Consider the following 56,816-nt stretch of genomic DNA (forward strand, 5'->3'; position numbering starts at 1 on the left):
ATTGAACTTTTGCTGCATTTAAACTCTCTTTAGCAAAAAGTATATTTAAATATCCATTAACTACAAATAAAGAAATATCATTTTCTATTTTCTTTAAATCAAGTAAACTAGACTCAACACCTAATTGTGCTTGTTTAAAAGTATTTGTATTTCTAAATCCATTAAAAAGAGAAATACCTCCACTTAAACCAACAGAACCACCAAACAGAGTTGTACTTGGAGATCTATTTTGGGTTACTTGATTAAAACTAGAACCTAATGATAAGCTACCACTTGTAGAACCATTAATTACTGGAAGAAAGTTACCTTTTGCTAATTTTATATCGTTTTTAGCAATTTCTAAACTAAGTCTATTCTGCTGAATAGAAATATTCTTTTTTAAAGCTTCATCTACACATTCTTTTAGTGTCCATTTTTGTTGTGAAAAAGTAGACATTGATGTAATAATGGCTACAAATAAGATAAGTTTGGTTTTCAAAATTTTAATTTTTATGATTTCTTATTATTAAATTTCAATTTGTATACCAAAAAACAAAAAAGCTCAACCTACTGATAACTAATTGTTTAAATTTTATTGTTTTTTAAAAAAACTAAAATCGAACATAATTATCCTAAAAATGAACACTTTTATCTTTCAATAGTGCTTATAAGACGAATAAAAGTAAAATATGTTACAGCATTTTACTCTTATTGAAATGTTAAATTTTAGCTCTCTTTTTATATCGGTAAATTGTGAAGAAAAGTATACCTACTAATAAGTAAGGAAAAACCATTAAATAGGTAATTCCATTATTAACACCTTCTGCCATAGATTCGTCTCCATTTTCTACAACAGCTTTACACATAGCACATTGAGAATAAGTAGATTTAATAGTAGAAATAAATATTAAAAAGAAAAGAAAAATTGTTTTTTTAAGCATAATAAGGAGATATCATTAAATAAACTATAACACCAGTAACAGCAACATACAACCATAATGGAAAAGTAATTTTAGCAATTTTTTTATGCTGAGGAAAGTTACCCAATTGAGCTCTCATATATGTAGTTAACACAAAAGGAATCACAATTACTGATAATACAATATGAGAAAATAAAATAAAATAATAAACATATTTAATAACTCCTTCGCCACCAAACTTAGTAGAATCTGAAGTCATATGATAACCTATATATAAAAGCAAAAATATTAAAGAACAACCAATAGCTATTGTATTAAGCTGTTGATGTAATTTTTTATTTCCTTTTTTTATTGCTAATACAGCAGCTATTAACAAAGCAGCCGTTAATCCATTAATAGAAGCATAAATAGGCGGTAAAAAAGTTAAAGGCTCAACATCAAAACCTAAACTTTTTAAATTAACACCAAATAAGGCAGCTACAGCTAGTGGTATTACTATAGATAATACAGTAATTATCTTTTTATATTTTCTTTCTTTTGCTAGATTACTCATTTAATAACAACTTAATATCTTCTTTTAATTCTTTTATTTGATCTGGAAATGATTGCTCTTGAATAGCTCTATAATACATAATTGGGTTACCAAATTCATCTTTTCTTGAACGAATAAAACCATCTTTATCAACCAAAGCAAACAGACCTGAATGCTCGAAACCTCCATGTTCTTCTTCTCCTTTACCTGCATAAAGTTTAAATCCTTTATTTGATAAAGCATAAACGATTTTCTCAGATTTACCAGTAAGTAAATGCCAATTTTTATGGGTTATACCATTACTTTTAGCATAATCTTTTAGAGTATCTGGAGTATCTATTTCTGGAGTAATTGATATAGAAGCAATTCCGAATTCTGGGTTACCAAAAAAAGAATCTTGAATAGTTAGCATTTTCTGGTTCATAATTGGGCAGATTGTAGGACATGTTGAAAAGAAAAATTCTACAACAAACACTTTTCCTTTATACGTATTGTTTGTAATAGTTTTACCCTCTTGATTGGTAAATTCAAAATCTGGTACTTTATTAAACTTTACCAAACCAGAATCTTCAAAATAACTAACAACTTTTGGTACTGTATAAATACCAAATAACAATATTATAAACGCTACACCTATGTAAGAATTCTTTTTACTCATAACCCAACTTCTTTTCTGTCTGCCTTATTCTTATTTCTATCTTTAAAAGCAGCATAATATTCGTAATAAAGAACTTTTACATCATCTTTAAGTTTTCCGTTTAATACGGAAACGGAATTCATATTATATCCATAAAGCATACCGTCTTTACTATCTGCATCTTTTATTCTACCTCTTAAATTTACTTTTTTATCGATTAAAAAGGCTTTTGAAGAAGAAAGATTAATTAGAGGTTCATTATAAGCAAAACTAGTATAAAAGCCCTCTATCTCTTCTTTAGAACTAGATAAAAAAACCCATTTTTGCATATCTGTAAAAGCTTCTATTTCTTTTTTTAATTTCTCTACGTTTACTTCTTCTCCTTTAGGGTAGACAGCTATAATTTGAAACTTTTTGTAATCTAAAAATTTCTTATATACTTTTTCATTTAAATTAAAAAGACCAGACTTGTTAGTATTTACATCATTTCCTAAAAAAACAACAATAGAAACATAGTTTTTTAATTGTACATTCTTAGTTGCATCAATTTCTGAAACATCAATTACACGCTCTGTTACTACAGGTAATTTTGTAAAATTGTTTTCACCTAAAGACAACATTAAAAAACATATTAAAGGGAAAATAAAAAGTAAAAAAAGTACAACTCTTTTTTTGTTAAAGATTTCATACACTAATAATTAATTTAAAATAGAACTCATTAGATATAAAAAAAGGTGGTTAAAACCACCTTTTTATTATTTGATTACCATTTTACTAGTGGCGCTAATGTTTCATATAAATAACCTCCCTCAATTAAAAGCAGCGTTACTAAATAACATATTAGAAAAACTGCTGTCCAAACTACGGAGCGTCTAAACCATTTTTTTCACCTTCCATGTGCATAAAAGCCCAAGTAATACCATAAGCTTTAGCCAAAGTTAAAATAATAAAAATCCAGTTTAGCGGACTTGTTCCTAAAATACTGGTAAGGTGTAACGAATTAGGTTTATAAATACCTAATATAACTTCTACAATAGTAATTGCAGATAGAATCCAAAATACGTTCCAAATTCTTTTTGTATGCGATTGTGCGTGTGCCATCTTTTGCTATAATTTTATATAATTAAACTAAGTAGAAAAAAGTAAATACAAATACCCAAACTAAATCTACAAAGTGCCAATATAATCCAACTTTTTCAACCATCTCATAATGCCCTCTTCTTTCATAAGTACCAAGAATAACATTAAAGAAAATAATAATATTAATAATAATTCCAGAAAGTACGTGAAAACCATGAAAACCAGTTATAAAGAAGAAAAAGTCTGCGAATATTGTGTTACCATATTCATTTGCTTTTAAATTTGCTCCTTCTATAACAAACTTACCATTTGCCAGTTCAGATGCTCCTTTTTCTCTAGACAAAATTATCTTCTGTTTAGTTTCAAGATTCATTTTTTCGCTTCTAATTTGAATAGCTGGATTTGCCTTATAAGATGCCATAATCTGAGCAACTGAATATTGAGGTACAGCTTCTCCGCTCTCAAACCATAAACCATTTTTTCTAGTACTCGTTTCTCTTTGATCCATTCGATCTCCAACAACAAAATCTGAAAGTGCAATTTGATGTCCATCTTTTACAAACTGTAAAACTTTACCATCTGTAGTTTTTACTGCTCCATAAGATCCTTTAATAAATGTATTCCATTCCCAAGCTTGAGAACCAACAAAAATTAAACCTCCAATAATTGTAGCAAACATATACCAAGCTACTTTATTCTTTTTCATTTGATGACCAGCATCTACAGCTAATACCATAGTAACAGACGATGCAATTAAGACAAATGTCATAAAGGCAACGTATATCATTGGGTAATTTCCATGTACAAAAGGGATGTGAGTAAAAACCTCATCGGCAATTGGCCATGAATCTATAAATTTAAAACGTGTTAAACCGTAAGCTGCTAAAAAACCCGAAAAGGTTAATGCATCAGAAACGATAAAAAACCACATCATCATTTTACCATAACTTGCTCCAAATGGTTTGTTTCCACCACCACTCCAAGTATCCTTACTGTCAGAAGGTATAGCAATATTTGCTTCCATAAATATTCTCTGTTAATTATTTCTTAATTAGTTTGCCAAAAATAACTATTTTTCATCACCTAATAAAATAGAAAAAGAAAAATAGATAAATCCATAATATATCTACAAAGTGCCAGAAGATTGCACCTAGTTCAAAACCAAGCATATCATCCGATTTGTATTTGTATTTAAAATGATTATAAATTACAACCAAAAGTACTAAAACACCTACAAATAAGTGTATAACGTGCATAAACGTAATACCAATTATAAAAGAAGTAGATACAGTACTCTCTGGACCTGTAAAAAATAACCCTACACTTTTAAGTTGATTAAAGCCAACATACTGCTGCCAAATAAAACCAATACCTAAAATTAATGTTACAACTATCAATATTAAGGAAAGTTGTCTTTTATTTTGTTTTAAAAGTTTTTGAGATAAAAACAATGTAATACTACTTGCAACAATTAAAAACGTACTTATATAAAATGCTTGGGGTAAATCAAAAGAAACCCAATCATCTCGTTTCATACTTATTACGTATGCACTTGTTAACCCTGCAAAAAACATCACCATACTAATCATTGAAATCCACAACATTGGTTTTGCCGATTTCTTTTTAGCTACAGTATACTCTTGCTTTAAAGCTTGTTCTTCTATCATTTTTAATGTAAAAATTTATCAACTACGTAAACTATTTGTATTACAGTAATATATAAAACACTAGACAACATTAATTTTCTAGCGTCTGTATTTTCTTCAGATTTATATAAAATTATTGCATAATAAAGCATAACCACACCTAATAAAGCAACTATTATTGCAGTAATTGGATAAATGTAAAAATCTCCAGATACTTTTAATACCGGCGCAATAGATACCAAAATCATTATTATAGTGTAAAAAATTATCTGTTTTACTGCTCCTTTATTTTTAGTATTCATTGGCAGCATATTAAATCCTGCTTTCTTATATTCTTCAAATTGCAACCAACCAATTGCCCAGAAGTGTGGAAACTGCCAGAAAAATTGTATCATAAACAAAAAACCTGCTTCTACTCCAAACTCATTTGTAGCGGCAACCCAACCTAGCATAAAAGGAATTGCTCCTGGAATTGCACCCACAAAAACAGCTAAAGGTGTAACCGATTTTAAAGGTGTATATGCACAAGTGTACAAGAAAATAGAAATTGCTCCAAATAATGCAGTTTTAGGATTAATACTATACAAAATAGACAAACCCAAAACGGTAAACAGTACAGCAATAAACATTGCTACATTTACAGACATTCTTTTGGTTGGTAAAGGCCTATTTTTAGTCCGCAACATAATTGCATCTGTATCTTTTTCTATGATTTGATTAAAAGCATTGGAAGCTCCAACCATAAAAAAACCACCTAAAGCTAATAATAAAAGTGTAGTAAAGTTAATAATATCTACAGCTAATAAATATCCAGCAACTGAAGAAAAAACGACACTTAAAGACAGGCCAACTTTAGTAAGCTGTTTTAAGTCTGATATTAGTGTATTCATTGTTGTTTTAGTCTCAGAAATTTCTATTGAATTCATATAGCCACAAATCAAGTGCAAAGATATTTTATAAATATCAATTTACCATAGAATTTATAAGGTTTTGTTACTTAAATATATAAAAAAAACCACTCAATAAATTGAGTGGGAAAATTGCTATGAAAAAGAAAAAGTGTGGCTTAATAAAAAACCACACGCAAATATATAAATTTATTTAACATCTAACCTAAAAATAGATGCAAATTTTTACGATTTTTATAATTAAACACATATTAAAGTAGTAACCACTATTAATAACTTTAAAAAGTGATGTTTTTATTTAGTTTTTAATATTATTCATCAATCTTAAACGATTCTAAATCAATAGAAATAGGTAATAGCGTACCTTGTTTTTTATTATAAATATAGATTGAATCGAAAAAAATATTTTTCTGCAAATTATTATTTTTATTTAGAAATAGTGAATCACTTTTAAAGTAATAACTCCCTTTTTGGGTACATACGCTTTTTCCTAAAATTGTTTTACTTTCATAAGTCATATCGTCAAATAAAATAATTTTGTAAGAACTTAATTTACTTTCTTTTACTGATTTAAAAGATTTCACGACACTTTTATGAAAATAAGTGTTAGGATAATTTGTTGAAAGAAAAACTAAACTAAAAAAAACAAACATAATATACCTGGAACAAAATCAAAAAATTCTTTTTTAAGTGAAATTTTATACAAATTATAAAAAGTAATAATTAAAAAGATAATTGCAAATAAGATTGAAAAAACAAGAAATAAGAACGTGTTTAAAACACCGTAACAAAAGTCATCGAAATGATACACGTTATAAAGTGCTAAAATTGCTAAAACTACTAATGATATATATCTCTTTTTAAATTTCATTCGATACCCTTTTCAGCTCTTTTATTTTTATATAATTCTGCAATAGTTAAATTACCAATATCACTACTCAATCTTGTAAATGTATCATCCGCCTTTACAAAACCAGTTTGTAATACTTTAAAATAAACACCACACATAGTTGTATTCCAAAATTGCTTTACAATTCGCATATTATCGAAACGTATCCCTAATTTATAACAAGGCTCTCTATGTTGCGTTACTTCTAAAATAGCATTACCTACTTTAAAAGTGTCTCCAATATGAATTTTGGTCTCATCTAAATCATCTATCGTTAAATTTTCACCAAACATTCCTAAACTCCATTCTAAATTTGGATATTTAGACTTCCAATAATTATAATGCTTTAAAGAATACCCATATATTGCTTGGTTTATTCCTCCGTGATTTTCTCTATCACAAATTACATCACTCTTTACATTTTCCTCATCTAAAAAAAGGTTTGCTAGTTGGAAATTTATAAATACCAGTTTTTATGGTTTTATTAGCCCAAATAATTTCTCTTTTCTCTCCAATATTGGTTGATACAATTTTCATTGACCTACTTTTTAGAAAATTTTGAAAGCGCATTTTTAGTAAATTCAGACAAAACCAGCTCTCCAGAAATTGCAGCTCTATCTGTTAACAAAACATCCCAATCTGATGTACCATCCCATAAAACTCTTTTCATCTCAGATAAAGCTTCTGGATTGTAAGACGCTAATTTAAATGTAAAAATCTCTAACTCTTCGTCTAATTCTTTGTTGGTTTCTAATACTTTAGCAAACAAACCTTTTTCTTTTGCCCAATAAGCATTTTTCCAATTGGTCGCATCTAAAGTTAACTCAGACAATGCTGCTAAACCTATTTTACGTTTTACTGCGGGTTCAATTACAAAAGGGCCAATGCCAATAGTAAATTCTGATAATTTTATAGATGCATTTTCAGTAGCTAAAACATAATCGCAAGCAGCCGCTAAACCTACTCCTCCTCCTACAGTTTTTCCTTGAACTCTACCAACAATTAATTTCCCACAAGTTCTCATCGCATTTATAACATTTGCAAAACCAGAGAAAAATTGCTTACCGCTTTCTAAATTAGAAATTGATACCAATTCATCAAAAGAAGCACCAGCACAAAAAGCTCTTTCTCCTTCAGACTTAAGAATAATAACAGAAACTGCATCATTTTTTGCAACTTCGTTCAACTCCTTAGTTAGTCGTTCTAGTAAAACACTAGGAAAAGAATTACTTGCCGGATGACCAAATTCTATTGTTGCAATATTATTTTGAATATTGGTAAACAAACTTCCGTTTTGTCTTGTAGTTGTCATTATAATTATAGTTTTATCAAAAATAGGTTTTTATTGATAAAAAATCGATTTAAAAATAAAGAAGATATTTAGAAATAAAAAGAGCCATTACAAATTAATGCAACGGCGTTCTTTTTAATTTTAAATAAAATTTATCTACAAAGCTGGAATAACATCCTCCAGTAAAAATTCTCTGTAAAATGCAAATACTTATCGCAAGCTACAATTACTAACCTACTATATTTATAATTTTACCAGGAACTACAATTACTTTTTTAGGTGTTCTACCAGCTAACTGAGCAATTGTTTTCTCGTGTGCCATTACAGTTTTCTCTATTTCATCTTTAGATAAATCTAACGGCAACTCTAACGTAAAACGCATTTTTCCGTTAAATGAAATCGGATACACCTTAGCACTTTCCACTAAATGCTTAGCATCAAAAACAGGGAAACTTGCTGTAGAAATCGACTCATTATTTCCCAACAAACTCCATAATTCTTCTGCAATATGTGGCGCGTAAGGAGAAACTAGAATTACTAATGGCTCTAAAATTTCTTTCTTATTACACTTTAAAGTAGTTAACTCGTTAACAGCAATCATAAAAGTAGAAACTGAAGTATTGAAAGAGAAATTCTCTATATCTTCTTCTACTTTTTTAATTGTTTTATGTAAAGTTTTTAATTCATCTTTTGTTGGTTCTGCATCAGAAACTTCAAATACTTCGCCATTAAAGTATAATTTCCATAATTTTTTCAAGAACGATGAAACTCCAGAAATACCAGAAGTTTTCCAAGGCTTCGCTTGTTCTAAAGGCCCTAAAAACATTTCGAATAAACGTAAACTATCTGCTCCATAATCTACAACAATATTATCTGGATTTACAACATTGTATTTAGATTTAGACATTTTTTCTACTTCACGTCCAACTTTATAAACACCTTCTTCTAAAATAAATTCTGCATTTTTATAATCAGCATTTAAAACATGATTCTTAAAAGCTTCAATATCTAATTCATCAGAAGCGTTTACCAAAGAAACATCCGTATGTATTGGCTGCACTTGCTTCCCTTCAATTAATCCTTTAGATAAAAATTTATTAGTTCCTTCTTCTCTATATACAAATGCAGAAGTTCCCAAAATCATTCCTTGGTTAATCAGTTTTTTTGCAAACTCATCTACGGGTACAATTCCTTTATCAAACAAGAATTTTTGCCAAAAACGTGCGTATAATAAGTGTCCTGTTGCGTGTTCAGAACCTCCAATATATAAATCGATATTTTCCCAATATTCTAAATTTTCTTTAGACGCAATTTCGTTTTCATTGTGCGGATCCATATAACGGTTAAAGTAATATGAACTTCCTGCCCAACCTGGCATTGTGTTTAATTCTAACGGATACACTGTCTTGTTTTTCAACTTATCGTTGCTAACAACTTTCTTTCCACGAGAATCCCAAGCCCATTCTGTTGCATTTCCTAAAGGTGGTTTTCCATCTTCAGTTGGTAAGTATTTTTCAACTTCCGGCAACACAATTGGTAAGTGTTTTGCATCAATCATTTGTGGCATTCCGTCTTTGTAATACACAGGAAATGGTTCTCCCCAATAACGTTGTCTACTAAAAACAGCATCACGCAAACGATAGTTTATTTTTCCGTAACCAAAGCCACGTTTTTCCATTTCAAAAATGGCTAATTTTAATGCTTTCTTATATTTTAATCCGCTTAAAAAGTCTGAATTTGCTATAACAGTTCCTTCTTTATCGGTATGTGCAGCTTGAGAAATATCTACTCCTTCAAAAATATTCGGAATCGGAATATTAAAATGTTTTGCGAAATCATAATCACGTTGATCACCACAAGGAACTGCCATAACGGCTCCAGTTCCGTAGTTTGCTAACACGTAATCTCCAATCCAAATTTGTACTTTTTCACCAGAAAAAGGGTGAATTGCATACGCACCTGTAAATGCACCAGAAATGGTTTTTACATCTGCCATTCTATCGCGTTCAGAACGTTTTGCCGTTGCAGAAATATATGCTTCAACTTCTGCTTTTTGAGCGCCTGTAGTAATCTTAGAAACTAACTCGTGTTCTGGAGCTAACGTCATAAAACTTACTCCGTAAATTGTATCTGGACGCGTTGTGAATACGTCTATTTTATAGGCAGATTGCTTCGTTTCACTCGTAATAACATTGTTTTTAATTTCAGTTTTTTCAACTTTAGGAAATTGAATTGCAAAATTAATTTCGGAAACTACTTTTACAACATTTTGTAAAACCTCTTCATTTGTAAAACGAATAACGTTAAAGCCTTTTTTATGGAAGAATTCTGTTCTTGCTGCTTCATCTTCTTTTCCAGAAAACTCAACAATTAAATGTTTTGCTAAGCACACATAATCCACCAAAAATGTACCAATAGTATATTTTTTTCTGAATTTAGCTGCTCCTTTTTTATTTTTTATTTCATCCCAAAGCGTAGTTTCAGCTTTCGATAAATTTTGACGCAATTCTTTTAACGCTTCTAATTCTTTGTATGATAATTTTACTTCAGAAGTAGATTCTGGAGTGTTTCCTTCAACCTTAAAAGAAACCATTGCTCCTTGCGAACGTCCAATCCAATTGGTTTGAGAATCTTTTAAAGGTTGTGGCCAATCTATAGTTTCTAAACCGTCTAATAAACGTTGTGCATAAGCAGAAATTCGCATAGACCATTGTGTCATTTTCTTGCGAACAACAGGATGACCTCCACGTTCTGAAACTCCGTTTACAATTTCATCATTTGCTAAAACGGTTCCTAAAGCAGGACACCAATTTACTTCTGTGTCTGATAAAAATGTTAATCTGTATTGCAATAAAATTTCTTCTTGTTCTGTTTTTGAAAAAACTTTCCATTCTTCCGCAGAAAAAATAGTAATATCTTCATCTGAAACAGCATTTACTTTTGCATTACCTTCTTTTTTGAATATTTTTTCTAAAGTAGCAACATCTTCTGCTTTGTCTGTATCTTTATTGTACCAAGAATTGAACAATTGGATAAAAATCCACTGTGTCCATTTATAATATTCAGGATCTGAAGTTCTTACTTCTCTACTCCAATCAAAAGAAAAACCAATTTTATCTAACTGTTTTCTATAGGTTGCAATGTTTGCTTCGGTAGTTTTTGCTGGATGTTGCCCAGTTTGAATTGCATATTGTTCTGCAGGTAAACCAAAAGAATCATATCCTTGCGGATGCAATACATTAAACCCTTTATGACGTTTGTAACGTGCATAAATATCACTTGCAATATAACCTAACGGATGCCCAACATGTAAACCCGCCCCAGAAGGATAAGGAAACATATCTAATACATAATATTTTGGTTTTTCACTTTCATTACTGGCTTTAAATGTTTGGTTTTTTGCCCAAAATTCTTGCCATTTCTTTTCTACATCTAGGTGATTGTATTGCATCTACTTTTATTTTAGAAGCTGCAAATTTACGCTTATTGTTTGGAAGTCAAAAACGTAAATACCTTAAATTAAAAAAGGCTTTCAAATTGATTTTGAAAGCCTTTTTTTTTGATATTCACACTTAGTTTTTATAAACACTCTTCATAATTTGAACCACGTTTATAAAGTGTAGTATTTAATTCTCCATCCCTAAAAAAGGATACAATATTATTATTACAAGAAACTTTTATTTCAAATGTATAAACATGCCCAAAATTAAAATCAATTTTTAGTTGATCTCCTATTATTTCATATTCTTCTTTACCTGGTATTACTTCAAAGAAAACACTATTCTCACCATATTGAGTGTAACGTTTTCCGTTTACAAAAGTGTGCATAATCCTATCTTCATAATCCTTTAATAACCATTCGTTACTTTCTAATAATTCTACTTTATTTTGTATAGTTAATTCTATAGGCAATTCTTCACTTGAATTTTCACAACTTGTAAAACTAATAGCTATTAATGTTAAAAAGATAAAAAATGTTTTTTTGTTAACGATATTCATAATTATTGATTTTTTATTTAAAATTTCTATCACTACAAATTAACTAAAATTCAATTGTTTGTGAATACAAAAATCTATTAAAGCGGAAAAAACAACTTTAAAAAGGAAAAAATATTACTCAGCCAAAACTGCTCCACTTGCAGCAACAGATCTATCAATTTTACGCATTAAACCTTGCAAAACTTTACCTGGCCCAACTTCTATAAATTCTGTTCCTCCATCAGCAATCATTGCTTGTACACATTGCGTCCATTTTACGGGTGCTGTTAACTGTGCAATTAAATTTTCTTTAATTTCTTCTGGACTTGTTACAGCTTTTGCAACTACATTTTGATATACTGCACAAGTAGGATTACTAAATTCAGTTGCTTCAATTGCAGCTGCTAATTCCTCTCTTGCAGGTTCCATCATTGGTGAGTGAAATGCGCCACCGACAGGTAATAGCAAAGCTCTTCTAGCTCCTTTTTCTGTTAAAACTTCACAAGCTTTTTCTACAGCTTCAATTTCTCCAGAAATAACCAATTGTCCTGGACAATTATAATTTGCAGCTACCACTACTCCATCTATTTCTCCACATGTTTCTTCAACAACATCATCTGCTAAACCTAAAACTGCTGCCATTGTACTTGGTGCAATTTCACAAGCTTTCTGCATAGCTAAAGCTCTTTTAGAAACTAATTTTAATCCATCTTCAAACGTTAAAACGCCATTTGCAACTAAAGCAGATAATTCTCCTAAAGAATGACCAGCAACCATTTCTGGTTGAAAAGAATCACCTAAAACTTTCGCTAAAATTACCGAATGCAAAAAGATGGCAGGCTGCGTAACTTTCGTTTCTTTCAACTGATCTGCAGTTCCTTCAAACATTACATCTGTAATAGAAAATCCTAAAATTTTATTTGCCTTTTCAAATAACTCTTGTGCTATTGGGTATTTCTCGTACAAATCCAATCCCATTCCTGTAAATTGCGCTCCTTGACCTGGAAAAATATATGCTTTCATTTTATTCTTTTTAATTGTTGTTTGTTTTGGCAAAAATAATGTTTTTTATTAGAAGCTATTTCTTGCTTTCCTCTTTATCTTTTTATAACTGTCATTGTGAAGTTTACTTTTTTGTAAGCTGTGGCGATTTCATTATTCGAAAGAGATTACTTCGTTCCTCGTAATGACGCTTACTTAAAAGAGTTATAAAAAGGATGCCGTTTCAAATGCGAAGCATTCACCGATTCAATAAAATAATAAAATAGAGTTAATCAAGACTAAACTTATTTACCGGCAAATTACAGTTCTAATAGAAAGAGAATATTTACTAACTTCGCTTAATGATCATAAAAGACAAACAATTAGCAGATAGTATTTATTTAATTCTTGCTGCTTTGTTTATAGCCTCTTTAGTTGCTTCGAACTTAATATTTCAAAAATTCTTTTACTGGGAACCTTTTGACTTGTATCGTTTTGAAATTTCAGTTGGTATTTTACCCTATCCAATTACGTTTTTAATTACAGATATTCTATCTGAAATTTATGGAAAGAAAAAAGCAAACCAAGTAGTAATTGCAGGTATTTTCGCATCTTTTTTCTCAATGCTAATTATTCTTATTGCAGACTTTGCGCCAGCAATTGAAAACTCTCCTATTAATAACACTATTTTTCATCAAGTTTTTGGTTTATCTCCTTTAGCTGTTTTTGCTTCTATGGTGGCATATTTGTTTGCACAATTTGTAGATATTAGAATTTTTCATTTCTGGAAAAAACTCACAAATGGCAAACATTTATGGTTAAGAAATAATTTCTCAACATTTGCATCACAATTTATAGACACTTTTACGGTTGTTTTTCTATTATGTTCATTCGAAATTTTACCTTGGTCTATTTTTACAGGATTGTTAATTAGTGGTTTTCTTTTTAAAGTAATTATTGCAGCATTAGATACACCTATTTTATATCTTATTGTATTTGCTTTTAGAAAAAGATTCAAATTAAAAGCTGGAGAAGAGATTTTATAAAATTTATTGTAATTAACTTAAAATAGATACGTCTACTCTTATAGAAAAGAACATAAAAATGAAGAAATTACTTTTATTACTTATTATTGTATTAACCTTTTCACAAGGTTATGCTCAAACATCAATCTTTAATGACTTGCTACAAAATAACGTAACAAAAGACGGAATTGTAGATTACAAATCTCTTAAAGAAAACGAAACTAAATTAGATAGCTACATTACTTACTTAGAGAAAACATCACCAGAAAAAAATTGGTCTAAAAACAAACAGAAAGCTTTTTGGATAAATGCCTACAATGCTTATACAGTAAAATTAATACTAGAAAACTACCCTCTTAAAAGTATTATGAATATTAAGAGAAAAGGTAAAGACGCTTGGAACATTCCGTTTGCTAAAGTTGGAAATAAAGTATATACTTTAAATCATATAGAGCATGAAATTTTAAGAAAAGACTTTAACGACCCAAGAATTCATGTTGGTGTAAATTGCGCTTCAGGTTCTTGTCCGCAATTAGGAAACTTCGCATTTACTGAAGATAACTACGAATCGAAAACAAATGAATTGATGAAAAAATTCATCAACGATTCATCAAGAAATAAAATATCAAAAAAGAAGGTTCAAATATCTTCAATTTTTGATTGGTTTAAAGGAGATTTCACTAAAAACGGTTCTGTTATTGATTATTTAAATAAATATTCTGATGTTGAAATTAGTTCTAAAGCTAAAATCAGTTACTTAAAATATGATTGGACTTTAAACGGGAAATAGTACCTTTATTCTTTATTAAAAATAATACAAAAACAATGTCTAAAAACTATTATGATGCAGCCGATTTAAGAAAATTCGGTAAAATAACAGAATGGAATGAAGAACTTGGTAACAAGTTTTTCGATTATTATGGTAAAGTTTTTGAAGAAGGTACATTAACCGCTCGTGAAAAAGCTTTAATAGCACTTGCAGTTGCACATACAGAACAATGCCCTTATTGTATAGATGCTTATACAAAAGACAGTTTACAAAGAGGTATTACAAAAGAACAAATGATGGAAGCAATACATGTTGGTGCTGCAATTAAAAGTGGCGCAACTTTGGTTCATGGAGTTCAAATGATGAATAAAGTGAATAAATTGGAAATGTAAGTAGAGAACCAATTTTGTTTTCACAAAATTGTGTGAATCACTTATCTTGAGTATTTACCAAGGATCTCATAAATAATATAATGAGAAGTTGAATCAAATTCAACTTTTAAAAAAGATACTGAAACAAGTTCAGCATAAATGAAGAAATCGCTAAAAGCTAGAAATAACGATATTGCAAATACTGCTCGTCAAATGGAAATTCTATCAAGTGGAATTTTCGCTGATGGAGAATTGCCAACTTTTGCAACAAAAATTAAAGAAACAAATCAGTTTCCTTTACGCCCTAAAAAGTTAGAGATTTTACAGATTAACTTAGGTTATATGTGTAATCAGGTTTGCGAACATTGTCATGTAGATGCAGGTCCGGATCGTAAAGAGATTATGACGATTGAGACCATGCAACAATGTTTAGAAGTCATCAAAAAGACAGAAGCTCACACATTAGATTTAACTGGTGGCGCTCCAGAAATGAATCCTAATTTTAGATGGTTTGTAGAAGAAGCATCCAAGGCAGGAATTAAAGATTTTATTGTTCGTTCTAACTTAACAATTATTAGAGCTAATAAAAAATATTACGATTTACCAGAATTCTTTAAAAAGCATAATGTTCATGTAGTTTCATCTATGCCACATTGGACACGTGGAAAAACAGATAAACAACGTGGAGATGGTGTTTTTGATAAATCGATAAAAGCTTTACAAGAATTAAATGCAGTTGGTTATGGAATACCAAATTCTGATTTAAAACTAGACTTAGTTTATAATCCTTCAGGAGCATTTTTACCAGGAGATCAAATGGCGTTAGAAAATGATTTTAAAAAAGCATTAAAAGCAGATTTTAATATCGATTTTCATAGTTTATTTGCCATTACAAATTTACCAATTAGTCGTTTTTTAGATTATTTAATCGCTTCAGAAAACTATGAAGACTACTTGTACAATTTAGTGGAAGCTTATAACCCTTCTGCTGTAGAAAATGTAATGTGTACAAATACCCTTTCTGTAAGTTGGGATGGTAATTTATATGATTGCGATTTCAATCAAATGCTAAATTTAAAAGTAGCAAGTAAAGTAAAACACATTTCTGATTATAATGAAGAATTGTTACAAGACAGAAACATCATTATCAATCAACATTGTTATGGTTGTACTGCTGGAGCAGGAAGTAGCTGCCAAGGAGTTGTTGCATAAACAAATTAAAAAACTAGAGTGATATCACTTTAAAAAAAATAAAATATGAGTTATTTAGAAACCACACATAATGTATATAAAGAAGCAGCTTTAACACCAGATGTTGGTTTATGCTGTACTACAAATCCTATTTGGGAATTACCAGGTTTAAAAATTCCGAGAATAATGCAAGAAATGAATTACGGTTGTGGTTCTACTGTGCATGCAAGAGATTTAACGAACAATCCTAAAATGCTATATGTTGGTGTTGGAGGTGGAATGGAATTATTACAATTCTCGTATTTCAACAGAAATAAAGGTGGTGTAATTGGTTTGGATGTTGTTGACGAAATGTTAGAAGCTTCTCAAAAAAACTTTAAAATAGCAGAAGAACAAAACGATTGGTTTAAATCTGATTTTGTAGATCTTAGAAAAGGTGATGCAATGGATTTACCTGTTGAAGATAATTCTATTGATGTTGCTGCACAAAACTGTTTATTCAATATTTTTAAATCTGATGATTTAAAAAAGGCAATTGCAGAAATGTACAGAGTTTTAAAACCTCATGGACGTTTGGTAATGAGTGATCCTACTTGTGAACAACCAATGAATGACGAATTACGTAATGACGAACGTTTGCGTGCTTTGTGTTTAAGCGGAAGTTTATCGATTGCAGATTATGTAAAAGCATTAACGGATGCTGGTTTTGGAACCATTGAAATTAGAGCCAGAAAACCTTACAGAATTTTAGATCCAAAGAATTACCCAACAGATGAATTAATTTATATAGAATCAATAGAAGTTGCTGCAATTAAAGACCCAATGCCTGCAGATGGACCTTGTATTTTTACAGGTAAAGCTGCTATTTATTATGGTGATGAAGATTATTTTGATGATAAGGCTGGTCATGTTTTATTAAAAAACCAACCTTTAGCAATTTGCGATAAAACTGCGGGTCAATTAAAAGCGTTAGGTAGAGATGATATTTATTTCTCAGAATCTACTTTTCACTATGATGGTGGAGGATGTTGTTAAATCCAAAACGTCATTGCGAGTTTACGAAGCAATCTTTTAATCAATAAACAGATTAATTCGTCATTCTTCCTCGTAATGACAAGAATATAAAATTATGAAAAAAATAATTTTCCTTTTTCTTTTGATTAGTACAGTTTCTTTTGGTCAAAAGAAATTGGATAAATTATTGAACAAATTCAACAAGAACAATGTTCCTTATATTTCTGTAGATTCTTTAGCAACAACAAATGCAATATTATTAGATGCTAGAGAAACTAAAGAGTTTAAGGTTAGTCATTTAAAAAACTCGATTTATGTTGGTTTTGATAATTTTGATATCAAACAAACTCTAGAGACACTTCCAGAAGATAAAAACGCAAAAATTGTTGTGTATTGTTCTTTAGGAATCCGTTCTGAAATTGTTGCAAATAAATTAATAAAACAAGGTTATACCAATGTTTACAATTTATATGGTGGAATTTTCGAGTGGAAAAACAACAACTATAATGTTATTGATACTTTAGGAAACAACACAGAAAAGGTCCACACTTTTAATAAAGATTGGAGCAAATGGCTTAAAAAAGGAAAGAAAGTTTATTAGTTGAAAAAACAATAATGTCATTTCGAGCGCAGTCGAGAAGTAATAAATCTATGAACAAAAGGTTGCTATTAATATTCACAAGAAATCCCGAATTAGGAAAAGCAAAAACACGTTTAGCAAAAACTGTTGGAGACGAAACTGCTTTAGAAATCTATAAATTTTTATTGCAAAAAACTAAAGATGTTTCTTCTAAAGTAAATGCAGACAAAGCTGTTTATTATTCTGTAAAAGTTAGAGATAATGATATTTGGAATGCTAAAATTTATCAAAAACACCAACAAGTTGGAGAGAATTTAGGTATTAGAATGTTAAATGCTTTTAAAAACGGATTTACTTCTGGATATGAAAAAGTGATGATTATTGGTAGTGATTTATACGATTTATCATCAGAAAATATTGAAAATGCTTTTCTTCAATTAGACAACAATGATGTAGTTCTAGGGCCTGCAGAAGATGGCGGTTATTATCTTTTAGGAATGAATACTTTACAAGAAAATGTATTCAGAAATAAAAATTGGGGAACAGAAACTGTTAGAAAAGATACTTTATCTGATTTAAAAGATAAAAAAGTGAAATTATTAGAGTTTAAGAACGACATAGATGTATATGAGGATATTATAGATATTCCAGAAATTATGTCAACGTTCATCAACTCTAAATAATTAACCATGAAAAAACGATTACTTACTTTACTATTTACTGCTTTTATCTTTCAAATACATTCACAATGTTCAGAAAACTTAAGCGGATTTGGTAATAATCCAGACAATTCTTCTTACAATATTACTGGTGATGTTTCTATAACTTTAAACACCAACAACACAGTTACATTAGATTTAGCAAGTAATTTTAGTACAACATCAGGACCAGATGTAAGAGCATATTTAGTAGATTCTAACGGAATTTCAGATGCAACTTTAGCTACAACTTTAATTGCTAATCTAAATCATTTAGAATTTGGTTTAATTAAATTTTCTGGACAACAAACCTTTACAATTGATGTTCCTCAAGAAACAGATATTACAAAATTCGATAAAGTTTTCTTTTACTGTTTAGAGTATGATCACTTTTGGGACTTAGGAACTTTTACAAGTTTTACTTCTAGCAATTGTTCTGTTTTAGATATTGAAACTTTTAATCTTAATAAAATCAGTTTCTTTCCAAATCCTGCAAAAAATAAAATTCAGTTTTCAAATATTGATGGATTATCTGCTGAAATTCGTATTTTTAATGTTTTAGGAAAACAGGTATTTCATCAGTCTAAAATCACAGAAAAAAACATAGATATTTCTTCTTTTAACAAAGGAATTTATTTGGTTAAAATTGATGTTGATGGAAAATCAAAAACAAAGAAACTAGTTATTAATTAAAAAACGTCATTGCGAGGCACGAAGCAATCTCACTATCAATTAAGAGATTACTTCATTCGTTCCTCATTCGTAATGACGAGTGATAAAATATGAAGCAACAACAATTACAAGAAACAATCGATTTTTTAAAATCTAATGGAATTACAAATCCAGAAATAGGAATTGTATTAGGTACAGGTTTAGGAAAATTAGTTGATGAAATTTCAATTGAAAAAGAAGTTGCTTATGCTGATATTCCTAACTTTCCTGTTGCAACTGTAGAATTTCATTCTGGTAAATTAATTTACGGAGAATTATCTGGAAAAAAAGTGTTAGTAATGGCAGGTCGTTTTCATTTATATGAAGGTTACAATGCCTGGGAAGTAACTTACGGAATTAGAACATTACATGGCTTGGGAATTAAAAATTTATTGATTTCAAATGCTGCTGGAGCTATAAACCTCAACTATAAAAAAGGAGATTTAATGTTGATTGAAGATCATATTAATTTACAAGGTAGCTCTCCATTGGCATTTAAAGGTGCAAATAAATTTGGTAATATTTTTGCAGATATGTTAGAACCCTATTCTAAAGAATTGAATGCTAAAATTAGTGATATTGCTAATCAACAAAACATCTTATTACACAAAGGTGTCTATACTAGTGTTTTGGGACCTCAACTAGAAACTAGAGCAGAATATAGAATGTTGCAAATTTTTGAAACTGATGCTGTTGGTATGAGTACTGTACCAGAAGTTATTGTTGCCAAACAATTGAACTTACCTTGTGCTGCTATTTCAGTTTTAACAGATGAATGTGATCCTAAAAACTTACAACCTGTAGATATTGGAGAAATTATTGCAATTGCAGGTAAAGCAGAACCAAAAATGATTACACTTTTTAAAGAAGTTATAAAAGAACTTTAAAATTATTCTTTTGTTTTTAAAATTGACTCTAAAATATGTGCTGTAATCATATTTTTATCCTCAGTATTAAACTGGTTTTTACCTTCTTTCAAAAGTAAAACAGATTCTAAAGAAGGTAATATTTTTTTGGCTTTTTGTATCAATTTATTTCCTGGTACAACTATATCTTTTACTGCTGCAAAGATATATATTGGGGTTGTTATACGTTTTGCTTCTTTTTTCTTCACTTTAGCCAAAGGCAAAAAATCGAACTTATAGTTTGCTATTAATTTTGATAAAAAATGTAAGTTAAAAGCATCTTTTTCTGTACTCAAAGCGTTTACAATAACAGCTAATTGTTTGCTATCTTGTTTCCATTTATACAACTTTAAAGGTACATAAATAGAAAAAAACAATTTTATTATACTTCCTTTTACAAAACCTGTTGGCGAAATTAAAAAGGCTTTTGCAATTCTACTTTCTTCATAAGCTAAAGTTTTATACGCAATATAGCCGCCTAAAGAATAGCCAACTAAATACACGTTAAACAAATGTAATCTAGAGATAATTTCATACATCCATTTTCCATATTCATTAGATTTAGAATTTAACCTAATTTCATCACTAATATTAGGTTGCCCTAAAATGTCTATGGCATAAACTTTAAAATTTTGTTCTAGTGCTTTAAAATTATCTAAAGCAAAAGGTGCACAGCTATACAAACCATGCACCAATACTAAAGGGGTAAGATTATTATTCTTTGTTGTTATAATATTAGTGTCACCAAAACTTGTTTCTACAGTAATAAAATCAACCTCAAAGTTTAAGGTATCTAATTTTTTATAATAAAAATTTAAAACCTCTTTTTTACCAACTGCATTTTTAAAGAATGAGTGCATATAATTGTTTAAAACCAGTTAAAACCTAAGCTTACACCAAATGAAGCTGCATCTCTATGTTGGTCATTAGCTATATTTACACTACCAAATACTAACTTGCTTTGCACATTCATAGCAAAATTTTCTTTTTGATAAAACTCATACCCAATACCAACAGATACTAGTTTACCAAAATTCCAATCGTCATTACCATCATTAATATCATACAGTGCTGGTGAGTCTATTCCCAAACCAATACCGCCATTTACCCACCATTTGTTAGCAAACCAATACTGAGCACCTACTAAAACTCCACCAAAATGTCTGTCATTATCTTCAAAATCATAAATCATACCAGGTAAAGAAACCGTAATTGCTAAGTTTTCTTTTACCATATACCCAACTTTAAAATCTGGAAAATTACCAGCTCCTTGCGATTTTTCAAAAGTTTGTGTACCAGAACTGTTTTCTATATTAATAAAACCACCTCCAATACCAAACTCAAAAATAAATTTATCTCTATTTGGTGTTGTTGTTTCTTGTGCTACAGATATAAAGGATATCAGTAATAAAGCACATAAGCTTAATGTATTTATCAATTGTTTTCTTTTTGCTCTCATTTTTCTGTTTATTTTAATTGTTTATATTTTTTAACCTTGCAAAGGTGCGGTAGATACTTAAGTCAATCGTCTTGAATTATATTCTAGCACTATCTTTTAAGATTTAGTACTTTTTATTTTTTTATGGAACTAATGATCTTTTTACTGTTTTTAAACTTATTTTTTTGTAAAAATGTTATAAATAATGAATACCTATTTATAGCGATAAGTTTTAGATTTCATCCAAAATGGTGATTTAATTTTTGGCAGTTTTACTAATAGGTTGATAATTTTGCTGTTTTTACTTAAAGTACGATTGTACTTGCTAATTATCAGATTTTCCCCAAAAAACTGTTAACTAATTTATTGAGTGTTTTAATTTTCGATTTAAAAACTTTATTGGCTCTGAAATACAAAATTCTGGACACTTAACAAGTGTATAATTCTACATGATGATTTAGAACTTACAAAAAAAAGAAACTGAAAAAAGGCAGAATTTACTTGACTTGCATTTTTACCCATTTGCTTGGAGTAATGCCTTCTGTTTTCTTAAAATAAGTATTAAAAACACTTTTAGAATTAAAGCCACTATCATAGGCCAAACCTAAAATTGTAATGTGTTTTAGTTTAGGATTTACTGCCAATTCTTTAAAATATTGCAAGCGATAATTATTTACAAACTCATTAAAATTACCATCCAAAGTTTCATTAATTACATAAGAAACTTTGTTAGAGGTAGTTTTTAAATAGGCTGCTAAAGAAGACAAGCTTAATTGAGGATCTAAATACGGTTGTTCTTCTTTAAAGTAAACTAAGATGGTTTCTTGTAAATTTTGCAGCTCGACACAATCTAACTTTTCTTTTGTACTCTCTTTTATTTCTTTTGAAGTTGTTGAAATATCCGATATCAATAAATTAGAAATATGTAATGCATTAAATGCTGAATTGCTTTGTAACTTTTTTAAAAAAGGTTCTTGTTTAAAATTAATCACCTGACCTCTTCGTTGTTTTACTTGATTACTTAATAAGATAAAACTTAATGATTGATGTTCTTTAGAATTGGCAAGTATAAAAATCTGAAATGGAGATATTAAGGTATCACTTATTCCGTTTTCTGCTGATGCCTCTTCTAAATATTCATTTGGTACTATTGTGTTTTCTTCATTTATAACCTTATACAACAGTATTTTTTCTTTATAAAAAGAAGTCTTTTGATGAAGTTCTTTGAGAGCATCTTTTTTTTGCAACCAAATTAAACAGAAAGCATGTAAGTTTTTTGCTAGCACTAAATCAGGTCTTATGTTTAACGCATTTGTAGTTTGCGCTAATGCTAAAGTATATTTTTCTTGATAATAATAAATATTTGCTAAAGTATAATGGTTATTAGCAGACAATGGATCTACCTCTATTAATTTATGTGCATATACCAACGCTTCTTTAAAAAAACCATTGGCAATAAACAATTCCGTCATAGCCTCTAAACCATCTATATGATTTGGGTTGATGCTTAAAACTTGTTGAATGTATTGGTAAGCAAGTTTAAAATTCCAAAGTCCCCAAAAAAACTTACCCACAAATGAAAGCGGATATTCTGGCAATTGTGTATCTATTTCTTTAGCTTTTAAAAAGTTTTTCTCTGCCAAAGTTGTTGCTTCGTTAAAAGGCATATATCCCCAAATAGCCAACAAACCATAACACTGTAAGTTAGCATAATAAGCTTTTGCATAATTAACATCTTTAGCAATGGCTTTGTTATAAAACTCAATGGCGGTATTTAAAGAATCCGAAGTCCATTGTAATTGATAATATCTACCTTGTAAAAACAATTCGTAAGCTGCAACGTTATAAGTTGAATTTTTAACCAAGTGCTCGTCTATATTAAAATGCCCAAAATTTTCACGCACTTTATTAGCAATTAGTACACTAATTTCATCTTGAAGGTCAAAAATATTATCTAATTTTCTATCAAAATTTTTAGACCAATAATGTGTTCCATTCTTAGTATCTATTAATTGTGCAGTTATACGAACTCTATTATTAGCTTTACGAACACTACCTTCTAAAAGAGTTGCTACACCTAATTGTTTCCCTACTTTTCTAACATCAATATTTTTACCCTTAAATGCAAAACAAGAGGTTCTTGCAATTACTTTTAGTTCTTTAACCTTTGTTAATGCATTAATAATTTCTTCAGTAATACCATCGCAAAAGTATTCATTGTTAATATCATTACTCATATTAACAAATGGCAGTACTGCAATAGATTTTAAAGAAAGTTTCATAAAATAACTTTAGACTATAATAGACGTCACAAAATACAGTTTGTTACAAAAAAAAATTAAATATGAAATATTTAATTAGACCAAACAAACCAGTAATTTAAAACAATTATAATAAGTCGAATATTTACCTTCGTTTTTAATCATTAATACTTAGAGAAAAAAATTACCTATTTAAGTGAAAACAATATCGATTTTAATGTTTTTATAACAATTTTAAAGTAAGTATCAGTCGGTATTTTCGTCAAAAAAGTGAAACCAAAAAAACTTACTTTTATGTTATTACTACTTCTTTTTATTGCTGCTTGTTTTCTAGCATATAGCAATGGCGCAAATGATAATTTCAAAGGTGTTGCCACCTTATTTGGATCTGGAATTACCAATTATAAAAAAGCGATAAACTGGGCAACAATTACAACTTTTTCTGGTGCTGTTGCAGCTATTTTTTTGGCTGAAGAATTGGTTAAAAATTTTTCTGGAAAAGGCTTAGTTCCTAATAATTTAATTCAAACTCCAATTTTTGCCATTGCAATTGCACTAGGAGCAGCAATAACAGTTTTTTCTGCTACTAAAATCGGAATGCCAATTTCTACTACACATAGTTTAGTTGGTGGTTTATTTGGAGCTGGATTTATGGCAGTAGGTTCTGAATTTAATTTTCTAAAATTAGGAAACACTTTTTTAATGCCTTTAATTGTAAGTCCATTAATGGCAGCAATTTTAAGTTTACTTGCTTATTTATTCTTTAAGTTTTTACGTAAGAAAATCCCTTCTTTAAACATAGAAAAACCAACATTAATTGGCATAAGTTCACCTAAAATTTTAGATTCATTACATTATCTAAGCTCTGGGATTGTTAGTTTTGCAAGAGGTTTAAATGACACCCCAAAAATTGTTGGATTATTACTAATTATTAACGCAATTGATATTAAAATAAGCATGATTTCTATTGCAGTTATTATGGCTTTAGGCGGTTTATTAAATGCAAGAAAAGTAGGAGAAACCATGAGTAAAAAAATTACAAAAATGAACTCAGGCCAAGGATTTACTGCAAACATGATTACAGGTTTATTAGTAACAACAGCAAGTATTCATGGTTTACCCGTTTCTACAACACACGTTTCTGTTGGTTCTCTTTTTGGCATTGGTACGGTTACAAAAAAAGCTAATTTTAAAATGATAGGAAAAATTGTTTTGTCTTGGATACTTACCTTACCAATTGCTGCAATTATGAGTGCGTTTGTTTTTAAATTATTAGAATTGTTAGCATCATAAAATTGATTATATTTATTGATATGAACAAATACCTCGATATTATAAATAACTCCTATTCTAACTATTGGAATTACCTAAAAAATTCAGTTTTTATGGAATTGAATTGGGAGAATTATTTCTACGGATTAATCATAATTTCTCTAGTAGTTTGGGGTTTAGAAATTATCTTTCCTTGGCGAAAAAATCAATCTATTTTTAGAAAAGATTTTTGGTTAGATGCTTTTTATATGTTCTTTAATTTCTTTTTATTAAACTTAATTGTATTAATTGCTTTATCTAATTCAGCAGCACAATTATTTAATGATTTTCTAGGATTAGTCGGTTTATCAATCTCTAATTTTCAGCTTTTAGAAATTAACAAATTACCTTTTGCTTTAAGAGTTTTTATCTTTTTTATTGTAATTGATTTTGTACAATGGTGGACGCATCGTTTGCTACATAAGTTCGAATTTCTATGGAATTTTCATAAAGTGCATCATTCTGTTAAAGAAATGGGATTTGCCGCACATTTACGTTATCACTGGATGGAACCTGTGGTTTATAATTCTTTAAAATACATACCTTTAGCTATTATTGGCGGATTTACAGCACAAGATATTGCCTTTGTTCATTTTTTTAATATTACGATTGGACATTTAAATCATGCAAACATCAATTGGGATTATGGTTGGTTAAAATATATTTTAAATAACCCAAAAATGCATATTTGGCATCACTCTAAAGAATTGCCAGAAGAAAGAAAATTTGGCGTAAACTTTGGGATAACCTTAAGTATTTGGGATTATATTTTTAAAACAAAATACATACCACATTCTGGTAGAGATATTGAATTGGGTTTTGAAGGTGATGAAAATTTTCCTGAGAGTTTTTTACAACAAGAACTCTATCCGCTAACCCATAAAAAGTAAACCTATTACTATAAAAAAGAGGAACTCTTAGAGTTCCTCTTTTTAACTAACTATGTTACTTTTCCTCTTTATATGATTATCTAAAAAATATTTTAGATGTTCCATAATTCTTTTCTTTAGTATTTACTTTTAAGAAGTAGATTCCTGGTTTTACTTTTATATTGAAATCTATTTCATTTTTACCTACTGTTAAATCTACAGGTGCAGAATAAATCTCTTTTCCTGTTACATCATATAATGATACTGTTGCTTTGGTATCCATTTCACTGTATAGAAGTACATTTACATCTCCTTTTGATGGATTTGGATAAGCAATAAAATTGTTTTCAAATTCTTCTATAATGCCTACTGTCTTATCTTCTGGAGCTGTTTTTGTGAACTTTACATCTGTAATTTCTAAATCTAACTCTTTCGTGTTTGCTTGTACTGGTAAAAATGTAAAGTATAACGTTGTTAAATCATCTGCAGTGATTTTATCTGTAGTTCCTGTTGAAGAGAATATCTCAAAAGGCACATAGTAGGTTTGCTCTTCTTCTGATAAATCTACCATTACTCTGTATTGCTCTTTCCAGTTTTCTACTGATGCTTTGATCAATCCTAATTCCATTAACCCTGAACCTTTGGCTGTAAAAGCTACATATTTGTATGCTGAATAATCTGCTGATAAGTTACCAGGCAATAATGACTTATAGATTCCTAAATAATCATACTCACTAGTTGCTTTAATTTTGATGTTTCTATTTACAGCATACTCATCATCTTTATACTCTCTATTAAAATTATTTGATACAAAGTATTCTTCCACTTCTGTGTATTGCTCATCATAGTCTAACCCCCAGTTTCCATCTGCATGATAAAATGCATCTTGGATTGCATCTTTTACTTTTAAAAGTCCATCATATTCATATCCATCAGCAATATTTACTCTTAATGTTTGCTCTATTTGAGTGTTTAATGGATTGTATCTATGTTTTACATTATTTGCAGTTTCTGAATATAGTTCTTGCATTGTCAATTCTGTATTCAATCCTTTATCTGTACTTCTTAACAAAATAACCAACTCATCTTTATCTCTAGAGATTTTAGCTGCATATGTTTTTGGGAATTTTTGTTTTTCAACTTGTTTTACAGGAATAAATCCTTTTAAATTCGCTAAAACATCTTTCACTAATTTTTGAGTATCAGAAGGATTTGTAGACCAAACTTGGAAGTTGTATACATCATTAAACTTTGTGTATTCATTTACATACCAGTTTGTTTGAATTGAATAATTAGTATCGTTGTTGTTTTTAGCAGCAGCAAACGATATTGCATATTCTACAATTCCATTTCTTTGTTTGATTCCTTGCATTAAGAAATTGTATCCTTCTAATTGTACTCTTTGAATGTTTAGAATTTCAGCTCCTCTTAATCTGTCACAAGATGCTTTTGTATGGTTGTAAACTTTGTCTGAAGTTCTAATTCCTAAAACAACTCCTTTAGTCTCACCATTTACAGAGAAATCAACAGATAACACTTCATCAGCAACAGTATAATCAAGAATATCAGTAGGAGAGGTAACGTTTGCAACGTTTCCTGCTACTAATTGAGTAGGGAACATATCTAACATAGTTTGTCCTTTTCCTTGATATGGTTGTTCTTGTACTAATTTTGTTTTGTTGTATAAATTCGCTTTCGATTTTACAAAAATTGTTGGCTCAGAATTCTTTTTACGTTTTACGTAGATTTTAGAAATCGCATCTCCTAATGATTCAGACTCAACTCCACCGCCATTTCCTGAAGTTACTTCTCCAGACGTAACAACTACAGGAACATCAATTGTTATTGTACAATCATTACTAGTAGCAGTTACAGAAACTGTATAAACTCCAGCAGTAGTAAATTCTTGAACTATTGGGTTCATGTTTTGTAATAACCCAGGTCCACTTCCTGGTCCGCTTCCTGGTAACGTCCATGAAAAATCTGTAAAAGAAGCAGCATTATCAATTGTAAATTCCTTTTTAACTTTTCCTGGTTCTGAAGCTAATGTTATTACAGAAACGATCGGTTCTAAAACAGGTAAAACTGTTACTTGTTGTGTATAAGTATTAGCACCATATATATTAGTTGCAGTTAAACTTACAGTGTATGTTCCATCATTTGCGTATGTTTTTTGAGCATCCATTGATGTACTTGTTGTACCATCTCCAAAATCCCATAAATATACTATAGGAGCTTCAGGTTGTGGTACTCCAATAATTTGTGTTGTGTTTGTAAATGTAAAATCGTTGGCAACAAAACATTGTGGATTCACATTAATATCAAACCCAGGTGTAGGAGCAACTCCAGCAAATGTTGGACAAGTACTAGTTGCTGCAAATTTATTACAATGAATAACTCCTCCATCATGAGTAAAATCTTTAGCAATTACTTGACCATAAATATCTTCTTTATTTGTTACCTTTTTAACATCAGCAAAAGGAGCAAATATAGTTCCATAAATAGTTTCACTACCTTCAATATTTACTTCTGTTGAATTGTAGAAATTGTATAATACATAAGGGCTATCAGCTGATGTGATGCCTAATTGTTCCCAAGTATCCCAGTTGAAATTTCCAGGAGCATCTACATTTACAATCAATACTTTGTTTATTGATGATAAATTTTGAAAAGTTAAACCTTGCACACTGTTTAAATCAGCACCAGTAACATTTAAATAATTAACACCATTATTTAAAAATATTTCTGTTTGATTCGTTAAAGTTGTATTGGTAATTGCATTACCATTATCGTCTTCTAAAACAGCATTATTCATATTAGATGCCATATTAGTTGAGTTGGCTCTAAGACTTTGAAAAGCACTAGAAAAATCTAGAAGATTATTTTCGAAAACTGGATTAGTTCCAGAACTAACTCCATAAGCAGGAGAGTTATTGTTCATTTGTATTCTTGAAGATGAGTTGTAAGTTCCATTAGGAGTTACTCTCATATTTGCAGGCGCATTTAATTCATCAAAATACCAAGCAACTGATCCATTATTTTTACCAATTTTAGTATAATAGTTAGGATTAACAACAGTTAACAAACCACTTGAATTTGCACCTCCTGCAGGACAACTTCCTTGAGTAGATTTGGTAACCTCAAAGTTGTCAATTAAATTTCCGTAAGTTAAATTATTGTATGGTTGACTTGATACTGATTCAAAAACAAAATAGACAGTGTGTTCACCAGTAGGAACTGTATAAGAACCTGTATAATTAACCCATCCATTTGGACCTGAACTCATAGTTTGTTCTGTACTAGCAGAATTTAATGATACACCAATTTTTACGTTTGCAACATCTGTACCTCTTCTACCTCTATGCCAAATAGACCAATCTAATACTGAACCTGGTTCTGCACAAATAACTTGATATAATGAAGCTCTTTGATTTGCATTAATTTCAGCAATATAACCTCCTTCTTGTGCAATTTTTCCTAGAAATCCAGATTTCCAAATTTCTATTCTATTATCTGTTGCTGTTGTATACCAACCGGGAATATCAGATGCATCTTTTGAAGTCCATCTATTTGGAGTAGCACCAATTTCAAAACTACCATTATTTACAATTGTAGGGTCTCCACAATTACACATATCATCATTTGTATTAATAACAGTATTTAATGGATAATTTACTTGGTTACCAACAAGAAGTCCTGTTTTTAAACCATTTGTATCAAAATCACCACAATCATCAGTAGCAACATTGTAATCTCCTTTAATATTTAAATCTTGACCTACAGCAACACTTCCTTTTGTTTCAGTAGATATAACATCCATATTATTTTCTACAAATACATTAAACCCTTGTGCAGGTAATGTAGGACTATCACTACAATTTGCAACAGGGCTTATTGTAATGTTAACAGTAGCTGTTGATGTATCACCATTTACATCTGTTATTGTATAATCAAAACTATCCGCGCCTAAATAATTTGTTGCAGGTGTGTATAAGATTTTATCATCTGTTGGATCATTTGGAGTTCCTCCATTATCAACTGAAACAGTTCCACCATTTAAAGTATTTGCACTTGGCAATGTTATTGTACCATTATTTGGCCCATCAACTCCAAATGAGTCATTATTTAAAACATCTAAGCTGTTGTCAATACTATTTTCATTCGCGTTAAAAGTGTCATTTGTTGCTGTTGGCAAGTGAATGAATAATTTTGCATTGCTAATTTCTTCTAAACAAACTTTATTTGCATGAGTTAATACAGCAAAATATTCAGAATCATGCAATCCTGTAGCATTACTTATATTTAAAGTTGCAGTATTTGTACCTGAGTAAATACCACTGTTTGTTAAAAGAGTTCCTCCTCCATTTGGATTTCCTAAATACCAATTGTATATAATTCCTGGGTTTGCATTCCCAGTAGTTCCATAAACAGGAACTCCATTATTATAATTTGTTGCTTCTTCAGCAGATCCAACTACAGAAAACGTTGTGGATTGACCATCACCAACACTTTGATTCATAACTGGATCTGTTATGTTTAATTGGTGTGCAAATAATTCATCACCATTTGTACCATCATAACCCCCTGTTCCTCCTATTACAGTACCATCAACATTGTTAATCCCTGTTCCATCTAAAACCCCATCATTATTAGCATCTACTCCTCCAGATTCTTCAACATCTAAACAACCATCTCCATCTGTATCTCTATCAAAATTATTATCTATTCCATCTCCATCTACATCACAATCTGTAAAAGTTCCATATACTCTACCATTGATGTATGTTTGACCAGTTACAACTTGAGATAATACAAAATTGTTAACTGCATTGTTATTCCAAGTTATAGGATTAAAACTATTTCCATTAAAAAGTTCAAGTTCGAATAATGCACCATTTGGCGTTTTACTACCATACATTTTAACATCTAAATTTTCATCAATTATAAATCTAACAATAGGAGTTTCTGGATTAATAGCATTTCCATATTGATAAATTTGAGGAATACCTCCTTGACCCCATTTACTTCCATCTTTAAACCTAATATTCTGACCTGTTGGAGTTCCACTTTGTTGAAACTGGACTTCTTGCGTAGTTAATTGAACTCCATTTATAGATAAATTAAAGCTATTATCCATTCTTGTAACATCTAAAACAAAACCTTGACCTGTTGGAGGCAATGAAAAATTAACGGTATTACCATTACTTACATTAAAAGGTGTTTCTTGTATTAGATAATTACATTCTTCAGTATCAAGAATACCATCATTATCATCATCTAAATCGGTTGCATTATCAACCCCATCTCCATCACAATCAGTTGCAGAAACACATTGTGCGTTTAAATCAATCGATGATACAATAAGTAGCATTATTGATAATATGATTTTTAGAAAATTATTTTTAAGTCTCATCTTTTTTATTTCAATATGTTTATATAGATGTTGAAGATTTTTAAATTATATATGATATTATCATTTATAATTTAGACACAACACTTTAATAATGTCACAATTCTTATCAAAAATAAGAAATTATTATAACTTGACTAGTTGTAATTCGTTGAAATGCAAGGAATACACGATTAACCAAACAAGAAAAATCGATATTCTATAAAAAAGTAGTATTAATATTCATTAAAACTTAAAATTTATGTAGTAACTTAAAAATACTGCCCAATACCAAAAACAATACCTCCATTAGAATTGTTTTTATTGTCAAATACTCTAAAACCATAATCGATCCTAAAAGTTGCATTGTATATTTTTTTACTAATAAAACGAAGACCAAGACCAGAGAATATTTTTAAATTATCTTTTTCAATAAAATCATTTAATTTTCCCCCTGGATTTCTCCATGCCCCAATATCTGCAAATACATTTGTTTGTATTGCTAACCACTTTTTGTCGTAAACTGTATGTCTATACTCAGTATTATAAACAATACTACCTGTACCTCTATCTACCAAAATACCTACACCTCTTAAGTTTACATTATTATCTAAAGCAAAAGGGGCAAATGGTGTTTCCTCATTTGAAGATAACCCTACTCTTAGTCTGTTTGCAAAATTTCCATTATTCCACATTTTTCTGAAATAAAAAAATCGTTCCAAAAAATATGGAAACTGTTTTGAAAATCGTTTTCTGTAATTACATATTGCGCATATAAAATACTTTTAAAACCGGTTATGTACTGAAAATCATAATCTAAATTATCATACGAATACACTAACTTAAATAGTGTTTTTTTTAAGTTAAGATTTTGAGGTATTGAGGAATCCGTTGCACCTGATAAATATTGATATTTCTCTTTAAATAAATTAACTCCAAAATCAATTTGATTTTTAAAATTAATTTGATGTAATCCTAAAATTTCGAAAGAAATATTATTGTACAAATAGTTTGCGGTGTTATTCCCAAAATATAAAGGCTCTTCACTTTTCCAATTTTGATGATTAATGGCTAAACCCCATTTTTTAGAAAACAAATGTGGAGCTTTAAAATTTATACCATAAGAATCAAATCCATTATTTTGATAAAATCCACCAAAGGTGATATTTCTTCCTAAAAAATTATAATCATACAAACCTAATTTATATGAAAATTGCTGATTTGTAGAAGTCCAAAAATTAACTTCTGGTATTAAAGTAAAATTTTCTTCTACAGTAATAAAAACGTTATAAAGGTTTTTATGTGAATAAAAAACTTGATAATATGCATGACTAATTGCTGGTAATCGTTTAAGTTGAATAATATCTTTTTCTAAAGAAATAGAATCTAAAACATCATTTTTTTTACACTTAATATCTTTTTTAAAAAAGATACTTTTGTTTTTTTAGCGCCTTTAATCTTTACATCAAAAACTATTTTTTCTTGTGAAAAAAGAGCAGATGAAATGCCTAAAAAGATAAATAGAAATAACCAGTTTTTAAGTTTCATTATTCAGCAACAAACGATTTTTGAATCACCAAATTTACCCAATTATCTTCACTTACTGCCATTAAAGTAAAATTGTACGTTTCATCTAGAATTAAATCTACTGGCGTTGTCGTAGTAATATTTAAAACTACATTGTCTGTATTATAAAACTGAAAATAATTATCAATTGTATACGTACCAGAAATAAAATCGTCATCTTCATTAGCGATTACTTGAAAATAAATATCGTTATCCGTAATATTAAAATCTGACCATGTGAATTTTGGCGATAAGGTTACAGATTGATTAATTGCTACTTCATCTTCCCAAATAGTAGGACTCGTGGCATTCTTTAATCTTATTGGGTCTGATTTATGTAATTTTCCTTCTGTTAAATATGTAATTATACACCAAGATTCTTCTGAATCTGTTCTTGAAAACCTACTTAATTTATCGCCAAAAACAGAAACTTCGGTAAGATTTTTTCTTCTATAATTAGAAAAGTTATTTTCATCAACATTTAAACTATCTGCTTCATAATATCGTACTTCTGTTGCCCCTTCAATTGGGTAATAAAAAACATAAGATAAACTTAAGTTTTGATCTGCATTTGCAGCACAAGCAATTACATTACCTGATTCCCTATAAGAATTTAACTCTAGGTATTCTTGTAAATTTCTTGGCGTTGTTATATCGTTATCTTCAGAACAAGAATAAAGGAAAATTAAAAAAGTAATAAATAACAGAAAACGATGTAACTTCATAAAAAAATTTAAATTTTAAATGTAATAATTGGTAAGGTTGAATGATTCGATAAATCTTCTGAAATACTTCCAGAAAAAATATGCGACAGTCCTTTTCTTCCATGTGTAATTAAAGTAATTAAATCTGCTCCTACAGCGTTAGAAAAATTCAAAATACCTTCTTCTACTGATTTTGCAGATACAAAGTTAACATTTATTAATCGATCTGTATTTCCTTCTGCTTTCATTAAAAAATGATGAGCTAATGTATCCATTTCAGGAGTTGTTTTAAACTTTTCGTTTGGTAAATTTACATACAAAAGATGTTTTCTAGCATTCAAAAACATCAAAGAAGCTAACATTTTCTGAAAGGCTTCTATAGATTCATCAGAAAAATCTGTTGCTATAACAATATCTATAAAATTCACATCACTCAATTCATTTTTTATTACAAGAACTGGAACATCTGAATATCTAATAACCTTTTCTGTATTGGAGCCCATAAAAAATTCTTTAAACCCATTTGCTCCATGTGAACCCATTACTATTAAGTCTGCTTTAATTTCTTTAGCTACAGAATTAAGTTCACTAAAAACTTTAAAATGCTTAACAATAGGAACAATTTTAACGTTTTTAAGATAGTCTTTTTGCAAAAATTCTTTAAATCTTTTTTCTGCCAGTTTCAAAAAGAACATTGTTTTCTCTTGATTATACTCTAAGCTTTGAGACAAATTCACTTCTTGCATATCTAACATATGTAATGCATAAATTACAACATCTGATTTTTTTGATAATAAAGCAGCTGTTTTTAAAGCATATTCAGAATATTTTGAGAAATCTATTGGAACTATAATTTTTTTCATGATAAAGTATTTTATTATTCTACCACAAATTTAAAATCCAATTATTTTTAATTATAAGACATTTATCATGTTTAAAAATTAAATTATTGCTTATATAACTGTCTAATCATTTCTTCTGCGGGTTTATTTTGTGGGGTAAAACGGTTATTTTCTTTTCCTCCTACTCGATCGTGTCTATGAAACCATTTCCAAATAAAACCACCTGCAAACCAATCTTCTTTCCAAAATTGGTTATGTATCACTTTTAATCCATTTACTTGACCTTGTAAATTTACATTTCCTTCTACTCTATTAGAATCCCAAGGTTTTTTTCCAGTAAAATCTACGCTTCTATACCCAAATTCAGTAAATAAAATTGGTTTATTAAATTGTTTTTGAATTTTAATTATTTCCTCTTTATGAGGTTTCCATCCTAATTCTAAATCTTCTAAAGTTGGTGTTTTTTTATCACTTAACGGAAAATATGCATCTATACCAATAAAATCTAATTCTCCCCAAAAAGTGATACGTTTAAACTCGTCCCAATTTGCTGCGTATGTTAATTTACCTTTATATAGTGTTCTTATTTCTATTATTAGTTTCTTCCAAAAATTGGGTCTAGTAATTACAAATTGCTCTAATTCTGTTCCAATACAAAGCATTTCGGCATTTAATTCTTCTGCAGCTTTTGCGTAAGTTAAAATATAAGCTTTATAAGAGTTTTCTAAAATTTTCCAATTTTCTTCAGAATTTGCTTTTAAATCTCCTGTAAAACCTCCTCGTCTAAGCCATAAATGAGGTTTCACCATAATTTTTATGTTTACTTTTTGGAATTCTTTTGCGTATTGTAAAAGTCCATTTTCTGTTTCACCAAACCACTCTCTATTTGTATTAAACTCAATTTTAGGAGTTTCAATATCTCTAATAAAACTATAAGGCATCAAAGCAACATAATTGCCTTGTGCCTTAATAACGGGATTAATATGAGTTGAATCAATTTTATCTCTTGAGGCAACAAAACTTAATCCGTTAATTTTTTTATTTTGACTTTTACAAGATAATTGTAAAAAAAGAAGCGCTAAAAAAGGAATTTGGAAACTTTCATAATTCCCTCTAAAATAGTCCTTTTTACTAAAACAATGCTCTTAAACCAATGTTAAAACTTTGTCCTAACCCTGTATCACTTCCTCTTACAAACTTGCTATACAAAACCTCTAAATTTAAAGTATTGTTTAACTGATATTTACCTCCAAACCCTAATGAAGTAAAATCTTGAGTAAAGTCTCCAAAACGTTGATAATGCTGAACAAAACCTAATAAAGTAGATTTATCTGTTGGAAAATAACTCATAAAAATACCAGGCGCTAACACTACCGTTTTATTTGCAAAACTATCTTCATCTCCAAAATTATATTCCGTGTTTAATTCTGTAAATAATTGCCAATCTCCGCTATCAAAAGTATAATCGTAGAAAAAACGGTTTTGGAAAGTATATGCTGTTTGATCTAAAAAAACGCCATTAGCATCAGATTCTTCTGAACTTAATGGAATATGAAATGCAGATTGAATAGAAAAATTACCTACACTTTCTATTGGTTGCCATTTAATTGCTGGTGCAAAAGAAGACAAACCATTTCTAGAATTAGCATCATTATTAAAACCAAAAACCGAAGTAGCTTTTTCTCCGTTAATTGCATTAGAACGATATTCTAATAACAAACCTACATTTATTCTATTATTGTCTGTAACTCCCGTAAAAACTTCTAATGTAGATGTAAAATAAGTCTCTCTTGCTTTCTTAGATTTAACACCATTATATCTCCCTTTAGTTTCTGTGTATAAATTATTAAAAAATTTAACATCCCATTGTCCTTTATCTAATAATTTTGATGGCGTATAGGTTTGAATATTACTTTTAGTTGTAACATCTTCTTGTGCATTCATATTAAAACTGAATGCTAAAAATACAATTAGTACTAATTTATAAAACTTATTTTTCATTTTGATTGTTTTAGTTTTTAATTTCAATTTAGGTCTATACTTTCTTTAATTACTTACATTTTAAAATTCAATACACTTTATTTGTATTAAATCTAAATTAGACTTTATTTTTAAGTTCTTAACTTTAGCTTCGACTCAAATGTAAGAATCAACTAACTATGAACCATATTGTAATTATCGGAAATGGAATTTCTGGCGTAACTGCAGCAAGACATATCAGAAAAAATTCTGATCATAAAATAACAATCGTTTCTGCAGAAACAAAATATTTCTTTTCTAGAACTGCACTCATGTACGTATACATGGGACACATGAAATTTGAACACACACAACCTTATGAAAATTGGTTTTGGAATAAAAATAAGATTGATTTAAAAGACGGTTTTGTTTCTAAAATTGATACTGAAAATAAATCTCTTCTTTTTTCTGATGATTCTTCTCTTTCTTATGATAAACTAATTATTGCAACTGGTTCTAAACCTAATAAATTTGGTTGGCCTGGACAAGATTTAGATGGTGTTATGGGAGTGTATCATAAACAAGATTTAGAAAATTTAGAAAAGTTTGCTCCTGATAATAAAACTTGCAAAAGAGCAGTAATTGTTGGTGGTGGTTTAATAGGTATTGAATTGGCAGAAATGTTAAGAAGTAGAAAAATTCCTGTTACTTTTTTAGTACGTGAAGCTAGTTTTTGGAACGGAGTTTTACCTGCACAAGAGTCAGAATTAATTAACAATCATATTAAAGAACATCATATAGACTTGCGTTTAAGTACCAATTTAAAAGAAATTAAAGCGGATGAAAACGGAAAAGTAAAGTCGATAATTATACAAGAAACTGGCGAAGAAATCTTTTGTGATGTCGTAGGTTTAACTGCTGGTGTAACACCTAACATCGATTTTATTAAAGATTCTGGTATTGAAATAGGTCGTGGTGTTAAAGTAAACCGCTTCTTAGAAACAAATATTACTGATGTTTATGCAATTGGAGATTGTGCAGAACAACACGAAGCTATTGGACAACGTAGAAATATTGAAGCTGTTTGGTATACAGGTAGAATGATGGGAGAAACACTTGCACAAACTATTTGTGGTAATAAAACGGCATACAAACCTGGGCATTGGTTTAATTCTGCAAAGTTTTTAGATATTGAATACCAAACTTACGGTTGGGTTTTTAGTGAGCGAAATAAGAAAGAGAATGAACAATATTTTCAATGGCAACACCCAAAAGACAATAAATGTATCACTATTTCTTTTGATAAAAATACAAATAAGTTTTTAGGGATAAATACATTCGGAATTAGAATGCGTCATGAAATTTTTAACAAATGGTTAACAGCGCATAAATCTATAGAATTTGTTTTAGAGTATTTAGCTGATGCTAATTTTGATCCTGAATTTTACAAACTACATGAATCTGAAATTGTAGCTAAATTCAACTTAGAAAACAACACTAATATTCAAATTAAAAAGAAAAGCTGGAAACGAATTTTTAGCAAATCATAAGATATGAAAACAATAAAACAAACAGGTCTAATCGTTTTTCTTTTAGGATTAGCCATTTTTATAGCCACAATTTTTACTGGTTCTTTTAACTTAAAACAAACTGAATTAGATGCTTTTATAACTGAACAAAATTATAAAAGCACCATCATAAAAGACGAATTACAAAAAGCAATTGTAACTACAGAGCGTTTAAATATTTTCGAATTCTCTAGTAAGGTAATCAATGCATACGAAACCTCTAACAACCATTATGATGCTTTAATTGCAAAATATGATGCAGAGAAAAACTGGGACGAAAAAGGAAAACAATATCAATATAAAATTTTTGGAAAACCGCATAGTTTAAGTTTTGCGCTGGCTAAAAAAGCTGGAAAAGGTTTTGCTGCAGATAACACAGGTTTAGCTTGGTTTTTAACCTTTGGTTTAGGTATAATTGGTGCTTTGATGTTTATAGTGCCAGATGTTGTTTTACTAGGAAAACCTGGTATAAAAAATGATGGAATATTTCTAAGCGCTGCTACAAATCGTGGTTGGATTGGTTGGTTTACTTTTATATTTTTAGTTACCTTTTATATTTTACTTTATTTTTACCCAGATTTAATAGTAAATTGGGTGTATTTGGTAGATCCTATTAGTAAATCTATAAGTGGTAATGCTGCTAGTCAATGGTTTTTATATGGTTTTCTATATTGTGTGGTAATGACGGTTATGGCTGTTAGAATGTATATAAAATACCGTCATAATAAATACCAAATATTACGAACAACTTCTGTTTTATTCTTTCAAATTGTATTTGCTTTTTTAATTCCAGAAATTCTAGTTCGTTTCGAAAAACCTTGGTACGATTTTAAAAATGCTTTCCCTTTAGATTATGATTTTTTCTTTAGATGGAACTTAGATGAGTTACTCTCTAGTGGCGGATTCGGTTTATTTATTCTAGTTTGGGGAGTCGTTTTAACAATTGTAGTTGTACCGGTAATGGTATACTTCTTTGGTAAAAGATGGTATTGTTCTTGGGTTTGTGGTTGTGGTGGTTTAGCAGAAACATTAGGAGATCCTTATAGGCAAAACTCGAGTAAAACATTGCTTTCCTGGAGAGCAGAACGTATTATAATTCATTCTGTTTTAGTTTTTGTTTTGGTGATGACAGGTTTTGCTTTGTACACTTTCTTTTCTGGCGCAGACCAAGTAATTGGTATTAAAACACAAACTATACAGGATATTTACGGCTTTTTAATCGGTTCTATTTTTGCTGGTGTAATTGGTACTGGGTTTTATCCAATTTTTGGAAACCGTGTTTGGTGTAGATTTGGTTGTCCATTAGCAGCATATTTAGGTTTTGTTCAACGTTTTAAATCAAGGTTTAGAATTACTACAAACGGTGGTCAATGTATTTCTTGCGGAAACTGTTCTACTTATTGCGAGCAAGGAATTGATGTTAGATCTTATGCACAAAAAGGAGAAAACATTGTACGTTCTAGTTGTGTTGGTTGTGGTGTTTGTTCTGCTGTTTGCCCAAGAGGTGTTTTAAAATTAGAAAACGGACCTGAAGAAGGTAGAATAAATCCAACAGAAATCTTATTAGGAAACGATGTTGATTTAATGGAATTAGTTAACAAAAAATAATGCTTAAAAAACATCTATTTCTCTTTACGTTGTTCATTAATCTGGTCGTTTTTTCGCAAAAGACATATCAAAAAAATTCTATAAAAATGGTAAGTTAAAAGAAGAAGGTTGGATATTAAATAATAAAAAAGTTAATTATTGGAAATTCTATTTTAAAAATGGAAACCTTAAAAAAGAAGGTAGATTTAAAGATAATTTAGAAACTAAATATTGGTACTTTTACGGCAAGAATACTGCTATTGAAAAAGAAGGTCATTTTAAAGGAGGAAAACAGAACAATTGGTGGTTATTTTATGATAAAGATGGTTTTGTAAATCATAAATGTCAATTAAAAAATAATCAAAAAAATGGTTACTGTTTATTATATCAAAAGAACAAATTGGTAAAAGCTTCCAAATTTAAAAAAGGAAAAAAATTAAAGAGTGGAACGATTTTTCTTCTTTTAAACAAGAGAACAGTCTAAATGATTTAAGGTAAATGAAGCCTCTAATAAAAGTAATTATTCCTGCTTATAATGAGCAAGATTCTATAGCACATGTTATTAACGACATTCCTAAAAGTGTAGATGAAGTTATTGTTATAAGTAACAACTCTACAGATAATACTGAAATAAATGCTAAAAATGCAGGTGCTACAGTTTTAAAAGAAAGCCAAAAAGGATATGGTTTTGCTTGTTTAAAAGGGATCAATTATATTTCTAAACAAGAAATAAAACCAGAAATAATCGTTTTTTTAGATGGTGATTATTCAGATTACCCAGAACAATTAACAGAAATTGTTGCTCCAATAATTAACGATAATATCGATTTTGTTATTGGTTCTCGTGTTAAAGAATTACGAGAAGATGGTTCTATGACACCACAACAAGTTTTTGGTAATTGGTTAGCAACCTTTTTAATGAAACTTTTTTCAATTCAAAATTTACTGATTTAGGTCCTTTTAGAGCCATAAAATACGATAAATTACTAGCTTTAAAGATGCAGGATAAAACGTATGGATGGACAGTTGAAATGCAATTAAAAGCACTAAAACAAAAACTTACTTATGTAGAAATTCCTATGAAATATAGAAATAGAATTGGAATTTCTAAAGTTTCAGGTACATTAAAAGGAACTATCTTTGCAGGAATTAAAATTCTAAGTTGGATTTTTAAATACAGTTTTAAATAATGGTATTAGAATACATCATAATTGCAGTTTATACAATTTGCCTTTTGCTTATTTTCATGTACGCATTGGCACAATTAAACTTGCTTATCAATTACTTAAAATATAGGAACAAAGAAGACAACTCGCCTAAATTCGATTTTAAAAACTCAGAAGAAATCCCTTATGTAACCATACAATTACCTGTTTATAACGAATTGTATGTGATGGAACGTTTGCTTAAAAACATAGCAAAAATAGAGTATCCTTTAGATAAATTGGAAATACAAGTTTTAGATGACTCTACAGATGAATCTATAGAAGTAACAGCTAATTTGGTTAAAAGTATACAAAAAGAAGGAATAGACATTCAACATATAAAAAGAACCAATAGACAAGGCTTTAAAGCAGGTGCTTTAAAAGAAGGTTTAACAACCGCAAAAGGAGAGTTTATCGCCATTTTTGATGCCGATTTTTTACCACAAAAAGATTGGTTATATAAAACGATTCCCTATTTTAAAAACTCAGAAATTGGAGTTGTACAAACAAGATGGGGTCATATAAATAGAAACTACTCTACACTTACAAGAATACAAGCTTTTATGCTCGATGCACATTTTACATTAGAGCAAGTTGGTAGAAATAGTAAAGGTCATTTTATAAATTTTAATGGTACTGCTGGTGTTTGGCGTAAAGAATGTATTTATGATGCTGGTAATTGGGAAGGAGATACACTTACAGAAGACATAGATTTAAGCTACAGAGCGCAGCTCAAAAAATGGAAATTTAAATATTTAGAAAAGGTAGAAACACCTGCAGAATTGCCTGTAGTTATTAGTGCTGCTAGATCTCAACAATTTAGATGGAACAAAGGTGGCGCAGAGAATTTTCAGAAAATGACAAAACGTATTATCACGAATAAAAACGTTTCGTTAAAGACTAAAATTCATGGGTTATTACATTTGTTAAACAGCTCTATGTTTACGTGTATTTTTTTAGTTGCTGTATTAAGCATTCCAATGTTATACATTAAAAATGAATTTGCACATTTAAAATATTACTTTTATGTAATGAGCTTTTTTGTAATTAGCTCTCTAATCTTTTTTGTTTGTTATTGGCATATGTATAAAAACACCTATGGTGGCGGATTTAAAAAATTCATAAAATATATAGGAGCATTTCTTACCTTTTTCTCAGTTGCAATGGGTTTTTCTTTACACAATACAATTGCAGTATTAGAAGGTCATTTTGGTAAAAAAAGTGAATTTGTAAGAACACCAAAATTTAATATTAGTACTATTAAAGATAGTTGGAAAACTAATAAATACATCAAGAAAAAACCTTCTATTCATGTAATTTTAGAAGGCTTGCTAGCTATCTATTTTGTATTTGGAATGTACAGCGCATTTGTTGTTGGAAATCAAGGTGGAGATTTTGGGTTATTTCCATTCCATTTAATGCTTTTTATTGGGTTTTCTTACGTGTTTTTTAAATCAATATTTTCTAAAGCATAATGTCCTTTCTTTTTAAATATAAAGACGCACTATTAATATTTATTAGCATTCTTTTTTACTTTCTATTCGCTTATTTTTTAGAAAGATCAGAATTCTACTATTTAATATTTCTTTGGTTTTCATTATTTAGTACCTTTTATTTATTGATAAAAAGTAAGACAATCTCTTTTTCTACATTAGTAGGAATTTCTGTTGTTTTTAGATTGATTTTTCTTTTTGCAATTCCAAACCTGTCACAAGATTTTTATCGATTTATTTGGGATGGAAGAATGATTTTGGAAGGTTTCAATCCTTATTTATCCTTACCAGAAACATATATTCAACAAGGTTTAAACCCAATTGCAGAAGCATCAGAATTATATGCAGGAATGGGAGAAATGAATGGAAGTCATTTTACAAATTACCCTCCTATAAACCAGTTGTGTTTTTTAATTGCTGCTTTCTTTTCTAGTAAAAGTATTTTTGGAGCAGTTATCGTTTTTAAGTTGATTTTAATACTCGCTGATATTGGAATTCTATATTTTGGAAAAAAACTTTTAGAAAAATTACAACTTCCAATCAAAAATATTTTTTGGTATATTTTAAATCCTTTTATCATTATTGAAATGACAGGGAATTTACATTTTGAACCTGTAATGTTATTTTTCTTAATTTGGGGTTTATATAAATTACAGCAACAAAAATGGATTATTGCAGCAATTTTAATTGCATGTTCTGTTTCTGTAAAATTAATTCCGTTATTATTTTTACCATTATTTTTTCAATGGTTTGTAAAAAATGACAAAACATTTTTTCTTGGTTTTAAAAAACTTATTGCTTTTTACGCAATTATTATAGGAACCATTATTCTTTTATTTATTCCTTTTTACGCTACTGAATTAATAGAAAATTACTCTAATTCTGTTGGTTTATGGTTTCGGAATTTTGAGTTTAACGCAAGTTTTTATTCTCTTTTTAGAGAAATTGGATATCTTTTTAGAGGTTATAATGAAATTGCCATTATCGGAAAAATAACACCCATTTTAACGATTCTTTTTCTAATTATTATTACATTTTTTAGAAAGAATAAAACAAAAATTCAATTGATAACTGCGTTATTATTTGGTTTATGTTTTTATTATTTTACGGCTACTACAGTACATCCTTGGTACATTGCTACACCTTTAATTTTGAGTGTATTTACTAAATATAAATTCCCAATTGTTTGGAGTTTAATGGTTATTTTAAGCTATCAAGCCTATTTAAATACACCTTGGCAAGAAAACTTATGGTTTGTTTTTTTAGAGTATCTAATTGTGTTTGGCTTTTTAATTTATGAAATCAAAAAAGTTTACTTAACGAAGACTGTAATTTAATCTTAAAATAAAAAAGTACAACTTATATTTTTATATCTTAGTGGCTAATTTTGTTTACATGAAGAAGCTTACGATAAAAGATATTGCAAAAGAATTTAATGTTTCTATTTCTACTGTTTCAAAAGCACTGAATGATAGTTATGAAATTAGTCAAGCTACTAAAGATAAGATCCAAAAGTATGCAAAAGAAAATAACTACAAACCTAACTTTAATGCTTTAAGTTTAAAAAACAGAAGCACTAAAACTATTGGTGTTATTATGCCAACAATGCTTAATTATTTCTTTGCCCAAGTTTTTAAAGGTATAGAAGATGCAGCAAACAAAAATGGATATAAGGTAATAACTTGTATATCTAATCAATCTCACAATAAAGAAGCCGAAATTATAGAAATGCTATCCAATGGTAGTATTGATGGTTTTATTTTATCAATGGCTAAAGAAACTGAGCTAAAAAACGATTTTAAACACTTTAATGAAACTATAGAAAATGGAACCCCAATAGTTATGTTTGATAGAGTTGCTCATTCAATTGATTGCGATAAAGTAATAGCAGACGATTACAATGGAGCTTTAAATACTGTTGAATTCCTTCATAAAAAAGGGCATAAAAAAATTGCTTTTATTTCTACTATGAGCGATTTACAAATTGGAAAACAACGTTTTTTAGGCTATAAAAAAGGTTTAGAAAATGTAGGACTACCATTTAATGATGACCTAGTTGTAAATATTTTAGAAAAAGATTATAAAAAGTACGAAAAAAAGTAAAACCTTTTGTTAAAAAAACAGATTTAGATGCAATAATTACAACCGGAGAATCAGTTGCAATTACTGCTATGAAAGCAATAAAAAAGAACGGTAAAAAAATACCTAAAGATGTTTCTGTTATTGCTTTTTCTAACGGTATTTTATCTAGACATTCTAGCCCTAAAATGACAACAGTTAGCCAACATGGAGAATTAATGGGAGAAACTGCTGCTCAAATTTTAATTGATAAATTAAAGAACAAAAACAAAGACTTTATTACCAAAGTAATAAACACCGATTTAGTAATTAGAGATTCTACAAAATAAGAATGATAGACTATTCTAAAGTAAAACTTGTGGTTTCTGATATGGATGGTACTTTGTTAAATTCTAAAGGAGAAGTTAGTCAACATTTTTTTCAACTTTTTAAAAAGTTACAAAATAAAAACATCCAATTTTGTGCAGCAAGTGGAAGGCAACATAACAGTATTGTTGATAAGTTAAATGCTATAAAAGATGAAATTTTAGTAATCGCTGAAAATGGTGGAATTGCAAAAAACAAAGAAGATATATTGCTTTCTCATTTTTTATCCTCTGAAAAAGTTTTAAAATTAATTCCTGCTTTAAGAGATATAGAAAATGCTAATATAGTTTTATGTTGTGATGGTAAAGCTTTTATAGAAAGTAAAGACCAACATTTTATCAACTTATTCCAAGAATATTATTATAGCTTTCAGCAAGTTCATGATTTACTTGAAATTGCAAAAAAAATTCCAGTTTTTAAGATTGCTGTTTACCATTTTGAATCTTCTGAAAAATTTATTTATCCAGTAATACAAAATTTTAAAAACGATGTTTTGTTAAAAATTTCTGGAAAAAATTGGTTAGATATTTCTGATGAAAAAGCCAATAAAGGAAATGCTTTAAGACAAGTACAAAGTCTTTTAAATATTACCAAAGCAGAAACTATGGTTTTTGGTGATTACCATAATGATATTGAAATGATGCAAGAAGCTGACTTTAGTTTTGCTATGAAAAATGCACACCAAGACATTAAAAACTTAGCAAAATTTTCTACAGATAGTAATGATAATTTAGGCGTTGAGCTTATTTTAGAAAAATTGATTTCAAACATTTAATCATCAAAAGAAACTGTACTTTGTCTTTCTCTATTTACATTTAATTTGGTTACATCTGGTCTAGAATAATGCCCAACAACATCAAAATTTTGTCGTTCTTCTAAAACACGATTAAAATCTAAGGTTTCTATAATTAAACCTTCTTTATTAATAATGGGTTCAATAATCCATTCTCCATCTGGACCTGCAATACATGAACCTCCATTTGCCAAAACATCTGGAGCATCTTTTATAATTTTATCAAAATGAGGAACTTCTTTTGGAAAATCTGATTTTTGCATCAAACTCGAAACAGAAATCACAAACGAACGCGATTCTCTTGCTATAAAACGTGTAATATCTTTTGTATTATGGTCAGAACCTGGCCAAACTGCAATATGTAAATCTTCTCCTAAACCATACAAAGCTGTTCTTGGTAGTGGCATCCAATTTTCCCAACAATTTAAACCACCAACTGTAAACTCTTTAAGAGAATGCACTTGCAAACCATTTCCATCTCCAGGCGCCCAAGTTAAACGTTCATCAAAAGTAGGTTGTAGCTTTCTGTGCACCGATTTTATTTCTCCTTCTTGATTTATGTATACTAAAGAAGCATAAATACTATGCCCTCCTCTATTTTGAGCACGTTCCATAACGCCTAAATAAATAGCAATTTTATGTTCTTTTGCCAATTTACAAACAGAATCTAATTCACCTTTTTCTATAGTTATAGAGTTACGAACATAATGAGCATGAATTTCTTTTTGAGTTTTAGAATTCCATTCTGCACCATTTGTTAAAGCAATCCAAAACGGGTAACCAGGTAATAAAGCTTCACCAAAAACAATTAACTCGCAATTTTCTTTTGCTGCATCTAAAATTGATTTCTCAATTTTTTCAATGGTTTTTTCTTTGTTTAACCAAACTGGTGCTATTTGGGCTAAAGCTACTTTTAGAATGTTATTCATCTATTATTTTTTTAGTAAAACACAAAGTTTAGTATTTATTAAACATTAATTTCAACCACCAAACCTTCATTACTTCTTATATTAAAAACAGTTTCGTCATCAAAAATTAAATATTGCCCTTTTATACCTACTAATTTTCCAGTATATTTTGGTGTTTTAATTAAGTTTAGACTTTTAGGCTTTAAAGGATATTTTTTTACAGGAAAATTTAAATGTGTCTCAACATTATCTTCAATAAAATACTGTTTGGCTTCTTCTGGGATAAATTCTTTTAATCGATCTCTCCATTCCATTAAGCTTTCATCCTCAATATCATTTTTTAGCATTTTACGCCAATTGGTTTTATCTGCAACGTACTCTTTTAAAGCAACCTCGGTAATTCCTGCTAAATATCTATTAGGAACTTCGACAATTTCTATGGCTTCATGTGCTCCTTGATCTATCCAACGTGTAGGCACTTGTTGCTTTCTAGTAACTCCAACTTTTACGTTACTAGAATTAGCTAAGTAAACAATATGTGGTTTTAATTGTACAGATTCTTCATAAGCTAAATCTCTATCTTCTATCCCTAAATGGGCTTTACTTAATTCGGGTTTCATAATCCAATCGGCAGCATTCGGAATTTCAAAAAAACAAGATTGACAAAAACCTTGTCTATAAATTTTCTTTTTTAAATGACAGTTTAAACATTCATAAGAAACAAAATTGATCGAAATTTCTTTATCTAACAATTGATTCATGCTTAAAAAATCAGATTTCATATCTAGATAGTACTGAATTTCTTCTAAATTCTCAGTTTTCATTTTTTTAAAACTCCTTGATATTTCATAACCAATTTTTAGTATTTTTAGCTTCTAACAAACTTACACAAAAAACGCAACTTTAACTATGGCTTTCCCCATTGTAAATTCTATAATTTCTTGGTTTTTAAAAAAACGAGTACATCAAATAGAATTATTCTTAAAATACCCAATAGATGTTCAAGAAGAGCTTTTATTAAGATTAATTTCTACTGCAAAAAAAACAGAATTTGGTAGAGAAAAAAACTTTGCAACTTTTAGTGATTATACAGATTTTGCAACAAATGTTCCTATACAAAAGTATGAAAGTATAGAGCCTTTAATAGAGCGTTGTAGAAAAGGAGAACAAAATCTATTTTGGCCAGCACCAATAAAATGGTTTGCAAAATCTAGTGGAACAACAAACGCAAAAAGTAAATTTATTCCTGTGAGTGATGATGCTTTAGAATACTGCCACATGAAAGCTGGTAAAGACATGTTGTGTTTGTATATTAATAACAATGAAGAAACACAATTATTTACAGGTAAAGGATTAAAACTTGGGGGTAGTTCTGAAATATACAAAGACAACAATTCTTATTTTGGAGATTTATCTGCAATTATTACAGAAAACTTACCTTTTTGGGCAGATTATAGTTCTGCACCAAGTCAAGAAGTAGCTTTAATGGCAGAGTGGGAAACTAAAATGGAAGCCATTATTGATGAAACTATTCATGAAGATATAACAAGTTTGGTTGGTGTACCAAGTTGGATGCTAGTGCTTTTAAATAGAGTTTTAGAAAGAACAGGAAAAAATAATATTTTAGAAGTGTGGCCAAATCTAGAAGTGTATTTTCATGGAGGTGTAAATTTTAATCCCTATAGAGAACAATACAAAAAACTGATTCCAAAAAAGGATTTTCAGTATTATGAAACCTACAATGCTTCTGAAGGTTTTTTTGCTATTCAAGACAAAAATGGTTCTAAAGAATTATTATTGATGTTAGATTACGGAATTTTCTATGAGTTTATTCCTATGACAAAATACAACGGAGAAGATTCGGTTGCAATACCTTTATCTAAAGTAAAAAAAGGAATAAATTATGCTATTATTATTACTACAAATAGTGGTTTATGGCGTTATTTAATTGGTGATACTGTAAAATTTACATCTTTAGATCCTTATCGAATTAAAATTACAGGTAGAACAAAACATCATATTAATGTTTTTGGTGAAGAATTAATTATAGAAAATGCAGAAGAAGGTTTAAAAATGGCTTGTGAAAAAACCAATGCAGTAATTAAAGAATATACTGTTGGCCCAATTTTTATGAAAGGCATAAAAAATGGTGGTCATGAATGGGTGATAGAATTTGATAAAAAGCCTGAAAACATGAACTATTTTACTGAAATTTTAGACAATGCTTTAAAAGCTATAAATTCTGATTATGAAGCGAAACGATATAATTCATTAACGCTTGCAATGCCAAAAATTCATGTGGCTAAAGATGATTTATTTTATAATTGGCTAAAGGAAAAAGGAAAATTAGGCGGGCAACACAAAATTCCAAGACTTTCTAATTCTAGAGAATTTGTAGAAGAGCTATTACAAATGCAATAATTAAACTTTACGATCTACAACATAATCTATCATTTGTAAAAGAGAATCTTTAAAAGGAGATGAAGGGTAATTTTCTAAAATAGCTAAAGCTTTATTTTTATAATCATTCATTTTAGTAATTGTATATTCTATCCCTCCATTTTCTTTAACAAAAACAATTACTTCTTTTACACGTTTTTTGTCTTTATTATGCTTTTTAATGGAAGTAATAATCCATTTTTTTCTTTTATAGAACAAGTGTTTAAAGTATGTATTAAAGGTAAAGTCATTTTTTGCTCCTTAATATCAATTCCTGTAGGTTTCCCAATTTTATCATCTGTATAATCAAACAAATCATCTTTAATTTGAAAAGCAATACCAATATACTCTCCAAATTTTCTCATTTGCTGAATTGTATCTTGGTTAGCTCCAACTGAGGCTGCTCCAATACCACAACAAGCAGAAATTAAAGTTGCCGTTTTCTGACGAATAATATCAAAATAAATATCTTCTGTAATATCTAATTTTCTTGCTTTTTCAATCTGTAACAATTCGCCTTCACTCATTTCTCGAACTGCTATAGAAATCAATTTTAACAAATCGAAATCCTCATTATCAATAGATAATAAAAGTCCTTTCGATAATAAAAAATCGCCAACTAAAACTGCTATTTTATTTTTCCAAAGTGCATTTACAGAGAAAAAACCACGCCTTCTATTACTATCATCTACAACATCGTCATGAACTAAAGTTGCTGTATGTATTAATTCTACAACAGATGCACCTCTATAGGTTCTTTCATCAAATCCACCATCTGAAACCATTTTCGCAACCAAAAAAACAAACATTGGTCGCATTTGTTTTCCTTTTCTTCGAACAATATAATAGGTAATTCTATTTAAAAGCGGAACTTTAGATAACATAGAATCTTTGAATTTCTTTTCAAAGAGTTCCATCTCATTTTTAATAGGAATTTTTATTAATTCTACAGGTTTCATTTTTGATAAATTATCATCAGATTCTTACATCAAAAATAGAGAATAATTTTGGATTGATTATCTTTGATTCTTAAGTTTTAAATTATGAAAAAAATATTTTTAAGTATCCTTTTTCTTGGAGTTGTTAATTTAAGTTTCACTCAAGAAAATACAATAAAATTCCCCAATAATGTATTAGGAGTATACAAAGGAGATTTAAAAATTAACAATTCTAAAGGGTCTCAAATAATTCCAATGGAGTTTCATATAAAGAAAACAGATTCTTTACATAAATTCGATTATATAATTATCTATAATAATTCTCCAAGAAATTATACACTTGTTGTTAAAGATAAAGAAAAAGGAATTTTTGAAATTGATGAAAATAACGGCATTATATTACCAGCAAAATTAAGTGACAATACACTATATAGTTTTTTTGAAGTGCAAGGAAATTTTTTAAGTTCTAGATTAAATTTTACAAGTAACTTTTTAAACTTTGAAATATTATTTACGGCAACAAAGAACAAAATAAAAACAGGCGGAACTTCTAAAGAAATTCCACTTGTTTATGGGTTTCCAATATCTACAGTTCAAAAAGCTACTCTGTTAAAACAATAATAATTATGCTTTGTTAGCTAACTGTCCGCAAGCAGCATCTATATCTTTTCCTCTAGATCTACGAACGTTTACTGTTATATCGTGCATTTCTAAATTAGAAATATAATTATTTATTGCTAATGAACTTGCTTGTTGAAACTCACCATCATCAATTGGATTATATTCAATTAAATTAACCTTACAAGGTACATATTTACAGAAATCAACAAGTGCCTTAATGTCTTCTTTTCTATCATTAATTCCATCCCAAACTACATATTCGTATGTAATTGCTCTATTTGTTTTTTCATACCAATACTCTAAAGATTCTCTTAAATCTTTTAAAGGAAAATTTGTATTGAATGGCATTATTGAGGTTCTAACTTCATCAATGGCAGAATGTAAAGAAACTGCTAGGTTAAACTTCACTTCTTCATCTGCCATCATTTTAATCATTTTTGGAACACCAGAAGTAGAAACAGTAATTCTTTTAGAAGACATTCCTAAACCTTCTGGCGAAGTAATCATTTCTATAGATTTAAGCACATTTTTATAGTTCATAAGTGGCTCTCCCATTCCCATAAAAACAATATTTGTTAATTTATGATTATGGTACAATCTACTTTGCTTATCTATAACTACGACCTGATCATAAATTTCATCTGGGTTTAAATTACGCATTCTCTTTAATCGTGCAGTTGCGCAAAACTTACAATCTAAACTACAACCAACTTGACTAGAAACACAAGCAGTAGTTCTTTTCTCTGTAGGAATTAAAACAGACTCAACAATTAAACCATCGTGTAATTTAATTCCGTTTTTTATAGTACCATCTTTACTTTTTTGCATAGAATCAACCTTTATATGGTTGATTACAAAATTCTTTTCTAACATTTCTCTAGTACCTTTAGAAATATTAGTCATTGCATCAAAAGTATGTAAAGACTTGCTCCAAAGCCATTCATAAACCTGGTTACCTCTAAAAGCTTTATCGCCATTTTCAACAAAAAAATTACGTAATTGTTCTTTAGTTAAAGCTCGTATATCTTTCTTTTTTACTTCCATTATTTGCAAAAATACAAAACCTCACAAGAAACTTGTGAGGTTTTTAGTTTTCAATAAAAAAATTGAATTATATAATTAACATTGCATCTCCATAAGTAGAGAATTTATATCCTTCTTTAATTGCTACTTTATATGCGTCCATTAAAAAATCGTAACCAGCAAATGCAGCTGCTTGCATCATTAATGTAGATTTTGGTTCATGAAAATTAGTAATCATACTATTTGCAATACTAAACTCAAAAGGAGGAAAAATAAATTTATTAGTCCAACCTTCAAAAGCATTTAATTCTTGTTTAGATGATACAGAAGACTCTACAGTTCTCATTACTGTTGTACCAACAGCACAAATTTTTCTTTTTTCTATCTTAGCTTGATTAATTTTAGTAGCAGTTGCAGCAGGAATCACAATTTGTTCAGAATCCATTTTGTGCTTAGATAAATCTTCTACTTCTACTGGGCTAAATGTACCTAACCCAACATGTAAAGTCATTTCAGCAAAATCAACTCCCTTAATCTCTAAACGTTTTAATAAATGTTTCGAAAAATGTAATCCAGCAGTTGGTGCAGCTACTGCACCTTCATGTTTTGCAAATATTGTTTGATAACGTTCTTCATCAGAAGGTTCTACCTCTCTTTTAATTGCTTTTGGTAAAGGCGTTTCTCCTAGTTCTAATAATTTCTCTCTAAAAGCTTCATAACTTCCATCATATAAAAAACGTAATGTTCTTCCTCTAGAGGTTGTATTATCTATAACTTCTGCTACTAAACTATCATCTTCACCAAAAAATAATTTATTTCCAATTCTAATTTTTCTTGCAGGATCAACTAATACATCCCACAATCTATTTTCCGCATTTAGTTCTCTTAATAAGAAAACTTCAATTCTAGCACCCGTTTTTTCTTTGTTACCAAACATTCTTGCAGGAAAAACTTTCGTGTTATTTAACATCATCACATCACCTTCATCAAAGTAATTAATAACGTCTTTAAAAGTTTTATGCTCTATAGTTTGTTCTTTTCTATTTAAAACCATTAAACGAGATTCATCTCTATGCTCTGCAGGATGTAATGCTAACAGTTCTTCTGGCAATTCAAAATCAAAGTGTGATAATTTCATATATATATTTAGATGTAAAAGCGGCAAATATACGATATCGAAATAGGCGTTGTCAAGTGTTTGACTGTTTATCTTTGATAATCAGTAATATTAATTCCAATTTGCTTCATATCATCCCAAAATTTTTGGTAAGATTTTGTAACCACTTCTGCATTTAAAACCTTAATAGGTACTCTTAAAGCTAAAGGAGCAAAAGCCATTGCCATTCTATGATCGTTATAAGTTTTAATAGCAATATTTTTATTTATTTTATTTGAACTCTCTAAATGTAAACTTTCATTTGTTACAGAAATTGATGCTCCTAATTTAGTTAGCTCATCATTTAAAGCAACCAACCTATCAGTTTCTTTAATTTTTAAAGTATGTAAACCTGTTAAATTACAAGCAATATTTTCTGCAAAACAAGTTACTGTAATTGTTTGTGCAATATCTGGAGCATTTTTTAAATCGATTTCTAACGTTTCTTTATTTGACTCTTTTACTTTTTTTAGAGTGATAAAATTTTCGCCAAAAGTAGTAAGGACTCCAAAATGTTTGTAAATTTCTGCTAAACAAGAATCTCCTTGTAAACTTTCTTTTTTATAAGCTGTTAATTGAATTTCAGATCCAATTTCAGACAATGATATTATCGAATAAAAATAACTTGCAGAAGACCAATCAGACTCTACAACTACAGCTTGCTTTTGTGTAGCTGTTTTAGGATAAACTTTGATAAAATTAGCTTCAAATTTATTTTCTATACCTAATTGAGTTAACAAACTTAAAGTCATATTAATATATGGTATAGAAGTAATTTTACCAATTAATTCTATTTCTAATCCATTTTCTAATTTAGAAGCAATTAATAATAATGATGATATATACTGACTACTAACGTTTCCATTAATTTGTACTTTATCTTTTATAATTTTTGCGCCTTTAATTCTAATTGGCGGATATCCTTCTTTTGCCTCATAAGAAATTTCTGCACCTAAATCTTTTAGTGCATTTACTAAAATTTCTATAGGTCTGTTTTGCATTCTCTCAGAACCTGTAAGTACAGTTTCTCTACCTTTATTAACGGCAAAATAAGAAGTTAGAAAACGCATTGCTGTACCTGCATGACCAATATCTACCAATTCGTTTTTTGTAGAAAGCGCATGTTGCATATGTACAGAATCATCTGAATCTGATAAATTTTCGATAGAAATTTCTGGAAATAGTTTTTGTAAAATTAACAATCTGTTAGATTCACTTTTAGAACCAGAAATAGTTATTTTTTCATTTATTTTCTTATCTGCTAAAACATTTAACAATATGTCCATCCTAAAAATTGATTTTAATTCTTACTTTTAATCCTCAAAATTACAACTAACCTTTATGAAAAAAATTATTTTTTTGGCTATTTGCGTCTTCTTTTCTGCAAATGCCAAAGTTAATGCACAAAAAAACCTACCAAAGTTTCTAACGAATATTTTAGCGCTATAAAATGGAGAAATATTGGTCCTTTTAGAGGAGGAAGAAGTGCTGCTGTTACTGGAGTAAACAGCAAAGCTAACTTATTTTATATGGGTGCAACTGGTGGTGGTGTATGGAAAACCACAGATGCAGGTAATACTTGGCAAAATATTTCTGACGGATTTTTTGGAGGTTCAGTAGGTGCTGTAGCGGTTTCTGAATCTGATAATAATGTTATTTATGTTGGAATGGGAGAAAAAACAGTTCGTGGAAATGTTTCTTCTGGAGATGGAATTTGGAAATCTGAAAACGCTGGTAAAACATGGAAACATATTGGATTAAAAAACTCTAGACATATTCCTAGAATGAGAATTCATCCAAAAAATTCTGATATTGTTTTTGCAGGTGTTTTAGGAGATTTATACAAACCAACCCAAGAGAGAGGTGTTTATAAATCTATAGATGGTGGAAAAAATTGGAAACGTGTTTTATTTTCTGATGAAAACTCTGGAGTTGTAGATTTAATAATCGACCCAAATAATCCAAGAATTTTATTTGCCACTACTTGGGATGTTCGTAGAACTCCTTATAGTTTGTCTTCTGGAGGAAAAGGCTCTGCTCTTTGGAAAAGTATAGATGAAGGTGAAACTTGGACAAATATTTCTAAAAACAAAGGTTTGCCAAAGGGTATTTGGGGAATTGCTGGAGTTACAGTTTCACCTGTAAATTCTGATATCGTTTATGCTTTAATAGAAAATAAAAAAGGTGGTGTTTATAAATCTTTAGACGCAGGAAAAACCTGGAGATTGATTAATTCTGAAAGAAAATTACGTCAAAGAGCTTGGTATTACACTCGTTTGTATGCAGATACACAAGATGAAGATATTTTATATGTTTTAAATGTTCGTTATCATAAATCTACAGATGGTGGTAAAACATATAAAACGTACAATGCTCCTCATGGAGATCATCATGATTTATGGATTGCTAAAAATAACAATCAAAGAATGATTATTGGTGATGATGGAGGGGCTCAAATTTCTTATGATGCTGGAGAGAATTGGAGTACTTATATGAATCAACCAACTTCGCAATTTTATAGAGTTACAACAGACAATCATTTCCCTTATAGAATTTTAGCTGCACAACAAGATAATTCTACTGTTAGAATTTCTCACAGAACTAATGGTAGATTTATAACAGAATCTGATTGGAGTTCAACTGCTGGTGGAGAAAGTGCTCATATTGCTGTAGATCCATTAAATAATGATATTGTTTATGGAGGAAGTTATGGTGGCTTACTAACCAGAAAAAATCATAAAACAAACGAAACTCGAGCAATAAATGTTTGGCCAGATGATCCTATGGGTCATGGAGCAGAAGATTTTAAATATCGTTTTCAATGGAATTTCCCAATTTTCTTTTCACCTAATAATAAAAAACGATTGTATGCAGCTTCTAATCATTTACATATTACAGAAAATGAAGGGCAATCTTGGAAAGTAATTAGTCCAGATTTAACTAGAAACGACCCAAAAACATTAAAATCATCTGGAGGTCCAATTACACAAGATAATACTGGTGTAGAGTATTATGGAACCATTTTCGCTGCTACAGAATCTGCTTTAGAACCAGGTTTAATTTACACAGGTTCAGATGATGGTTTAGTACATGTTTCTAAAAATAATGGTGAAAACTGGGAAAACATCACTCCTAAAAAAATACCAGAATGGATGATGATTAATTGTATAGAAGTAGATCCTTTTACAAAAGGTGGTGCTTATATTGTGGGTACACAATATAAAACTGGAGATTACAAACCTTACATCTACAAAACAGAAAATTATGGTAAATCATGGAAACTAATTACAAACGGAATTGCTGAGGAAGATTTTACAAGAGCTTTAAGAGCAGATCCCAAACGTAAAGGTTTATTATATGCAGGTACAGAAAGAGGTATGTATATTTCATTTAATCATGGTAAAAACTGGCAATCTTTTAGACAAAATTTACCTGTTGTACCTATAACAGATTTAACCATTAAAGACGATAATTTAATAGCAGCAACTCAAGGACGATCTCTTTGGATTATTGACGATTTAACTCCTTTACATCAACTTAATACAGTAGAAAAAGAAAATATAGTTTTACACAAACCTAAAGATGCTTATAATTTATCTGGTGGAAATGGTAGGACTTCCAAAACTGCAGGAACAAATCATCCTGGAGGTGTAGCAATTAATTATTTTATCAAAAAAACGGAAGAAAAAGATACAATTTCTATTACATTTTATGATATAGATAATAATCACATAAAAACATTTAGTACTAAACCTAATAAAGAAAAAAGGGGGTAAACTAAAAGTTGATGATGGAAATAATATTTTTTACTGGAATATGATGTATAATGGTGCAGAATCTATTAAGGGTATGATTTTATGGTGGGCATCTTTATCTGGACCAATGGCTTTGCCTGGAGAATATAAAGTTGAATTAAAAGTAAATGATGTAAAAAAAACTAAGAATTTTTCGATTGTAAAAAATCCAATTTCTGAAGCTTCTGAAAATGATATGAAAGTTCAATTTGATTTTATTAATGATATCAACCAAAAAATGACTGAAATTCATAAAGCATTAAAAAATGTGAAGAAAGTTAGGGCTCAAGTTGGTGTGTTAAAGAAGTCTATTAAAGACAAAAAGAAGTATAAAGAAATTCTTGATTTTACTGATAAATTAGTAAAAGATATGACTAAAATTGAAGAAACTTTATACCAAAC

The 56,816-nt window shown here is 29.3% G+C and carries 48 protein-coding genes and 5 pseudogenes (2 of these 53 only partly in view); 22 read left to right on the forward strand and 31 right to left on the reverse strand.

What is annotated here, in order from left to right:
- The 15 genes and pseudogenes from N5A56_RS03895 to fabD all read right to left on the reverse strand — a co-directional run.
- On the reverse strand, positions 1-478 hold the beginning of the coding sequence (locus N5A56_RS03895; RefSeq protein ID WP_265726294.1) for a TolC family protein. The gene continues 854 nt to the left of window position 1, outside the view; only the first 478 of its 1,332 coding nucleotides appear in the window; it begins with the start codon at positions 476-478; the stop codon falls past the left edge of the window.
- Positions 479-698: 220 nt separating this feature from the next.
- A complete protein-coding gene (locus N5A56_RS03900; protein WP_265726293.1) occupies positions 699-920 on the reverse strand; it encodes a hypothetical protein in 222 nt (73 codons plus the stop codon).
- Entirely contained in the window at positions 913-1,452 is a 540-nt protein-coding gene (locus N5A56_RS03905; RefSeq protein WP_265726292.1) for a DUF420 domain-containing protein, read from the reverse strand. Before N5A56_RS03905 ends, N5A56_RS03900 begins: the two co-directional genes overlap by 8 nt.
- Positions 1,445-2,089 carry an SCO family protein gene (locus tag N5A56_RS03910; RefSeq protein ID WP_265726291.1) on the reverse strand — a complete coding sequence of 215 codons (645 nt, stop codon included), beginning with the start codon at positions 2,087-2,089 and terminating at the stop codon, positions 1,445-1,447. The genes N5A56_RS03905 and N5A56_RS03910 overlap by 8 nt, the downstream gene beginning before the upstream one ends.
- Positions 2,086-2,688, reverse strand: coding sequence for a hypothetical protein (locus N5A56_RS03915; RefSeq protein ID WP_265726290.1), 603 nt, complete (start codon positions 2,686-2,688; stop codon positions 2,086-2,088). The genes N5A56_RS03910 and N5A56_RS03915 overlap by 4 nt, the downstream gene beginning before the upstream one ends.
- Before the next feature lie 143 nt (positions 2,689-2,831).
- A pseudogene (locus N5A56_RS03920) lies at positions 2,832-3,169 on the reverse strand (cytochrome C oxidase subunit IV family protein).
- A gap of 22 nt (positions 3,170-3,191) precedes the next feature.
- Positions 3,192-4,172, reverse strand: a complete 981-nt coding sequence (locus tag N5A56_RS03925) for a cytochrome c oxidase subunit 3 (protein ID WP_265726289.1) — start codon at positions 4,170-4,172, stop codon at positions 3,192-3,194.
- Between the two features lie 55 nt (positions 4,173-4,227).
- Complete coding sequence (locus tag N5A56_RS03930; RefSeq protein WP_265726288.1) at positions 4,228-4,815, reverse strand: cytochrome c oxidase subunit 3; 588 nt, start codon at positions 4,813-4,815, stop codon at positions 4,228-4,230.
- 2 nt (positions 4,816-4,817) lie between these two features.
- Positions 4,818-5,720 (reverse strand): heme o synthase, encoded by a 903-nt coding sequence (gene cyoE, locus N5A56_RS03935; protein WP_265726287.1) that lies wholly within the window; start codon positions 5,718-5,720, stop codon positions 4,818-4,820.
- A 293-nt stretch (positions 5,721-6,013) separates the two neighbouring features.
- Positions 6,014-6,286 carry a hypothetical protein gene (locus N5A56_RS03940; protein ID WP_274270193.1) on the reverse strand — a complete coding sequence of 91 codons (273 nt, stop codon included), beginning with the start codon at positions 6,284-6,286 and terminating at the stop codon, positions 6,014-6,016.
- Positions 6,287-6,569: 283 nt separating this feature from the next.
- Complete coding sequence (locus tag N5A56_RS03945) at positions 6,570-7,061, reverse strand: MOSC domain-containing protein (RefSeq protein WP_337994763.1); 492 nt, start codon at positions 7,059-7,061, stop codon at positions 6,570-6,572.
- Positions 7,062-7,132: 71 nt separating this feature from the next.
- The gene (locus N5A56_RS03950) at positions 7,133-7,903 is read right to left on the reverse strand and encodes an enoyl-CoA hydratase/isomerase family protein (RefSeq protein ID WP_265726285.1); all 771 of its coding nucleotides are present in this window, start codon (positions 7,901-7,903) and stop codon (positions 7,133-7,135) included.
- Between the two features lie 208 nt (positions 7,904-8,111).
- Positions 8,112-11,333: a leucine--tRNA ligase gene (locus N5A56_RS03955; protein WP_265726284.1), complete on the reverse strand. Its 3,222-nt coding sequence runs from the start codon at positions 11,331-11,333 to the stop codon at positions 8,112-8,114.
- A 128-nt stretch (positions 11,334-11,461) separates the two neighbouring features.
- On the reverse strand, positions 11,462-11,881 hold the full coding sequence (locus N5A56_RS03960) for a hypothetical protein (protein ID WP_265726283.1): 420 nt from the start codon (positions 11,879-11,881) through the stop codon (positions 11,462-11,464).
- A 114-nt stretch (positions 11,882-11,995) separates the two neighbouring features.
- Positions 11,996-12,883, reverse strand: a complete 888-nt coding sequence (gene fabD, locus N5A56_RS03965) for an ACP S-malonyltransferase (RefSeq protein ID WP_265726282.1) — start codon at positions 12,881-12,883, stop codon at positions 11,996-11,998.
- Between the two features lie 320 nt (positions 12,884-13,203).
- On the opposite strand from fabD, the gene N5A56_RS03970 reads away from it, so the two are divergent.
- The 9 genes from N5A56_RS03970 to N5A56_RS04010 all read left to right on the forward strand — a co-directional run bounded on the left by N5A56_RS03970 (position 13,204) and on the right by N5A56_RS04010 (position 20,087).
- A complete protein-coding gene (locus tag N5A56_RS03970) occupies positions 13,204-13,887 on the forward strand; it encodes a queuosine precursor transporter (RefSeq protein ID WP_265726281.1) in 684 nt (227 codons plus the stop codon).
- Positions 13,888-13,945: 58 nt separating this feature from the next.
- The gene (locus tag N5A56_RS03975; RefSeq protein ID WP_265726280.1) at positions 13,946-14,656 is read left to right on the forward strand and encodes a DUF547 domain-containing protein; all 711 of its coding nucleotides are present in this window, start codon (positions 13,946-13,948) and stop codon (positions 14,654-14,656) included.
- 35 nt (positions 14,657-14,691) lie between these two features.
- On the forward strand, positions 14,692-15,027 hold the full coding sequence (locus tag N5A56_RS03980) for an arsenosugar biosynthesis-associated peroxidase-like protein (RefSeq protein ID WP_265726279.1): 336 nt from the start codon (positions 14,692-14,694) through the stop codon (positions 15,025-15,027).
- 138 nt (positions 15,028-15,165) lie between these two features.
- On the forward strand, positions 15,166-16,218 hold the full coding sequence (gene arsS / locus N5A56_RS03985) for an arsenosugar biosynthesis radical SAM (seleno)protein ArsS (protein ID WP_265726278.1): 1,053 nt from the start codon (positions 15,166-15,168) through the stop codon (positions 16,216-16,218).
- Positions 16,219-16,263: 45 nt separating this feature from the next.
- On the forward strand, positions 16,264-17,232 hold the full coding sequence (arsM, locus tag N5A56_RS03990) for an arsenosugar biosynthesis arsenite methyltransferase ArsM (protein ID WP_265726277.1): 969 nt from the start codon (positions 16,264-16,266) through the stop codon (positions 17,230-17,232).
- A 94-nt stretch (positions 17,233-17,326) separates the two neighbouring features.
- A complete protein-coding gene (locus N5A56_RS03995; protein ID WP_265726276.1) occupies positions 17,327-17,812 on the forward strand; it encodes a rhodanese-like domain-containing protein in 486 nt (161 codons plus the stop codon).
- A gap of 50 nt (positions 17,813-17,862) precedes the next feature.
- A complete protein-coding gene (locus tag N5A56_RS04000) occupies positions 17,863-18,474 on the forward strand; it encodes a TIGR04282 family arsenosugar biosynthesis glycosyltransferase (protein WP_265726379.1) in 612 nt (203 codons plus the stop codon).
- 6 nt (positions 18,475-18,480) lie between these two features.
- The gene (locus tag N5A56_RS04005; RefSeq protein ID WP_265726275.1) at positions 18,481-19,182 is read left to right on the forward strand and encodes a T9SS type A sorting domain-containing protein; all 702 of its coding nucleotides are present in this window, start codon (positions 18,481-18,483) and stop codon (positions 19,180-19,182) included.
- An 89-nt stretch (positions 19,183-19,271) separates the two neighbouring features.
- A complete protein-coding gene (locus tag N5A56_RS04010; protein ID WP_265726274.1) occupies positions 19,272-20,087 on the forward strand; it encodes a purine-nucleoside phosphorylase in 816 nt (271 codons plus the stop codon).
- A gap of 2 nt (positions 20,088-20,089) precedes the next feature.
- Here N5A56_RS04010 and N5A56_RS04015 read toward each other — a convergent pair whose 3' ends face one another.
- From N5A56_RS04015 to N5A56_RS04025, 3 genes are all read right to left on the reverse strand, one after another.
- On the reverse strand, positions 20,090-20,965 hold the full coding sequence (locus N5A56_RS04015) for an alpha/beta hydrolase (protein ID WP_265726273.1): 876 nt from the start codon (positions 20,963-20,965) through the stop codon (positions 20,090-20,092).
- An 8-nt stretch (positions 20,966-20,973) separates the two neighbouring features.
- The gene (locus N5A56_RS04020; protein ID WP_265726272.1) at positions 20,974-21,564 is read right to left on the reverse strand and encodes a hypothetical protein; all 591 of its coding nucleotides are present in this window, start codon (positions 21,562-21,564) and stop codon (positions 20,974-20,976) included.
- A 476-nt stretch (positions 21,565-22,040) separates the two neighbouring features.
- A complete protein-coding gene (locus N5A56_RS04025; protein ID WP_265726271.1) occupies positions 22,041-23,825 on the reverse strand; it encodes a helix-turn-helix domain-containing protein in 1,785 nt (594 codons plus the stop codon).
- Positions 23,826-24,074: 249 nt separating this feature from the next.
- On the opposite strand from N5A56_RS04025, the gene N5A56_RS04030 reads away from it, so the two are divergent.
- Together N5A56_RS04030 and N5A56_RS04035 are read left to right on the forward strand one after the other, a co-directional pair.
- Positions 24,075-25,097, forward strand: a complete 1,023-nt coding sequence (locus N5A56_RS04030; protein WP_274270194.1) for an inorganic phosphate transporter — start codon at positions 24,075-24,077, stop codon at positions 25,095-25,097.
- 20 nt (positions 25,098-25,117) lie between these two features.
- A complete protein-coding gene (locus N5A56_RS04035) occupies positions 25,118-26,005 on the forward strand; it encodes a sterol desaturase family protein (protein ID WP_265726269.1) in 888 nt (295 codons plus the stop codon).
- Positions 26,006-26,081: 76 nt separating this feature from the next.
- Here the strand turns inward: N5A56_RS04035 and N5A56_RS04040 are convergent, their stop codons facing one another.
- The 7 genes from N5A56_RS04040 to N5A56_RS04065 all read right to left on the reverse strand — a co-directional run bounded on the left by N5A56_RS04040 (position 26,082) and on the right by N5A56_RS04065 (position 36,486).
- Positions 26,082-31,355, reverse strand: a complete 5,274-nt coding sequence (locus N5A56_RS04040; protein WP_274270195.1) for a collagen-binding domain-containing protein — start codon at positions 31,353-31,355, stop codon at positions 26,082-26,084.
- A 290-nt stretch (positions 31,356-31,645) separates the two neighbouring features.
- Complete coding sequence (locus N5A56_RS17345) at positions 31,646-32,068, reverse strand: BamA/TamA family outer membrane protein (RefSeq protein WP_337994746.1); 423 nt, start codon at positions 32,066-32,068, stop codon at positions 31,646-31,648.
- Positions 32,035-32,568, reverse strand: a complete 534-nt coding sequence (locus N5A56_RS17350) for a hypothetical protein (protein ID WP_337994747.1) — start codon at positions 32,566-32,568, stop codon at positions 32,035-32,037. The genes N5A56_RS17345 and N5A56_RS17350 overlap by 34 nt, the downstream gene beginning before the upstream one ends.
- 352 nt (positions 32,569-32,920) lie before the next feature.
- Complete coding sequence (locus N5A56_RS04050; RefSeq protein WP_265726265.1) at positions 32,921-33,664, reverse strand: hypothetical protein; 744 nt, start codon at positions 33,662-33,664, stop codon at positions 32,921-32,923.
- 8 nt (positions 33,665-33,672) lie between these two features.
- Positions 33,673-34,506 (reverse strand): universal stress protein, encoded by an 834-nt coding sequence (locus tag N5A56_RS04055; RefSeq protein ID WP_265726264.1) that lies wholly within the window; start codon positions 34,504-34,506, stop codon positions 33,673-33,675.
- An 83-nt stretch (positions 34,507-34,589) separates the two neighbouring features.
- Positions 34,590-35,576 (reverse strand): glycoside hydrolase family 113, encoded by a 987-nt coding sequence (locus N5A56_RS04060; protein ID WP_420793189.1) that lies wholly within the window; start codon positions 35,574-35,576, stop codon positions 34,590-34,592.
- A gap of 40 nt (positions 35,577-35,616) precedes the next feature.
- Positions 35,617-36,486, reverse strand: coding sequence for a transporter family protein (locus N5A56_RS04065; protein WP_265726262.1), 870 nt, complete (start codon positions 36,484-36,486; stop codon positions 35,617-35,619).
- A gap of 158 nt (positions 36,487-36,644) precedes the next feature.
- On the opposite strand from N5A56_RS04065, the gene N5A56_RS04070 reads away from it, so the two are divergent.
- The 8 genes and pseudogenes from N5A56_RS04070 to N5A56_RS04105 all read left to right on the forward strand — a co-directional run bounded on the left by N5A56_RS04070 (position 36,645) and on the right by N5A56_RS04105 (position 45,517).
- Entirely contained in the window at positions 36,645-37,994 is a 1,350-nt protein-coding gene (locus N5A56_RS04070) for an NAD(P)/FAD-dependent oxidoreductase (RefSeq protein ID WP_265726261.1), read from the forward strand.
- A 3-nt stretch (positions 37,995-37,997) separates the two neighbouring features.
- Positions 37,998-39,620: a 4Fe-4S binding protein gene (locus N5A56_RS04075; RefSeq protein WP_265726260.1), complete on the forward strand. Its 1,623-nt coding sequence runs from the start codon at positions 37,998-38,000 to the stop codon at positions 39,618-39,620.
- A 477-nt stretch (positions 39,621-40,097) separates the two neighbouring features.
- Positions 40,098-40,789 (forward strand): annotated as a pseudogene (locus tag N5A56_RS04080) (glycosyltransferase family 2 protein).
- A complete protein-coding gene (locus N5A56_RS04085; RefSeq protein ID WP_265726259.1) occupies positions 40,789-42,279 on the forward strand; it encodes a cellulose synthase family protein in 1,491 nt (496 codons plus the stop codon). The pseudogene N5A56_RS04080 and the gene N5A56_RS04085 overlap by 1 nt, the downstream one beginning before the upstream one ends.
- Positions 42,279-43,634: an MptA/MptB family glycosyltransferase gene (locus N5A56_RS04090; protein WP_265726258.1), complete on the forward strand. Its 1,356-nt coding sequence runs from the start codon at positions 42,279-42,281 to the stop codon at positions 43,632-43,634. Before N5A56_RS04085 ends, N5A56_RS04090 begins: the two co-directional genes overlap by 1 nt.
- Before the next feature lie 58 nt (positions 43,635-43,692).
- On the forward strand, positions 43,693-44,400 hold the full coding sequence (locus N5A56_RS04095) for a LacI family DNA-binding transcriptional regulator (RefSeq protein WP_274270196.1): 708 nt from the start codon (positions 43,693-43,695) through the stop codon (positions 44,398-44,400).
- A 68-nt stretch (positions 44,401-44,468) separates the two neighbouring features.
- Complete coding sequence (locus tag N5A56_RS04100; RefSeq protein WP_274270197.1) at positions 44,469-44,705, forward strand: substrate-binding domain-containing protein; 237 nt, start codon at positions 44,469-44,471, stop codon at positions 44,703-44,705.
- A 2-nt stretch (positions 44,706-44,707) separates the two neighbouring features.
- Positions 44,708-45,517, forward strand: coding sequence for an HAD family hydrolase (locus N5A56_RS04105; protein ID WP_265726257.1), 810 nt, complete (start codon positions 44,708-44,710; stop codon positions 45,515-45,517).
- Here N5A56_RS04105 and N5A56_RS04110 read toward each other — a convergent pair.
- Positions 45,514-46,464 (reverse strand): carbon-nitrogen hydrolase family protein, encoded by a 951-nt coding sequence (locus N5A56_RS04110; RefSeq protein ID WP_265726256.1) that lies wholly within the window; start codon positions 46,462-46,464, stop codon positions 45,514-45,516. The genes N5A56_RS04105 and N5A56_RS04110 overlap by 4 nt on opposite strands.
- 38 nt (positions 46,465-46,502) lie before the next feature.
- Positions 46,503-47,293 (reverse strand): annotated as a pseudogene (locus N5A56_RS04115) (DUF2797 domain-containing protein).
- 59 nt (positions 47,294-47,352) lie between these two features.
- Here N5A56_RS04115 and N5A56_RS04120 point away from each other — a divergent pair.
- The gene (locus N5A56_RS04120) at positions 47,353-48,864 is read left to right on the forward strand and encodes a GH3 auxin-responsive promoter family protein (RefSeq protein WP_265726255.1); all 1,512 of its coding nucleotides are present in this window, start codon (positions 47,353-47,355) and stop codon (positions 48,862-48,864) included.
- Here N5A56_RS04120 and N5A56_RS04125 read toward each other — a convergent pair.
- A pseudogene (locus tag N5A56_RS04125) lies at positions 48,865-49,841 on the reverse strand (polyprenyl synthetase family protein). It abuts the gene before it with no gap.
- An 84-nt stretch (positions 49,842-49,925) separates the two neighbouring features.
- Here N5A56_RS04125 and N5A56_RS04130 point away from each other — a divergent pair.
- Positions 49,926-50,441, forward strand: a complete 516-nt coding sequence (locus tag N5A56_RS04130) for a hypothetical protein (RefSeq protein WP_265726254.1) — start codon at positions 49,926-49,928, stop codon at positions 50,439-50,441.
- 3 nt (positions 50,442-50,444) lie between these two features.
- On the opposite strand, the gene rlmN is transcribed toward N5A56_RS04130, so the two are convergent.
- The 3 genes from rlmN to N5A56_RS04145 form a co-directional block, all read right to left on the reverse strand.
- Positions 50,445-51,485 (reverse strand): dual-specificity RNA methyltransferase RlmN, encoded by a 1,041-nt coding sequence (rlmN, locus tag N5A56_RS04135; RefSeq protein ID WP_265726253.1) that lies wholly within the window; start codon positions 51,483-51,485, stop codon positions 50,445-50,447.
- A 67-nt stretch (positions 51,486-51,552) separates the two neighbouring features.
- Positions 51,553-52,602: a tRNA preQ1(34) S-adenosylmethionine ribosyltransferase-isomerase QueA gene (gene queA / locus N5A56_RS04140; protein WP_265726252.1), complete on the reverse strand. Its 1,050-nt coding sequence runs from the start codon at positions 52,600-52,602 to the stop codon at positions 51,553-51,555.
- 68 nt (positions 52,603-52,670) lie between these two features.
- A complete protein-coding gene (locus N5A56_RS04145; protein ID WP_265726251.1) occupies positions 52,671-53,906 on the reverse strand; it encodes a 3-phosphoshikimate 1-carboxyvinyltransferase in 1,236 nt (411 codons plus the stop codon).
- Between the two features lie 55 nt (positions 53,907-53,961).
- Between N5A56_RS04145 and N5A56_RS04150 the strand changes: the two are divergent.
- Positions 53,962-56,816 (forward strand): annotated as a pseudogene (locus tag N5A56_RS04150) (VPS10 domain-containing protein) (it continues 247 nt past the right edge of the window).

This window comes from Polaribacter ponticola, from assembly GCF_026191475.2.
Classification (GTDB): Bacteria; Bacteroidota; Bacteroidia; order Flavobacteriales; family Flavobacteriaceae; genus Polaribacter; species Polaribacter ponticola.

Coding starts and splice junctions, on each gene's coding strand:
- N5A56_RS03900 (WP_265726293.1), bottom strand. CDS start 920: ATGCTTAAAAAAACAATTTTTCTTTTCTTTTTAATATTTATTTCTACT.
- N5A56_RS03905 (WP_265726292.1), bottom strand. CDS start 1,452: ATGAGTAATCTAGCAAAAGAAAGAAAATATAAAAAGATAATTACTGTA.
- N5A56_RS03910 (WP_265726291.1), bottom strand. CDS start 2,089: ATGAGTAAAAAGAATTCTTACATAGGTGTAGCGTTTATAATATTGTTA.
- N5A56_RS03915 (WP_265726290.1), bottom strand. CDS start 2,688: ATGTTGTCTTTAGGTGAAAACAATTTTACAAAATTACCTGTAGTAACA.
- N5A56_RS03925 (WP_265726289.1), bottom strand. CDS start 4,172: ATGGAAGCAAATATTGCTATACCTTCTGACAGTAAGGATACTTGGAGT.
- N5A56_RS03930 (WP_265726288.1), bottom strand. CDS start 4,815: ATGATAGAAGAACAAGCTTTAAAGCAAGAGTATACTGTAGCTAAAAAG.
- cyoE (WP_265726287.1), bottom strand. CDS start 5,720: ATGAATTCAATAGAAATTTCTGAGACTAAAACAACAATGAATACACTA.
- N5A56_RS03950 (WP_265726285.1), bottom strand. CDS start 7,903: ATGACAACTACAAGACAAAACGGAAGTTTGTTTACCAATATTCAAAAT.
- N5A56_RS03955 (WP_265726284.1), bottom strand. CDS start 11,333: ATGCAATACAATCACCTAGATGTAGAAAAGAAATGGCAAGAATTTTGG.
- N5A56_RS03960 (WP_265726283.1), bottom strand. CDS start 11,881: ATGAATATCGTTAACAAAAAAACATTTTTTATCTTTTTAACATTAATA.
- fabD (WP_265726282.1), bottom strand. CDS start 12,883: ATGAAAGCATATATTTTTCCAGGTCAAGGAGCGCAATTTACAGGAATG.
- N5A56_RS03970 (WP_265726281.1), top strand. CDS start 13,204: ATGATCATAAAAGACAAACAATTAGCAGATAGTATTTATTTAATTCTT.
- N5A56_RS03975 (WP_265726280.1), top strand. CDS start 13,946: ATGAAGAAATTACTTTTATTACTTATTATTGTATTAACCTTTTCACAA.
- N5A56_RS03980 (WP_265726279.1), top strand. CDS start 14,692: ATGTCTAAAAACTATTATGATGCAGCCGATTTAAGAAAATTCGGTAAA.
- arsS (WP_265726278.1), top strand. CDS start 15,166: ATGAAGAAATCGCTAAAAGCTAGAAATAACGATATTGCAAATACTGCT.
- arsM (WP_265726277.1), top strand. CDS start 16,264: ATGAGTTATTTAGAAACCACACATAATGTATATAAAGAAGCAGCTTTA.
- N5A56_RS03995 (WP_265726276.1), top strand. CDS start 17,327: ATGAAAAAAATAATTTTCCTTTTTCTTTTGATTAGTACAGTTTCTTTT.
- N5A56_RS04000 (WP_265726379.1), top strand. CDS start 17,863: ATGAACAAAAGGTTGCTATTAATATTCACAAGAAATCCCGAATTAGGA.
- N5A56_RS04005 (WP_265726275.1), top strand. CDS start 18,481: ATGAAAAAACGATTACTTACTTTACTATTTACTGCTTTTATCTTTCAA.
- N5A56_RS04010 (WP_265726274.1), top strand. CDS start 19,272: ATGAAGCAACAACAATTACAAGAAACAATCGATTTTTTAAAATCTAAT.
- N5A56_RS04015 (WP_265726273.1), bottom strand. CDS start 20,965: ATGCACTCATTCTTTAAAAATGCAGTTGGTAAAAAAGAGGTTTTAAAT.
- N5A56_RS04020 (WP_265726272.1), bottom strand. CDS start 21,564: ATGAGAGCAAAAAGAAAACAATTGATAAATACATTAAGCTTATGTGCT.
- N5A56_RS04025 (WP_265726271.1), bottom strand. CDS start 23,825: ATGAAACTTTCTTTAAAATCTATTGCAGTACTGCCATTTGTTAATATG.
- N5A56_RS04035 (WP_265726269.1), top strand. CDS start 25,118: ATGAACAAATACCTCGATATTATAAATAACTCCTATTCTAACTATTGG.
- N5A56_RS04040 (WP_274270195.1), bottom strand. CDS start 31,355: ATGCTACTTATTGTATCATCGATTGATTTAAACGCACAATGTGTTTCT.
- N5A56_RS17345 (WP_337994746.1), bottom strand. CDS start 32,068: ATGTGGAATAATGGAAATTTTGCAAACAGACTAAGAGTAGGGTTATCT.
- N5A56_RS04050 (WP_265726265.1), bottom strand. CDS start 33,664: ATGAAGTTACATCGTTTTCTGTTATTTATTACTTTTTTAATTTTCCTT.
- N5A56_RS04055 (WP_265726264.1), bottom strand. CDS start 34,506: ATGAAAAAAATTATAGTTCCAATAGATTTCTCAAAATATTCTGAATAT.
- N5A56_RS04065 (WP_265726262.1), bottom strand. CDS start 36,486: ATGAAAAATAAGTTTTATAAATTAGTACTAATTGTATTTTTAGCATTC.
- N5A56_RS04070 (WP_265726261.1), top strand. CDS start 36,645: ATGAACCATATTGTAATTATCGGAAATGGAATTTCTGGCGTAACTGCA.
- N5A56_RS04075 (WP_265726260.1), top strand. CDS start 37,998: ATGAAAACAATAAAACAAACAGGTCTAATCGTTTTTCTTTTAGGATTA.
- N5A56_RS04085 (WP_265726259.1), top strand. CDS start 40,789: ATGGTATTAGAATACATCATAATTGCAGTTTATACAATTTGCCTTTTG.
- N5A56_RS04090 (WP_265726258.1), top strand. CDS start 42,279: ATGTCCTTTCTTTTTAAATATAAAGACGCACTATTAATATTTATTAGC.
- N5A56_RS04095 (WP_274270196.1), top strand. CDS start 43,693: ATGAAGAAGCTTACGATAAAAGATATTGCAAAAGAATTTAATGTTTCT.
- N5A56_RS04100 (WP_274270197.1), top strand. CDS start 44,469: ATGAAAGCAATAAAAAAGAACGGTAAAAAAATACCTAAAGATGTTTCT.
- N5A56_RS04105 (WP_265726257.1), top strand. CDS start 44,708: ATGATAGACTATTCTAAAGTAAAACTTGTGGTTTCTGATATGGATGGT.
- N5A56_RS04110 (WP_265726256.1), bottom strand. CDS start 46,464: ATGAATAACATTCTAAAAGTAGCTTTAGCCCAAATAGCACCAGTTTGG.
- N5A56_RS04120 (WP_265726255.1), top strand. CDS start 47,353: ATGGCTTTCCCCATTGTAAATTCTATAATTTCTTGGTTTTTAAAAAAA.
- N5A56_RS04130 (WP_265726254.1), top strand. CDS start 49,926: ATGAAAAAAATATTTTTAAGTATCCTTTTTCTTGGAGTTGTTAATTTA.
- rlmN (WP_265726253.1), bottom strand. CDS start 51,485: ATGGAAGTAAAAAAGAAAGATATACGAGCTTTAACTAAAGAACAATTA.
- queA (WP_265726252.1), bottom strand. CDS start 52,602: ATGAAATTATCACACTTTGATTTTGAATTGCCAGAAGAACTGTTAGCA.
- N5A56_RS04145 (WP_265726251.1), bottom strand. CDS start 53,906: ATGGACATATTGTTAAATGTTTTAGCAGATAAGAAAATAAATGAAAAA.